We start from the raw sequence: 53,988 nt of genomic DNA on the forward strand, positions 1-53,988 counted from the left end.
ACCCGCTACTGATCACCACGGCGCGCAGCGCGCGCCATGCGACAAAAAAACCGGCCTCGGCCGGTTTTTTCATGGGCCCAACGACAACGCGCATTAAGATGCGGCTCGTTCAATCACCAAGAGGACGTCATGATCCGATTCAGCGAAGAACATGTGTGGGTGCGCGTCGAGGGCGACATCGGCGTGGTGGGCATCACCGTCCACGCGCAAGACACCCTGGGTGACATCGTGTTCGTCGAGCTGCCCGCGGTGGGCCGCGCGCTGGCGGCCGGGGACGTGGCTGGCGTGGTGGAGTCCGTCAAGGCCGCCGCCGACGTGTACAGCCCGGTCAGCGGCACGGTGACCGAGGTGAACGAGGCCCTGCGGGAGGACCCGGCTCTCGCCAATGGTTCGCCCCTGGATGCAGGTTGGTTCTACAAGATTCGACTGTCTAGTCGGGTCGAACTTGATTCCTTGATGGACGAGGACAGCTACGCGAGCAGCTTGATGACCTGAGTGAGGCTGGTCGGCGGGCGCCCCTTGGCTCAGTCCCAATAAGCCGGATCGGGCAATTCGCTGAAGACTTTGCGCAATTGCGCGCCCCAACGCTCGCGCAGCGAGGCAAAGTACGGGTCCTTGGCATCGATCAGGGCTTGGCGCGTGACCCTCAGGCTGTCGGTCTGGTAGCACAGCAGGTCCAGGGGCAGCCCCACAGACAGATTGGACTTCATGGTCGAGTCCATCGAAATCAGGCAACACTTTGCCGCTTCGTCCAAGGACAGGTCGCCGTCAACCACGCGGTCCATGATGGGTTTGCCGTACTTGGACTCCCCGATCTGGAAGTAAGGCGTCTCGGGCGTGGCCTCGATGAAGTTGCCTGCGGCGTAAATGTTGAACAGTCGTGGCGGCTCGCCACGAATTTGACCACCGAAGATCAGGTTGATGTTGAAGTCGATGCCGTACTCCTTGAGCGCGGCGGCTTCGCGGGCGTGCACACGACGCACCGTTTCGCCGACGATGCGCGCGGCCGAGAACATATTGGTCGCCGTCGCCAGATTGCGCCCCTCGTCCATCATCGCCTGTTGCTCGGCCGAGTCCGCTGGATTTTCGACCCGCCGCGGCTGCGTCGCTTGCTTCATCTGCACGCGCAAACTGCTGGCCACGGCCTGACTGAGCGAGAGATTGCCCGAGGACAGCAAGACCATCACCCGCTCGCCCGGCACTTCGTAAACATGCATCTTGCGGAAAGTGCTGATCTGGTCCACCCCCGCGTTGGTGCGTGAGTCCGACAGAAAAACCAGGCCCGCATCAATGCGGACCGCCGTGCAGTAGGTCATGGTGAGGTGGCCGTGGCACCGCGCTGCCGCGTTGCCCCAGCAAGATGAAGTCAAGGGTTCACCATCTTAGCGGCCTGCGCGCATCCGGCCAGGTCGCTGACCTCAAGCCTGGGTGGATACCCCAGCGGTCACCGCAACCTTCCCGAACCAGCCGCCGCCGGCCGTCACTCACGCGATGGCGACCGTCTCCGCTTCCTGCAAAGCTCGCCACATGACCTTGCCACTGCCACTCTTGGGCAATGCCTCGACGAACTGCACGATGCGCGGCGCCTTGTAGACCGCCATGTTCTCGCGGCACCAGGCCATGATGTCTTCTTCGCTCACCACACCAACCTGCCCAGGGCGCAGAACCACCACCGCCTTGACAGTCTCTCCTCGATAGTTGTCCTTGGCGGCGATCACGCAGGCTTCCTGGATGGCGGGGTGCCTGAACATCAGGGCCTCCACCTCCGCCGGCCAGACCTTGAAGCCGCTGGCGTTGATCATGCGTTTGAGGCGATCGGTGATGAAGAAATAACCTTCTTCATCCACGCGCCCCAGGTCACCGGTGCGGAAGAACCGCTTGCCATCGAGCTCAAAGAAGGCCTCCCGGGTGGCGTCCGGCCGTTTCCAATAACCTTGGAACACCATGGGACCGTGCACGACGATTTCACCCTGCTCGCCTGGCGGCAGCTCCCGCAGAGTCCCGGGATCCACCACACGCGCGTCGCAACCCATGAAGGGAATGCCCAGGCATTGCTGCTTCGGTCGATCAGGCGGATTGCTGTGCGAGGGGGCCGCGGTCTCGGTGAGTCCGTACCCCTCGGCGTAGCGCAGGTTGAACTGCTCGAACAGACGCTGCGCCACGGCCTGCGGCATGGCCGCGCCGCCGCCGCCGATGTAGGCCAAGCTGGAAAGATCAAAGCGTGCGAAGTTGGGACTGGCCATCAGATCGATCACCATGGTGGGAATATTGGTCCAGCTTGTGACCCGCCATTTGGAGATCAGCCGCCCGGCGAGCTCCCTGTCCCAGCGCGGCATGATGACCAGGGTGGCGCCGCTGTAGATGGCGGCGTGCATCATGCTGACCATGCCGGTGATGTGGAACATGGGCACGACGGCCAGCACCACCGTCTCCATCGAGGCCCCGCTCCAGAGGCTGCCAGCGACTGCGTTGTGCATCAGGCTGGCATGGGTGTGCATGCATCCCTTGGGCAAGCCGGTGGTCCCACTCGTGTAGGGCAAGGCCGCCAGATCATCCGCCCCCGCAATGACCCCGGGCAAAACATGCGCGTTGAGCAGGACCTCGCTCCAGTCATGAACTTGCCCGCCCTCGAGCGCGGGCAAGGGATGGCGAGTCTGCAGCCACGACGACCAGGCCTCGGGCGGCGCATCATCGCCTGCCGCGTCAGGATCGAAGGCGTCGGTGAATTGCGTCACGATCAAGTGCAGCAAACGCTTGGGCGCTGGCAGTGCATTGCTGGCACGGGCCAATTCCGGCGCGAGATCGCCCGTGGTGATGGCGACCTTGACGTCCGGATCGGTGATGTAGTGCTTCAACTCCTCGAACCGGTTCATGGGATTGACCGGCACCACGACCGCATTCGCGCGCAGGATGGCGAAATGCGCGACGACCAGTTGCGGCGAGTTCTGCATGTCCAGGATCACACGGTCTCCCTGCTCCACCCCCAGGCTGTGCAAGAAGGCAGCCATGTGTTCCGCTTGGCGAGCCAGTTCCGCATACGACATCACTTCCCCAAGAAACGCCAATGCCGGCTTGTCGGGATAGCGTTGCGCGCTGATGGCCAGATTCATCCAGAGCGACGTTTGCGGGGGCGTGATCGCGTGCGGCAGGCGCTTGGGCCAGTGAGCGTGGTGGGGACGCCTGTCCGAAACCGGGGACGGCGAGGAAGGATTCTGCGCGGACATGACAAGGAACTCCTGGTGCGGCAAACTACCAAGCAACCAGACTAGCCGCGCCGGTGAGCGCCGCGCATCCGGGAAAGCGCCAAAGCCCGCGCGGTCATCCAGGCTATCCCCAAGGTGAACGCGTCACCTGGGAGACAGACCGGAGCAAAAGACGACTGGCGCGGACTACCGCCCCGAAAGTGCCAAGCCTTAGGCGAGCTCGGGCACCAGGAAATCGCGGCTGATGCGCGCGCCGATGTCGTTGACCCGCTCCAGGAACTTGGTCAAGAAAGCATGCAAGCCGGTGGCCAGGATGTCGTCGATGCGCTCGTACTGCAACTCCGCCAGCAGCTTGCCCGCCAGGTGACGGGTTTCGGCGATGCCCTCCGTCGCGCTTTCGCCCGCCACGAGGCCGAGGTTCTTCACCACCTCGGCCATGCTGGCGTGCAATGAACGCGGCATGTCGGCGCGCAGGATCAAGAGCTCGGCCACCCGCTCGGGGCGGATCACGTCACGGTAGACCTTGCGGTAGATCTCGAAGGCCGACACGCTGCGAAGGATGGCGCTCCAATGGTAGAAATCGTAGGCGCGGTCCTTTTCGTCGGCGTTGCCAAAAAACTCGCTCTGCACCGCATGGAACTTCACGTCCACCAACCGCGCCGTGTTGTCGGCGCGTTCGAGAAACGTGCCCAGACGCATGAAGTGCAGCGCTTCGTCCACCAGCATGGTGCCCTGGGTGACCCCTCGGGACAGGTGCGAGCGGTGCTTGACCCATTCCAGCAGGCGTGCGGGGTCGCGTTCCAGATCCCCGAGGCGCAGCATGCGCTTGAACTCCAGCCAGGTTTGGTTCTGCGTTTCCCAGACCTCGGTGGTCAGGCTGCCGCGCACGGCGCGCGCGTTTTCGCGGGCCGCGCGCAGGCAAGACAGGATGGACGACGGGTTGTTTTCGTCGCTGACCATGAAGGCCATCACGTCGCGTGGCGTCACCTCGCCATGGCGCGCGGTGTAGGCGGGCAACAGTTCGCTGATGGACAGCAGGCTCTGCCAGCCCAGCAAGGCCACGGCGGCGGACTGGGGCAGCATGGCAGTTTCATGGTTGACGCTCAACATGCGGGCGGTGTTTTCGGCCCGTTCCGTGTAGCGGTTCATCCAAAACAGATGGTCGGCGGTACGCGACAGCATTCAAACTTCTCCTCAAGCCGACGTCAAACTTCCAGTACCCAGGAATCCTTGGTGCCCCCGCCCTGCGACGAATTGACCACCAGGGAACCTTCCTTGAGCGCCACGCGGGTCAGCCCCCCCGCGACCATCTGCACGGTCTTGCCCGTCAGCACGAAGGGCCGCAAGTCGATGTGACGTGGCGCGATGCCGCTTTCAACAAAGGTCGGGCAGGTCGACAGGGACAACGTGGGCTGCGCGATGTAGTTGCCCGGTTTTTCCTTGAGCACGCGGGCGAAATCCTCGATCTGCTGGCGGGTCGAGGCCGGCCCGACCAGCATGCCGTAGCCGCCCGCGCCATGCACCTCCTTGACCACCAGGTCTTTCAGGTTGGCCAGCACGTATTTCAGATCCTCGGGCTTGCGACACATGTAGGTGGGCACGTTGTTGAGGATGGGTTTCTCGCCAAGGTAGAACTCGATCATCGCGGGCACGTAGGGGTAGATGGACTTGTCGTCCGCCACTCCCGTGCCAACAGCGTTGCAAAGGGTCACGTGACCGGCGCAGTAGGCCTCCATCAAGCCGGCGCAGCCCAGGGTCGAATCGGCGCGGAACACGTGCGGGTCCAGGAAGTCATCGTCAAGCCGTCGGTAAATCACGTCGACGCGCTTGGGACCGCGCGTGGTGCGCATGTAGACAAAACCGTCGCGCACGAACAGATCCTGCCCCTGAACCAGTTCCACACCCATTTGCTGGGCCAGGAAAGCGTGCTCGAAATAGGCGCTGTTGTACATGCCGGGCGTGAGCACGACCACGGTGGGCTCGCCCGTGGTGTCGGGAGCCGACGCGCGCAAGGTCTCGAGCAACAGGTCGGGATAGTGTTCGACCGGCGCGACGCGGTGTGCGTTGAACAACTCGGGGAAGAGCCGCATCATCATCTTGCGGTCTTCGATCATGTAGCTGACACCGCTGGGAACGCGCAGGTTGTCTTCCAGCACGTAGTACTGTCCCACGCCATCGGCATCTGGCGCACGCACGATATCGACGCCGCTGATGTGAGAGTAGATGTCGTTGGGCACGTGCACACCCATCATCTGGGGACGGTACTGCGCGTTGTGCAGGATTTGCTCGGCCGGGATCACGCCGGCGCGCAGGATTTCCTGGTCGTGGTAGACATCGTGGATGAAGCGGTTGAGCGCCGTCACGCGCTGCGCCAAGCCACGCTCCATGCCGCCCCACTCCGCGGCGGGAATGATGCGGGGAATCAAATCAAAGGGAATCAGGCGCTCGGTCCCGGATCCGTCTTCGTCCTTGTCGCCATAGACCGCGAAGGTGATGCCCACGCGGCGGAAAATCATCTCGGCCTCTTCGCGCCGGGCTTTCATGGCGTCGGCACTCTGCGCCGCCAGCCATTGCGCGTAAGCCCGGTAATGAGATCGAATGTCGCTGGCAGTGCCTTGCGTCATGAACTGCGCGCCCGAGGCGCCACCCTGCTTCATCAGGCCGGCAGCCAACGCGCCGGACTCCAGGTACATCTCGTCAAACTTCAACATGCGGCCTAGCCTTGCTCTGGGTCTTTCCGATCTTCCGGTCATGCCCTCGTCTCAGCTTACGGTAAGGGGTTCCAGACGTTGACGAGGCGGTGCCTCGCCAGCGGTCTGCACTTCACTTGGCTGCAAAGACTTGTGCGTGACCTGAACACAAGCGTACCAGCAAATTCCGGGCCTACCCCCAAATAGGGGCCACGGATGCGCCGCCCTCACATCCATGCTCCCTTGGCTCAGCTCTTGCTATAAGCTGTTCAAACCGCACCGGGGTTGAACACATCACTCTCCGTCATCTGCCGCAACGCACGGCTCACCACCACGCCTCCACCCAGCCCGTCCCCATCGCGCCATGTCCATCCACGCCGCACTCCAGCACGTCACCCACTACAAGTACGACCGTCCGGTACAACTGGGTCCGCAGACCGTGCGGCTGAGACCTGCGCCCCATTGCCGCAGCAAGATCATCTCGTACTCGCTGCGGGTTGAACCGGCCCAGCATTTCATCAATTGGCAGCAAGACCCCTTCGCCAACTACCAGGCGCGGCTGGTGTTTCCTGACAAGACCCGCGAATTCAAGGTCGCGATCGATCTGGTGGTCGAGATGGCGGTGTACAACCCCTTCGACTTCTTCCTTGAGCCAGAGGCGGAGCATTTCCCCTTCAGCTACAACCCCGCCTTGAGTGAGGAACTGGCGCCTTACTTGGTGGCAGCGCCACTCACGCCGCTGCTCAAGCAGTACCTGGAGGGCATTGATCGCCAGAAACGCCGCACGGTGGATTTCCTGGTCGCGCTCAACCAGCGGCTGCAAACCGACATCCAGTACCTCATCAGGCTGGAACCTGGCGTGCAAACCCCAGAAGAAACGTTGCGCAAGGCCAGCGGTTCCTGCCGCGATTCTGGCTGGCTGCTGGTCAACCTGCTGAGGCATTGCGGCTTGGCGGCACGTTTTGTCTCGGGTTACCTGATCCAACTGACGCCAGACGTGAAAGCCATCGATGGCCCCAGTGGCACCACCGTCGACTTCACGGACCTGCATGCCTGGTGCGAGGTCTACCTGCCCGGCGCGGGTTGGATCGGCCTGGACCCCACCAGCGGCCTGATGGCGGGCGAGGGCCACGTTCCGCTGGCCTGCACTCCGCAACCGTCCGGTGCCGCGCCCATTGAGGGCATGTTTTCGGTGGCGGGCCCCGAGAGTGACGGGGACGAGGCAGAAGTCGAGTTTTCACACCACATGGAGGTGACGCGCATCCACGAATCGCCGCGCGTGACCAAGCCCTACAGCGATGCGCAATGGGCCGCCATCATGGCCCTGGGAGAGCAGGTGGAAAGCCAGTTGCAGGCGGGCGATGTGCGCCTGACCATGGGCGGCGAACCCACTTTTGTCGCCACCAGCGATCGCGATGCACCTGAATGGAACACCGATGCACTAGGCCCCACCAAACGTGGCTACGCCACCGAGTTGGTGCACAAATTGCGCACCGAATATGGGCGAGGTGGTTTTCTTCATTTCGGGCAAGGCAAGTGGTACCCGGGCGAGCAGTTGCCACGTTGGGCTTTGTCCATTTGCTGGCGGGCTGATGGCGAACCCATCTGGCACGACCCGGACTTGTTCGCCGACGAGCGATCACCAGGCCAATACGGCAGTGAAGACGCCCGCCTATTCACCCACACGCTGGCCAGCAAGTTGGGGCTGAACACACGGTACATCCAGCCTGGCTACGAGGACACGTGGTACTACCTGTGGCGCGAGCGACGCCTGCCGGTCAATGTGGACCCCTTCGATGCCCGACTGGACGACGAACTGGAACGCCAGCGCCTGCGGCGGGTCTTCAGCCAGAAATTGGATGCTGTCGTGGGCTACGCGCTGCCCTTGCAGGCGGGTGCGGGGCCTACGCTGGGAGGCTCCCGCTGGAGCACTGGCCCCTGGTTCTTCAGGGACGAGCGCATGTACCTCATGCCGGGCGACTCGGCCATGGGGTATCGCCTGCCTTTGGACTCCCTGCCCTGGGTCGGTGAGGGCGACTATCCGTGGGTCATCCAACAAGACCCCTATGACCCGCGCCCACCGCTGCAGCGCGCTGCGGCCATCCGGGCGCAGTACACAGCCCGCAAACTGAGTGGCAATGGCAACGGTGACTGGGGAGGCGAATCCCAGACCGCCAGCCCCACTGGCATGAACCCCGGTACGGTGCAGCATGCGGCGGCGTCTCAACGCCACCCCCAGCGTTTCGAATCCGCGCACTGGATCACGCGGACCGCGCTGTGCGTGGAGGCGCGCGACCCCATGCGCGCCAACGGTCCAAAGGCAGAACGAGAACATGGCGGCAAGAGCGGCCTCCTCTATGTCTTCATGCCGCCCCTGGCGCGACTGGAAGACTATCTGGACCTGCTGTCCGCAATCGAGGCGACGGCCGCCGAACTGGGCTTCAAGATCGTGCTCGAAGGCTACCCGCCACCGCGCGACGCCCGACTCAAGATGCTGCAGGTCACGCCTGACCCCGGTGTGATCGAGGTCAACATCCACCCTTCGCACAACTGGAAGGAGCTGGTTCAACGCACCGAGTTCCTTTACCAAGCGGCCTTCGAAACGCACCTGTGCGCCGAAAAGTTCATGACCGATGGTCGCCACACCGGCACTGGCGGAGGCAACCACTTCGTGCTTGGCGGAGCCACGCCCGCCGACAGTCCCTTCTTGCGCCGACCGGAACTGCTGGCCAGCCTGCTGCTCTACTGGCACAACCACCCATCGCTGAGCTACTTGTTCAGCGGCCTCTTCATCGGCCCGACCAGCCAGGCGCCGCGGGTGGACGAGGCTCGCAACGACCAGCTGTACGAGCTGGAGATCGCGCTGCGCGAGATCCAGGTGAACCGCCAGAAGTACGGGCAGGACATGCCGCCCTGGCTGCTGGACCGCACACTGCGCAACATCCTGATCGACGTGACGGGCAACACCCACCGTAGCGAGTTCTGCATCGACAAGATGTACTCGCCGGATGGCCCCACCGGCCGCCTGGGCCTGCTGGAACTGCGCGCGTTTGAGATGCCACCCCACGCGCGCATGAGCATCGCGCAGCAGTTGCTGTTGCGCGCCCTGGTCGCACGCTTCTGGCAGCAGCCCTACCAGGCACCCGCCACGCGTTGGGGCACGGAGTTGCATGATCGATTCCTGTTGCCTACCTTCGTCAAGATGGACTTTGCCGACGTCTTGCAAGAGATGCGACAAGCCGGTTTCGCCTTCGAGGACGCGTGGTTCGCCCCGCATTTCGAGTTCCGCTTTCCGCTCGCCGGTGAACTGCAGATGCTGGGCATGAACCTGACGCTGCGCAACGCCCTCGAGCCCTGGCATGTGATGGGCGAGGAAGGCGCCGCCGGCGGTACCGTGCGCTATGTGGATTCCTCGTTGGAGCGCATCGAAGTCCGAGTGACTGGTCTCAACCCCAGCCGCCACACGGTCACGGTCAACGGCCGGCCCCTGCCCTTGCAGCCCACGGGAACCGTGGGCGAGTACGTTGCGGGGGTGCGCTACAAGGCCTGGAACCCGCCATCCAGCCTGCACCCCACGATCGGCGTGCACGCGCCGCTGGTGTTCGATCTGGTGGACACCTGGATGCAGCGTAGCCTGGGCGGCTGCCAGTACCACGTGGCGCATCCAGGAGGGCGCAACTACATCACCTTCCCGATCAATGCCTACGAGGCTGAGAGCCGTCGCCTGGCGCGTTTTTCCCTCACCCGCCACACGCACGAACCACTGCCGGTTCCACCTGCCACCCAGGCTATCCCAGGCAGCCGGGAGTTTCCTTACACCCTGGATCTGCGGAATTGAAGGCCTGGGGGACGGCAGCCCTCGCCGACCCCAAGTTGCCGCGGGCCAAGGCGCACCCCGTCCGGCCGCAGGAGCCGGCGTGTGGTGCGCCTGCGGGAACCAACCGCGCCCGGCTATAATTGCGGGCTCTGCTGACAACATCCACAGACACAAAGGAAACTTCTCATGGCCTCTGGAAAGCCGAAGAAAAAGAACCCGCGCCTCGCGTCGGGCCGCAAACGCGCACGTCAGGACGTCAAGCTCAATGCCGCCAACACGTCCCTGCGCTCCAAATACCGTACTGCCGTCAAGAACGTTGAAAAAGCCGTTCTGACGGGTGACAAGGCCAAGGCCACCGAACTGTTTGCCAAGATGCAAGCCGTGGTGGACTCCGTGGCTGACAAGCAGATCTTTCACAAGAACAAGGCCGCTCGCGACAAGAGCCGCCTGTCCGCCAAGGTCAAGGCACTCGGCGCAGCCGCCGCTTGAACCGTCGCCGCCTGATGGTGAACCATCAGGCAAGCCCGGAGCGGCAACTTCGCTGCTCCGCCGTTTGAAACGGGTGCGCTGTCCACAGAGCAAAACGCCGCTGGAAAACCAGCGGCGTTTTTGTTTGGGCGTTTCGAATCGACGGAAAACCTTCAGCCCACGATCGGCTTGCCCTGCGCGTCCAGCTCGATCATCTGCAGATCGTTGTCCTTCGCGAAATTGACGCAGAAGTCCCAGGCCTTGGGCTCGACCTCGCGCAACTCACGGTTGACGATGACGCATTTCACGCCATCCGCCGTCGTACTGGGCACACACCACGGCGAGTAGGCCCAATGACCGCCCCGCGTCGCGACACCCGGGCAGAACTGGCTCATCACCCCCGCCAGGCGCTCGGCCCAGTCACTGGGACGAAAAGTCTTGCCTGAGCGGGTCAGCCCGAGGATGTGGACTTCTTTGACGGCGGTGGAAACCATGACGCAAGTATTCTATCTTATATAAGACTTGAGGCAATGCGACACCCCATCATGACACCACCCAGGCCCTAAAATGCGCGCACGGTTTTCCAGTCGGCCCAAGCCGCCGCAAGCGCTTGGGCCGCTTTGTTTTCCTCTTCGAATCGCGCCCCATGAACCACCCTGCCGCCCTGCCCGCCGCGCCCAGCTCGCCCCACGTGATGAACACCTACGGCCGCGTGCCGATCGCGTTGTCGCACGGCCACGGCTGCCGCGTCTGGGATGTCAACGGCAAGGAGTACCTGGACGCCCTGGCGGGCATCGCTGTGAACACCCTGGGCCACAACCACCCGCGCCTCGTGCCAGCCCTTCAGGACCAGATATCCAAGCTGATCCACACCTCTAACTATTACCACGTGCCGGGCCAGGAACAACTGGCGGCTCGATTGGCCGAACTTTCGGGCATGAGCAAGGCCTTTTTCTGCAACAGCGGCCTCGAGGCGAACGAGGCAGTGCTCAAGCTGGCCCGCAAGTTCGGGCATGACAAAGGCATCAGCAACCCGCAAATCGTGGTCTACGAACGCGCCTTTCACGGCCGTTCGATCGCCACCCTGAGCGCCACCGGCAACACCAAACTGCAAAAGGGCTTCGAGCCCATGGTACCGGGCTTCATCCGCGTGCCCCTCAATGACATCGAGGCGCTGAAGCGGGCGACCGAAGGCAATCCCGACGTGGTCGCCGTGTTCTTCGAAACCATCCAGGGCGAAGGCGGCATCAACGCCATGCGCAACGAATACCTGCGCGCCGTGCGCGCGCTGTGCACGGAACGGGACTGGCTGCTGTGCATCGACGAGGTGCAAAGCGGCATGGGCCGTACTGGCAAATGGTTCGCCCACCAGTGGGCGGGCATCGTGCCGGATGTGATGGCGCTGGCCAAGGGTTTGGCTTCTGGCGTTCCCATTGGGGCCATCGTCACGGGCCCGAAAGCCTCGGAAGTGCTGCAACCCGGCAACCACGGCAGCACCTTCGGCGGCAACCCACTGGCCATGCGCGCGGGCCTTGAGACCCTGCGCATCATGGAAGAAGACGGCTTGTTGGAGAACGCCGCCAGGATGGGCGACTACCTGATGGGACGCCTGCGCGCCGAGCTGGGCACGCACCCAGGCGTGAAGGAGGTGCGTGGCCAAGGCTTGATGATCGGAATGGAGCTCGCAAAGCCCTGCGGTACGTTGATCGCCCGTGCGGCCGAAGCGGGCTTGCTGATCAGCGTGACGGCCGACAGCGTGGTCCGCCTGCTGCCACCGCTCATCATCAGCCAGGCAGAGGTTGACGAGTTGCTGGCGCGCCTGCTGCCCTTGGTGCGCGCCTTCCTCGCAGAACAAGAATGAACGCCGCCATGTCTCAGAAACTCAAGCACTACCTGCAGTTCAGCGACTTCAACGCGGAGGAGTACGCCTACCTCTTCGAGCGCTCGCGCTTCATCAAGGCCAAGTTCAAGGCTTTCGAGAAATACCACCCCTTCGCCGACCCTGACCGCACGCTGGCGATGATCTTCGAAAAGGCCTCCACGCGCACGCGCGTGAGCTTCGAGGCGGGCATGTACCAGCTCGGCGGCAGCGTGGTCCACCTGACCACGGGCGATAGCCAGTTGGGCCGGGCCGAACCCATCGAAGACAGTGCGCGCGTGATCAGCCGCATGGTGGACCTCGTGATGATCCGCACCTTTGGCCAGGACAAGATCGAGCGCTTCGCGGCGCACTCGCGCGTGCCCGTGATCAATGGCCTGACCAACGAATACCACCCATGCCAGATCCTCGCAGACTTGTTCACCTACCTTGAGTACCGTGGCGTGGGTGCGGACGGCAGACTGGACCCAGGCTGCCTGAAAGGCAAGGTCGTGGCTTGGGTGGGTGACGGCAACAACATGGCCAACACCTGGCTGCAGGCCGCCGACCTGCTGGGCTTCACCGTGCACGTGAGCACACCGAGCGGCTACGAAATTGACCCAGCCATCGCCCATGTCCGAAGCGACTGCTACAAGGTCTTCAAGGACCCGCTTCAGGCTTGCGTGGGCGCCGACTTGGTCACCACCGATGTCTGGACCAGCATGGGTTACGAGGCCGAGAATGAAGCGCGCCGTAAGGCCTTCGCAGACTGGTGCGTGGATAGCCGGATGATGAAGGCTGCCAAGTCCGACGCCCTTTTCATGCACTGCCTGCCTGCCCATCGGGGCGAGGAAGTCTCGGCCGATGTCATCGATGGGCCGCAGTCGGTGGTTTGGGACGAAGCCGAGAACCGGATGCATGTGCAGAAAGCGCTCATGGAGTACCTGCTCCTGGGCCGCTTGACTTGAAATCAAGTCGCAAGAGCCGTCGTAATCCATGACTGCCTGTACAAGCTGCGGCGCCTGCTGCTGCTACTTTCGAGTGGATTTCTCCGCCTACGAACTGGAGAGTGCCGGTGGTTCAGTGCCGGACGGACTGGCGGTCGAAGTCAATGGCAACACGGCGCGCATGCGAGGCACCGACCACGTGCCGATCCGCTGCGCGGCCTTGACGGGCAAGCTGGGCACTCAGGTCGCCTGCGGCATTTACGAATGGCGCCCGTCGCCGTGCCGCGAGTTCGAGGAAGGCAGTGAAGCCTGCAACCGCGCCCGGTCCCGGCACGGACTGCCACCGCTGACTACCGACCTGGGCTAGCCCCGCACCAAGGTGGCCTGCCCGGAGGGAATCGAACCCCCGACCCACAGCTTAGAAGGCTGTTGCTCTATCCAACTGAGCTACGGGCAGTCATCACGAAGGCGCGATCATACCGGCGATGCGGCACGCGAAGCCTGACAGACTCCGCGCAAGTCAGCCTTGAATCACAAATAGCTCAGCACTTCCTGCTGAGATGTCCAGTCGATGGCCTTGGCATCCAAAACCTGCTGGCTATCCAGATGCAAGGCGGACGCGACGCCTTGGGGGAAGCTGGCCAAAAGTTCGCTGAAGTTCAAGTTGGCTTCTTGCGCGCGGGCACGCCATGCAGCCAGGTGCACCATGGCCGTCAGCACAGCGGACTGCGAGGCCGCCGACTCCCCTTTGTGCCCCGGGCCAGCCAATCCGATCGAAGGTTCCACGTGATGCTCCAGCACATCGACCAGCGGACTGGGCAACTTCCAGGAACGGGCAAACGCGCCACCGACTTCCGCGTAGGAGTAGCCGAGGAGCTTCTTCTCCTCCGCAGCGCGGCGCAAATCGAACACCGGCACCGTGGCGTCGAGCTCGGCCATTTGTCGCGGCAAGGCGCGATGCATGATCAATTCCCCCGCAGCATGAACCAGCCCCGCGGTGAACGCAGTGGCCGCATAAGGAGTCACCATGGCCAGCTTGCGCGCGAGCTTGGCCGTGTTGAGGCTGTAGCGCCAGAACTGAGTCATATTGACGCCCCCGACCTGCCTCAAGGCGCTGGCGACGGCTGCGGCATGGACCATCTCACGCAATTCGCTCAGACCAAACAAGGGCAACGCCTCACCCAGGCTACTCACGCCACGGCTCAAATTGAAGCGAGACGAGTTGGCGATGGCCAGCAATCGGGCGGTCATCACCGGGTCTTCCTTCAAGCGAGCACTGATCCTGCGCAAGTCAGGGTCTGGGCGCCCTAGCTCGTTCATCACCAGCGCGATCACGCGCGGGATGCTAGGAAATGCCCCGGGGTCGTGAACAAGTTGCTTCAGATCCATGAACGAATTGGATTGGGAAAATCTCTAAGCGGACAGACCCGCGCATTGGCAAACGTCCCATCGTAGCGCCAGGCCCTTCACCAGTCCGAGGCATTACATGCTGAAACATGCTTCCCGCCGACCATGAGAACGAGTCCGCTGAGTTGTACACGCAACACACCAGCACGCGAGAGGAACCAATAAAAACGCCACTGATGCCTGGGCATCAGTGGCGTTCAGTTGAACTGTGGTCGGTGTGAAAGGATTCGAACCTTCGACCCCTTGCACCCCATGCAAGTGCGCTACCAGGCTGCGCCACACACCGAAGAGCACGAATTATAGCCTGAGATCCAGGCCTCTTCGGCACCACTCAAGCAATCGTTGATCGGAGTGCGCCAGTCCCAGAAGTTACGCGGCTTCAGCCTCCGTCGCCTGTGCAGCCCTCGCCTTTCGATTGCGCTCCAGCCATCCATTGACCAAGCGCACCGTTTCACACACAGATTCCGATTGCAGATTCTGCTGCTCAGCCACCAGCTTCACCAACAGGTCGATGCGTTCAATGTCTGTGGCTCCCGCCGCCAAGGCACGCGCGGCAGATGAAGGCTTCAGCAAGCCAGTGCCCGCAGCCGCATATTTATCAAAGGGAACCAGATCTTCGGGCAGAGCGCCAAGTTGGCGGCACAGCTGGCATACCCATTCGTACACGGCGCGAGACTGCATGATGTCTCCGTGCACGGCTTCCTTGATCGAACGCATGCCCTGCGCACCGATGCACCGGTAGTTGCCAGTGAGCAGCATGGCCCACTTCGCAAGCGGTACGAAGATGGAATCATGCACCTTGAGTTTGACGGGAAGATCCAAGCGCTCACCACTCACGTCAAGACGGGCATCCGCGATGTCTTGTTCCATCTGCGTCAACATCGCGGTGTGCGAAAGGTCCTCAAACCGCGCCACTTTGAAGTTGGTCGGCAAGCCCACCTGGAGCACGTTGGGACGCTCTTCCGGCGGACGAAAAGCCTGGGGATCGGGACTGCACAGGGTCATGAGACCCGGCTCAAACTGTTCCCACACAGCAGGGTCGTGGTAGCAGGCACGCAGAGCCTTGGCATCCAATCCAGGAATGCGCGCCAGGTAGGGCAGCGGCGGCATGTTCATGATCGACAGGCAAGGCAGCTTGGCGCGGGCCACCGCTTGCATCAGCTCTCGCACCCCTGACGCGCTGTATTGCGGCTCTTGCATGGCAAGGCACACCAGATCATATTGCGTGACCTGAACGGATTGGGGCGGCATGGCGTCAAGCCGGCCTGCCGTGGGGGGCAAATCACGAGAGTCAATTTCCACCAAACCCTCGCGCCCTTTGACCGGCATGCGAACGCGAGTGCCTTCACGGTTGATCAAATCCGCGGTCTCTTGGCGGCAAACCAGGGTGACGCTGTGCCCTGCCATCAAGAGCTTGCTGCCGAGCAAGGAGCCATAGGAAGCTCCCAATATGAGCACCTTGAATTGCTTTTTCATGTCGAACACTACCTTTCTGTTTACTTAAGAACCGGTCGCTCAGCCGACAGCACTCTTCTGATTTTTGTGCACTGCAGCGTAGGCATTGACCCCATCGTAAAACGAAGCTCTCAAAATCGATAGCCACCACCACAAGAGCAGAAAAGTAAATAGATGTTTTAAATCAATGATTTACAAAAAATATTCCTCCATATGAAAAGGAATATCTCATATTCAAATGGAATCCTCGGTCCAGCCCTAAGGTGATTTCGTATTGAGAAAGCAAATCGGTATGCGTGAAATCGCTCGCCGCAACCCTGCGACAGGCTCAGCAGCGGCGTTCGCGCTGTCAGGCTCCGCACTTTCAAGTCTGGGCCTGGGTTGAACCATTGGACGTTCGACGACTTCGACCAGGAACGCGCAGCACCGATAGTGCCTGGTGCTGAGATCTAAGCAGGAAGAGACAGCACACACCATGGCGCCTCAAGCGTGACGCTGACCACACGCGATGCCCATGACTTGCGCTCAGTCAGGACGACTCAAGAACGCGCCGTCTCATCGACCACATGGAGGATGTATGCCTTACGCGCCGCGAGTCATTTTTCAGAGGGAAATCCACCATGGAAAAACAACATTTCCGAGGGAAAAAACGCAGCTTTCGCTTGGAGACAGGTTTTTTCTCCGATAGCATCCACGGTGCCAACGCCAAAGACAATTTTGAGCTCTGGCACTCACCTAACTTCTAGAAGAGGAATCTCAATCATGGCAACTGCAAAGAAAGCTCCGGCGAAAAAAGCCGCTGCAAAGAAAGTTCCGGCGAAGAAGGCTGCACCGGCCAAGAAGGCCCCCGCGAAGAAGGCCGCGCCCGCCAAGAAGGCGGCAGCGAAAAAAGCGCCTGCCAAAAAGCGCACGCCGAATGCTGCCTTCATGAAGGCCCTGACGCCCAGCCCCGCGCTGGCAGCCGTCGTGGGCAGCACGCCGCTTCCGCGCACCGAAGTCGTCAGCAAGCTGTGGGCCTACATCAAGAAAAATGGCCTGCAAGACAAGGTGAACAAGCGCAACATCAACGCCGACGACAAGCTCAAGACGGTGTTCGGCAAGGCGCAGATCACCATGTTCGAACTGGCTTCGCTGATCGGCAAGCACCTGAGCTGAGTCGTCACGACAGCTCGGGCCTGTTTCGAGCGTGATATCAGGCCCATGAAAAGCCGCTGCACTGCGCAGCGGCTTTTTTTCTGCGCAAGCACTCGCCTGAGCGCGAATTCTTATGCGTGCAGTCAGTGCGCCAACAAGGCGCGGACATGTGCTGCGGTGCCACCGGCCAACCCCTCCAGGCTGTAGCCACCTTCCAATACGGAAACCACACGCCCAGCCGCCGTTTCATCTGCCACACGCATCAGCTCGTGCGTGATCCAGAGGTAGTCCTCGTCCGTGAACTGCAGTCCGCCCAGAGGGTCCAACTCGTGCGCATCAAAACCCGCGGAAATGATCAGCAATTCGGGGGCGAATTCGCGCAAGGCAGGCAGCAAATGGTCTGACATGGCGGCACGAAAAGCCGCGGAACCAGTGCCTCGTGCAAAGGGAACGTTGACGATGTTGTCCGCCACACCAGTCTCATGTCTCAAGCCGGTGCCGGGATAGAAATTCGATTGGTGGCAGGAGCCGTAGAACAACTCAGGGTCGTCGTAGAAGGTGTTCTGAGTGCCATTACCGTGGTGCACGTCGAAATCCACCACCGCCACACGGCGGATGCCGTGGGCTGCCCTGGCATGCAAAGCCGCGATCGCCGCTTGGTTGAAGACGCAAAAACCCATGGCATGTCCCGCCTCGGCATGGTGGCCACATGGGCGGGTCGCGCAAAAGACGTTACTGGCAACACCGCTGACCACGTCATCCACGCCCGCGCACGCCGCGCCAACGCAGCGCATGACGGCTTCCAGCGTGCCAGGAGACATGATGGTGTCGCCACCGTCGAGCAACTGGTAGCCCTGCTTGGGTGACAAATCCTGCACCTCCCGCACGTACTCAGGGGTGTGCACGAGCAGGACTTGGTCATAGTTGCCCAAGGGGGCATCACGCCAGACAGCCCCCGAGAACTCAGGCGTCTTCAGAGCCGCCAGCACGGCCTCAAGGCGTTCCGGCGATTCTGGGTGATGGGGGCCGGGGCGGTGCTCCAGACAGGCAGCGTGGGTATAGATCAGCGTGGACATGGCGGGAAGTCTCCTTGTTGCTCCTTATTGAGCCGGTTATATCCAACCAATGTTTTACACGGATTCAATGCCAGGACTGCCCTTGAGCGTTCCAGAACCTGCTCCTAGAATGGCCGCGTGTTACACACCCGTTACACTGTTCCCCCACAACGCTGATACCGCGAGGGCGCCATGGCTGAAATCATCTGGAAAGAATCTCCCTTGACCTGGACCGCCCATGTCAACGACACCCCCGTTTGCACCCTGAAGGGCAAGGACATAGGCGGCTGGTCAGCGAGCTGGCTTGACGGACGGGTGTGGCCTGCACCGGCCCACCTGCCCAAAGCCACGCCCCAGTCTGTCCGTTTTTTCGCGAACCTGGCCGAAGCCAAGGCAGCGGTCGAAAAGACCGTGAAATCCTAGACCATGGGCAGATCGACCCGCCAGTGGGCAGCTTGGTCAACCTGTCAGACCTGATCGCTCCGCCTTCTCGAACGCAAACTGACCCGGCGCCTGGATCGGGTCCACATCCACGGTGATGGCATCCTTGGGTCCGAACTTGCCTTCCAGCAGCATCTTGGACAGAGGGTTTTCGATGCGCTGCTGAATCGCTCGCTTCAGGGGGCGCGCGCCAAAGACCGGGTCGAAACCCACCTTGGCGAGCTCGGCCAAAGCCTTGTCGGACACATGCAATGACAACTCCATCTTGACCAGGCGGTCTTGCAGGGCCTGTAGCTGGATCTTCGCGATGCTGGCGATGTTGGCCGCATCGAGACCATGGAACACCACGGTCTCGTCCACGCGGTTCAGGAACTCTGGACGGAAGTAGTTCTTCAACTCGCCCCAGACAGCATCTTTCACGTCATCGTAGGAACGGCCCGCCATGTTCTGGATCAATTGCGAGCCGATGTTGCTGGTCATCACGATCACCGTGTTCTTGAAGTCCACGGTCCGCCCCTGGCCATCGGTCAGGCGGCCATCGTCCAGCACCTGCAGCAGCACGTTGAAAACGTCCGGGTGAGCCTTCTCCACCTCGTCGAGCAACACCACGCTGTAGGGCTTGCGACGCACGGCCTCGGTCAGATAACCGCCCTCCTCGTAACCGACATACCCGGGCGGCGCGCCGATCAGGCGGGCCACGGAGTGCTTTTCCATGAACTCGCTCATATCGATGCGCACGAGATGGTCCACGCTGTCGAAGAGGAAACCCGCCAGCGCCTTGCAAAGCTCGGTCTTGCCCACGCCCGTGGGGCCGAGAAACAAGAATGAGCCGGTAGGACGGTTCGGGTCGGACAAGCCAGAACGAGAGCGACGGATCGCGTTGGCCACGGCCGCAATGGCTTCCTCCTGCCCCACCACACGCTCGTGCAACTTGTCTTCCATGCGCAGCAGCTTGTCCTTCTCGCCCTGCATCATCTTGGCCACGGGGATTCCGGTGGCGCGGCTGACCACCTCGGCGATCTCTTCCGCGCCGACCAGGGTGCGCAAGAGGCGCGGCGTTTTTGAGCCACCGCCGGCTCCCGCGGCCTCACTGGCCTGCACCTCGTTGAGGCGCTTCTCCAACTCGGGCAGCTTGCCGTACTGTAGTTCGGCCACCCTGTTGAAATCGCCCTTGCGCGTCAGCTCCTCGATCTGGCCCTTGAGCTTCTCGATTTCCTCGCGCAGGTGCTGACCACCCTGGGCCTGGGCTTTTTCCAGCTTCCAGATCTCCTCCAGGTCGGCGGCCTCCTTCTGGAGCTTGCCGATTTCCTCCTCGATTAGAGCGAGGCGCTTCTGGGAAGCCTCGTCGGTTTCCTTCTTCATGGCCTCGCGTTCGATCTTGAGCTGGATCATGCGACGGTCCAGCTTGTCCATCACTTCGGGCTTGGAGTCGATCTCGATCTTGATCTTGGCCGCCGCTTCATCGATCAAGTCAATGGCCTTGTCGGGCAGGAAACGGTCGGTGATATAGCGGTGGCTCAACTCCGCCGCCGCCACGATGGCGGGGTCAGTGATGTCCACGCCGTGGTGGACTTCGTACTTTTCCTGCAGGCCACGCAGGATGGCGATGGTCTGTTCCACCGTGGGCTCTTCGACCAGCACCTTCTGGAAACGGCGTTCCAGCGCAGCATCCTTCTCGATGTACTTGCGGTACTCGTCCAAGGTGGTGGCGCCGATGCAGTGCAACTCACCGCGGGCGAGCGCGGGCTTGAGCATGTTGCCGGCGTCGATCGCGCCCTCAGCCTTGCCCGCGCCGACCATGGTGTGGATTTCGTCGATGAAAAGGATGATGCGGCCTTCGTCCTGCGCCACTTCCTTCAGCACGGCCTTGAGCCGCTCCTCGAATTCGCCGCGGAATTTGGCGCCAGCCAGCAAGCCCGCCATGTCGAGCACCAGCACGCGCTTGTCGCGCAAACTCTCAGGCACTTCACCATTGACGATGCGCTGCGCCAGCCCTTCAACGATGGCCGTCTTGCCCACGCCGGGCTCGCCGATCAACACGGGGTTGTTCTTGCTGCGGCGCTGCAGCACTTGGATGGCACGGCGGATCTCGTCGTCGCGGCCGATCACCGGGTCCAGCTTGCCCTGGCGGGCACGCGCCGTCAGGTCCAGCGTGTATTTCTTGAGCGCCTCGCGCTGGCCTTCGGCGTCGGGGTTGTCCACCTTGTCACCACCCCGCACCGCCTCGATCGCCGCCTCCAGCGCCTTGCGCGTCAGGCCGTTGGCTTTGGCCATGCCCCCCACGTCCCCTTTGTCGCCCGGCTTCACGTCGGCCAAGGCCAGCAGGAAGAGTTCGCTGGCCAGGTACTGGTCACCGCGCTTGATCGCCTCTTTCTCGGCCGCCTGCAAGAGGGCGTGCAGATCGCGCCCGACCTGCACCTGTTGCTGGCCCTGCACCTCGGGCAGCTTATCGATGCCGGCGTCGGCAGCGGCCAACAAGCCTGATGTGTTGACGCCCGCGCGTTGCAGCAAGGCTTTGGGCCCGTCCTGCTGGCGCAGCATGGCGGCCAGCACGTGCAGCGGCTCAATGTAAGCATGATCCTTGCCCAGCGCCAGGCTTTGCGCCTCGCCCAGGGCTTCCTGGAATTTGGTGGTGAATTGCATGGTTGGAACACTCAGAAAGTCTGTTTCCCAGCATGGGGGTGAACCCCGGCATTTTCAAGGGTGATCGCCTTGCGCCGTGCCAGCGCGCCGCATACTTACTCACATGATGGCCTTCTTTTGCGCCCTGCCCTGGCCTGCATTGGCGTCCCTGCTGACCGCCTGGGGCTTCTGCCTGCCCGCAGCGGCGACGGCCCCGACACCCCTCACGCCGATCACGGTGCAGGACGTCGCCACGGGCCTGGCCCATCCCTGGGCGCTGGCCTTTCTCCCGGAAGGCGACACCTCAGGTGCCCGCTACCTCGTCACGGAACGGGGCGGCAGCCTTCGCCTCATCGAAGCCGGCGGGCGCGTGCGCCCTCCGGTGCAGGGGCTGCCGGCCGTGCAGGCCGTGGGGCAAGGCGGTCTGCTGGACTTGATGCTGGACAGCGATTTCCCCCGCAATCGCGTCCTCTATTTCTGTTACGCCGAGCCAGACTCGCGCGAGCCCGCTTTGTCGGGCACCGCACTCGCCAGTGCACGGCTATCTCGCGACGGGTCGCGGCTGCTCGACCTGCGCGTGTTGCTGCGGCAAGTGCCCAAGGTGGACAGCGGCAACCACTACGGCTGCAGAATCGCCGAGGGGCGGCGCGCAGGCGTGCCGGACGGAACCCTCTTCCTGGCCTTGGGCGAACGCTTCAGTTACCGCGATCAAGCGCAGGCACTGGACAACCACCTGGGCAAAGTGCTGCGCATCCGCAAGGACGGTGGCGTGCCCGCGGACAACCCCTTCCTGAACCGGCCAGGAGCCCAGCCGGAGATCTGGAGCTACGGTCACCGCAACCCGCAGGGCCTCTTAGTGGGGCCGGACGGCATGCTGTGGGAACTGGAGCATGGCCCCATGGGGGGCGACGAAATCAACCTGCCAAAGCGTGGTGCCAACTACGGCTGGCCCCAGGTCAGCCACGGCCGCAACTACGACATGAGCGCGGTCGGCACGGGCCAAAGTACGCAGCCCGGCACCGAACAACCGCTGCATGTCTGGACGCCATCGATCGCCCCCTCGGGCATGGCCTTTGTCAGCAGCACGCGCTACGGCCAGGACTGGTTAGGCCAGCTGCTGGTCGGTTCACTCAAGTTCGGTTACGTGGCCCGGTTGGAGCTGGAGCACCCGTCAGCGGCGTATCCCCAGGGCCGGGTGGTCCGAGAAAGCAGGATGGTCGAGCCCAAGGCCATCGGCCAGCGTGTGCGCGATGTGCGGCAAGGACCGGACGGTTTCATCTATCTGTTGACCGACCATCCTCAAGGACGGCTGCTGAGGCTGCTGCCACAGCGCTGAAGCACCGCGACGGCATAGGCCCACAAGCCGCCCGCCTGATACAAGCGCTCGCTCCAATGACTGCGTGCTGCGTGCTGCGTGCTGCGTGCTGCGCGCGATGCGATCACGCATTGCGCGCCGAAATGCCCCAACGCGCCAGCGCTTCGTCGTCGCTGACGCGCGCATCCACCCAGCGGGCGCCCTGCGGCGTGGTCTCTTTCTTCCAGAACGGGGCCTGGGTCTTGAGGTAGTCCATCAGGAACTCACAGGCCTGAAAACTCTGCCCGCGGTGCGCCGAGGTGACGGCCACCAGCACGATTTGGTCCAGGGGCTGCAGCAGGCCCACGCGGTGGATCACCCGGGCGGCGTAGATGTCAAAGCGCTGCAAGGCCTCGTCGATCATGCCCTCGATGGCCTGCTCGGTCATGCCAGGGTAATGCTCCAGCTCCATCGCGCTGACCCCCTCCATACCCGCGCCGAGCGCCGCCGGGCCACCCCAAGGCGCGAGAGCCCTCGCGGGGGGCAGCGAGGACACGCCAGTGCCGAGCGTGGGGGCACTGTTCCTGTCGCGCACGGTCCCAATGAAGCTGCACACCGCGCCCACACGCGCATCCCGCGCGCGCAAGGCCGCGATTTCGGCGGCCACGTTGAAATCGTTGGTCTGGATGGAAACACGCGCTGCAGTCATGGATCGGATTGTGGCATCGCTATACTGGCGCGCATGTCCATGCCCTGCATCTCAATCGCGCAAGCCGCCCTCCCGGGCCGGCTCTTGCGCGCGGCTTGCGTGGACAAAAAAGCCAAACCCCAGCCCATCTGACCGGAGCTGTGGTTCCGTCGTCGGATGCGCGACGGAACCGCCCTCCTGCACTTCCCCGGCATTTCGCGCGATTTCGACGACGGTCATTCGACCGGTCGCTAGAAAGGACAAGACATGCCCGCTGCCAATTCCAACCATGCAGGTGCCCAGGCCGAAGCCAACGCCGTGGCTGACCAAAACGTTGCAACGACCACCTCCGCCAGCGCTCGTCGTTATCGCGGCCTCTGGATACCCCTGGTAACGCCATTCAGCGACGGCGCGATCGACCTGCCTGCCCTCAGCCAGCTGGTCGACCACTTGCGCGAACAGGGGGTGCGCGGCTTCGTGGCCTGCGGCTCCACGGGGGAAGCCGCGGCCCTCGACGCCGACGAGCAGCTGGCCGTGCTCGACACCGTGCTGGCGTCGGCCCAGGACCTTCCCGTGGTCATGGGCGTCAGCGGCTACCACCTGCCCAAGCTGCGGGAGTGGCTGCGCGTACTGGCTTCTCGCCCCTTGGCGGGCGTGCTCACTCCCGCGCCGCTTTACGTGCGGCCCGCGCAGGCCGGGCTGTTGGACTGGTTCCATGCCCTGGCCGACAGCAGTGCGGCCCCGCTGATCGTCTACGACATCCCCTACCGCACGGGCACGCAGATCACCACCGACGCCCTGCTGACCTTGGCCGCGCACCCCAACATCCAGGCGATCAAGGACTGCGGCGGCGACGCCGGCAAGACCCTGGCCCTGATCGCCGATGGGCGTCTCGACGTGCTGGCGGGCGAAGACATGCAGCTCTATGCCACCCTGGCCCAGGGCGGCGTCGGTGGCATCACGGCCAGCGCCCACCTGCGGACGGCGAGTTTTGTTGCGCTGATGAACCGGATCGCCGAGGGGCGCTTGGACGAGGCATGCGCGGACTGGCTGCGCCTGGTGCCACTGATCCAGGCACTGTTCGCGGAACCCAACCCGGGTCCGCTGAAGGCGGTGCTCGCGGGGCAAGGCCACTTGCGGGAGGAGCTGCGGGCGCCGATGACCCCGGTCACGCCCGCGCTGCGCGAACGGCTGCGGGTGTGGATGGACCGTGGACCGTGCTTGAACTCTGAACAAACGCGAAGGCCAGAGGATGGACAACCCTCAAGCGTTCATGACGCCTCGCAGCAAGGAGCGACCTCGCCCTGAGGCGAGGTCGCTCCCCAAGGCCAGGCTCAACCGCCCGTCACGGGCGGGAAAAAGGCGACCTCGCAGCCCTCGTGCAAGGCCGCGTCCTCCGCGCTCATGCGCTGGTCCAGCGCGGCGCGCACGGCACGGGTCTTTCCGTCCCGGTTTCGTGCCAGGGCCTGGGCATGGCCGCCCCCACGCGCGATCAACTCGTCGCGCAGGGCGCCCACCGTGGTCGCGCGGGTGTCCACGTTTTCCTCGTCCACGCCCAGGGCCTCGCGGACGGAGGCGAAATACTTGATCTTGACTTTCATGACTTCCTTGCACAGCGGCAGTGACGCCCTCAGACCATGAACTCCGAGAAGGCAATGAAACGCACCGGATCGCCGTGGGCGATGCGCCGCTCAGGCGGGTTGTCCACCAGGCCATCCCCCCAGGCCACCGAGGTCAGCACACCCGAGCCCTGTTGCGGGTGCAGGTCCACGCCGCCGGCCGCGTTACGGCGGGCGCGCAGGAACTCCCGTCGCTTGTCGGCACGTGCCCATTCGAAATGCGCGGGCAAGGTGACGGCGGTCGGCGCCAGCGCCGGCTCAGGCACGCCCTGCAAGCGCAGCAGAAAAGGCCGCACCAGGAGCAAAAAAGTCACATAGCTCGACACCGGATTGCCCGGCAGGCCGATGAAGTGGGCCTGCCCCTGCCCCGCGCGCACCTTGCCGTAGGCAAAGGGCTTGCCCGGCTTGATCGCGATCTGCCACAAGTCCAGCGTGCCCAGGGCCTGCACGGCCGGTTTCACATGATCTTCTTCGCCCACGGACACGCCGCCACTGCTGAGGATGATGTCATGGCCTTCGGCCGCCTGGCGCAAGGCGTTGAGGGTGGCTTCGCGCTGGTCGGGCACGATGCCGCAGTCCGTGACCACGCAGCCCAGGCGCTGCAGCAACGCGCGCAGGAAAAAGCGGTTGGAGTTGTAGATCGCCCCAGGCGGCAACTGCGCGGGCGCCACCGTGCCCGGCATGACGAGTTCGTCGCCCGTGGAAAACAAGGCCACGCGCGGGCGCCGCGCCACCGGCAGGCGGGCCAAGCCGATGCTGGCCACCAAGCCCAGCGCGGCGGGATCGAGGCGCGTGCCCCGCGGCAGCACGGTGGCGCCCAGGCGCACGTCCTCGCCCGCGCGGCGGACATTCTGACCCGGCACGGGCATGGCATTGATCCGAACGCTGCCATCGTCCAGGGACTGGCAATCTTCCTGCATCACGACGGCATCCGCGCCGGGCGGCAGTTGCGCCCCGGTGAAGATGCGCGCCACTTCACCAGAGGCCAGCGGCCGATCAGCCACGGCCCCGGCGGGGATGCGCTGGCCGACACGCAAAGTGGCTCCAGCAACCGTGAGATCGGCACGGCGCAGGGCATAACCGTCCATGGCGCTGTTGTCGCGCGGCGGCACGTGCAGCTCGGACACGAGGTCACGCGCCAGCACGCGGCCGTCGGCCTCGAAGGTGTCCAGGTCGTCCACGTCGGGCACGGGCGAGGCCTGCGCCAGCAATTCGGCCAGCGCCGCATCCAAGGTCTTGAGGGGTGGGCGGGCGGTGTTCATGCCGCTATTGTCTTTCAGCCCAGATAGGTCTCGGACTGGTACTCGAAACGGCTGCCCTGCGCCAGCAACCAGTCCCGCACGGCCTCGGGCGCGTTCAGGTCCAGCAGGGCCAGACCGGTGGGCTGGGGCAGTCGGCTGGCGTCGTCTGTGGCGATGGCCACGACATAGGGATCGTCCGGATAACAGACGGGATGCGAGGTGTCGGCACGCCAGACTTCGACCTTCGGCAGGTCGCTGTGGCGAAAGCCCTCGACCAGCACCCAGTCCACCACTGGACTGAGTTCAGCCAGCAGATGGTGCACCTCGGGTTCGTGCTCACGTTCGTACTCGCGCATCAGGGCCAGGCGCCGGTCCGACGCCACCAAGACCTCGAACGCACCGGCTTGGCGATGCCGCCAGCTGTCCTTGCCCGGATGGTCGACGTCGAAACGATGGTGAGCGTGCTTGAGGACCGAGACGCGCAGACCCAAGGCCTTGAACGCGGGAATGAGCTGCTCCACCAGCGTGGTCTTGCCCGCGCCGGAGTAGCCCGCGAAAGCGACCACCTTCATGCGACGAAGCCTCCCGCATGCCACATGCTCAACACCTTGAATGCGTGGCGTTGGCGATTACACCCCGCCAAGTGCAGCGTTGATCCTCAGGCCACATGCCGGACGATGTAGTCCTTGACGGCCTGCACATCCTTGTCCAGCACGGTCACGCGCTTGGGCAGTTGCTCGATGCCTGCGAACTTCGCCGGACGCTCTGGCTCGCGCCCCAAGGCTTCGACGAGGGTGTCGGCGAACTTGATGGGCAAGGCCGTTTCCAGCACGATCATGGGTTGACCGGCCTCACGGAATTGCCGGGCCACCTTCACGCCATCGGCCGTGTGCGGATCAATCATGAGCCCATGCTGTTCCCAGTTATCGCGGATGGTGCGCAAGCGGTCAGCGTGCGTGCTCTTGCCACTGACGAAACCGTACTTGGCTTTCGCAGCGGGGAACGCCGCGTCCTGGCTCAGATCGAAGGCGCCCGCCTTGTTCAACTGCTCGCCGAACAAGGCCCGGGTCTTCGCCCCATCACGGCCCAGGAGGTCGAAGATGAAGCGCTCGAAATTGGAAGCCTTGGAAATGTCCATCGAGGGGCTGGACGTCTCGTGCGTGTCAGCGCTGCCGCGCACGCGGTAGACACCGGTGCGGAAGAACTCGTCGAGCACGTCGTTCTCGTTCGTGGCCACCACCAACTTGGCAATCGGCAAGCCCATCATGCGCGCCACATGGCCCGCGCAGACATTGCCGAAGTTGCCGCTGGGCACGGTGAAACTCACCTTTTCCGACTCATTCTTCGCCGATTGAAAATAACCCGCGAAGTAGTACACGACCTGGGCCAGCAACCGCGCCCAGTTGATGGAATTGACCGTGCCGATCTTGTACTTGCGCTTGAAGTCCAGGTCGTTGCTGACCGCCTTCACGATGTCCTGGCAGTCGTCGAACACACCCTGGATGGCCAGGTTGTGGATGTTCGCGTCCTGCAGGCTGAACATCTGGGCCTGCTGGAAGGGGCTCATGCGCCCGTGCGGGCTGGTCATGAACACGTTCACACCCTTCTTGCCGCGCATGGCGTACTCGGCCGCGCTGCCCGTGTCGCCACTGGTCGCGCCCAGGATGTTCAGTTGCTCGCCCCGGCCACCGTTCCTGCGCGCCAGTTCGTACTCGAACAAGTTGCCCAGGAGTTGCATCGCCATGTCCTTGAAGGCCAGCGTGGGCCCGTTGGACAGGGCCTCGAGCCACAGGCCGTCTTCGACATGGCGCAGCGGCACGATCTCGCCGGTGCCGAAGACCTCGGCGGTGTAGGTCTTGCGGCAAATGGCGCGCAAGTCCTCGGCCGGAATGTCGTCGATGTAGAGCGAGAGGATCTCGAACGCCAGGTCGGCATAGCCCTGCGGGCTGCGGTGGTAGAGGTCGCGCCACCGCGCCAGCGTGGCCGCGTCCACGCGCGGGTAAGTCTCGGGCAAGTACAGGCCACCGTCAGGCGCCAAGCCTTCGAGCAGGATGTCGCAAAAGCGCTTGTTCGCGGCTTCGCCGCGCGTGCTCAGGTACTTCATCAGGCCAGCTCCTCCTTGCGGATGCGAACGATGGGCGCCAGCACGGTCGGCAAGGCCTGAAGCTTGGCCAGCACTCCGTTCATTGTGCCTTCGCGCGCCTCGTGCGTGAGCATGATCAGATCGGTCTGCGGCACACCCTGAACGCCCTCGCCGCCCACCTCATCGGCCTCGCGCTGCAGCAAGGCATCGATGCTGATGTCCGCGTCGGCCAGGATGCGGGTGACCTGGGCCAACACGCCGGCTTGGTCGGCGACGCGCAAGCGCAGGTAATAACTCGTCACCACCTCGCTCATGGGCAGCACGGGCAGATTGCTCAGGGAGTCCGGCTGGAAGGCCAGGTAGGGCACATGGTGTTGCGGGTCGGCGGCGCGCAGGCGCACGATGTCGACCAGATCGGCCACCACCGCGCTGGCCGTGGGCTCGGCGCCCGCGCCCTTGCCGTAGTAGAGCGTGGTGCCCACCGCGTCGCCGTTGACCACGACGGCGTTCATCGCGCCCTCCACGTTGGCGATCAAGCGCTTGGCGGGAATCAGGGTCGGGTGCACGCGCAACTCAATGCCGCCCGTCGGTTTGCCGGATGCATCCGGATGGTCCGTGCGCTTGCTGATGCCCAGCAGCTTGATGCGGTAGCCCAGTTGCTCGGCATAGCGGATGTCCTGCGCCGCGAGCTGGGTGATGCCCTCGGTGTAGGCCTTGTCGAACTGAACAGGGATGCCGTAGGCGATGGCGGCCATGATGGTGGCCTTGTGCGCGGCGTCGATGCCCTCGATGTCGAAGGTCGGGTCGGCCTCGGCATAACCCAGTCGCTGTGCCTCCTGAAGCACGGCGTCGAAGTCCAGGCCCTTGTCGCGCATCTCGGAGAGGATGAAGTTGGTCGTGCCGTTGATGATGCCGGCGATCCACTGGATGCGGTTGGCCGTCAGGCCCTCGCGCAAGGCCTTGATGATGGGAATGCCGCCAGCGACCGCGGCCTCGAAGGCCACGATCACACCCTGAGCGCGGGCCGCGGCGAAGATTTCCGCGCCGTGCACGGCCAGCAGGGCCTTGTTCGCCGTGACCACGTGCTTGCCCGCGGCGATGGCTTCCAACACCAGGGTTCGTGCCGTGTCGTACCCCCCGATGAGCTCGACCACGATGTCGATCTGAGGATCGCGAATGAGCTCGCGCGCGTCGGCCGTGACCTTGACGCCCGCGCCGACTGGCGACGCGGCCACGATGGCTTGGGCGCGCGCCAGATTGCGCGCCGCGACGGCGCGCACCTCAATGCCCACGCCCGCGCGGCGGCGGATCTCCTCCTGGTTGCGCTGCAATACCTGGAACACGCCCGTGCCCACCGTGCCAATGCCCAGCAGACCTACTTGGATAGCTTTCATGTGTGACCGTGAAATCGAAAAATGAGATGCGGTAGCGCGGGCGGATCACGCCGTACCATGGCGGCGGCGCCAGTCCTCGAGGAACCTGGCCAGGCGACCGATGGCCTCGCGCAGGTCGTCCTCGTGCGGCAAGAAGACGATGCGGAAGTGCTGGTTGTCTGGGTAGTTGAAGCCCGAGCCCTGCACCAGCATCACGCGCGTGGCGCGCAACACTTCCATGAAGAACTGGCGGTCATCCTCGATCGGGTACAGCGCCGGATCAAGCCGAGGGAACATGTAGAGCGCGGCCTTGGGCTTGACGCAAGTGACGCCGGGAATCGCGGTGATCAGCTCATAGGCCAAATCGCGCTGGCGGCGCAGGCGCCCGCCTTCCTTCACCAGATCCTGGATGCTTTGGTAGCCGCCCAGCGCAGTCTGGATGGCGTACTGGCCCGGCACGTTGGAACCGAGCTTGATGTTGGCCAGCATGTTGAGGCCTTCGATGTAATCCTTGGCCGCCGCCTTGTCGCCCGAAACCACCATCCAGCCCGCGCGGTAGCCGCAAGCGCGGTAGGCCTTGGACAGGGAGTTGAAGGTCAGGGTCAGTACGTCCGTGGACAGGCTGGCCAGCGCCGTGTGCGATACGCCGTCGTAGAGCACCTTGTCGTAAACCTCGTCGGCCATCAGCACCAGACAGTGCTCGCGCGCGATCTGCACCAGGCCCTTGAGCAACTCCAGGCTGTAGAGCGCCCCGGTGGGGTTGTTGGGATTGATCACGACCAGCCCCTTGGTACGCGGGGTGATCTTGCGGCGGATGTCGTCCAGATTGGGCATCCAGCCGTTGGTTTCATCGCAGAGGTAGTGCACGGGCTTGCCTCCGGACAGGCTGGCCACGGCGGTCCAAAGCGGGTAGTCGGGCGCGGGGACCAGCAGCTCATCGCCATCGTCCAGCAAGGCATTGGTCGCCATCGTGATCAGGTCGCTCGCACCGTTGCCCAGGTAGATGTCATCCAGCGTCACGCCGACGATGCCCTGCTGCTGCGTGTAGTGCATCACCGCCTTGCGCGCGGCGAAGATGCCCTTGCTGTCCGAATAACCCGCCGAATTGGGCAGGTTGCGGATCATGTCCTGCTGGATTTCCTCCGGCGCGTCGAAGCCGAAGGGCGCGAGGTTGCCGATGTTCAGCTTGATGATCTTCTGGCCCTCGTCCTCCATCTGCTTGGCCGCGTCCACGATGGGACCGCGCACGTCGTAAAGCACATTGGCCAACTTGGCCGACTTCCGGTGGAGACGTTGACTCATGGCTGCGGGAATGACCTTGTAAGAGGGAAATGGCGAGACGAAACCTATAATTTGACCACAGTTCCCCCTGGCTTTCGGCATAGAAAGCCGTAGCGCTCATGAAACTCCACGCCGACTCCTCCACCACGCAAACGATCCGCGGCCACGGCCCAGGCTGGATTACCGTGGAGTCCGGCGGTCAGACGACGCGATACAGCAACAGCTTGGTGCTCGGCTCGGGAGGTCTTTGCAGGCCGTGGGACGAGCCCTCCGCCATCAGTCACTTCGAGGATCTGCAGGACGGACATTTCACCTGGCTGGCTCAGGCCGAAGCCACTCGCCCCGAGCTGGTCTTGTTCGGCAGTGGTCTGCGCCTGCGATTCCCTCGTCCACCGTGGCTGCGCAGCCTGGCCGATCTCGGCATTGGCGTGGAAACCATGGATACGGCGGCAGCTTGCAGAACCTACAACATTCTGGCCGGCGAGGGACGCCACGTGCTCGCCGCCCTGGTGCTGGAATCTCCTGTGGTCGCCGCGCACTCCGCGGCGTGAGCTGGGGCCAAAGGAACCGGTCAAATCCCGGCACCCACGCATCCCCCGTTTCGTGCCGACCTGCGTACATTCGCACGAGTGCGGTGAACATTGAGACGGCAATACCCAGAGGGCAGTCCCCCAATCGAGGTTTAGGAGTAAAATAACTCTTTCGAGCCGGGCTATCCGATGCCATCCATGCCGCACTCGTCGCACGCGGCGAGCCTTTGCTTGATGGCCCATTCCGGCCTCCGCCAACGACATTTGCTGTCACACACGACAAGAGTAAGAGACCCATGGCGATTGTTGTCAACAAACCCCTTCCGGAATTCGAAGCCAACGCCACTGGTGGCACCAAGGTCACCAACACCTCGCACATCGGTCAGACGCTGGTGCTGTATTTCTACCCCAAGGACAACACCCCGGGCTGCACCACCGAAGCCATGCAGTTCCGCGACAAATACAAGGATTTCGTGAAGGCTGGCGCCATCGTGTTCGGCGTTTCGCGCGACAACATGAAGTCACATGACGACTTCAAGACCAAGCTGGAATTGCCCTTTGAACTGATCGCCGACACCGAAGAGAAAATGTGCCACATGTTCGGCGTGGTCAAGAATAAGATCATGTACGGCAAGAAGGTCAAGGGCATTGAGCGCAGCACCTTCCTGATTGGTCCAGACGGCCTGCTCAAGCAAGAGTGGCGCGGCCTCAAGGTACCCGGTCATGTGGACGAGGTGCTGAAGGTTGCCAAGGCACTGAAAAAGAAGCCCGCGACCGAAAAAGCCAGTCCCGAGGCAACCGCCTGATTTGCGTTGGGCGCGCGAGATTGATGTTTCGAAGCAACGCTCCAGGGTTTACATCCGCGCCAATCCTGCATAGCATGGGCTCATGCTGACGCAGATCGCATCTGACTCGTCCTCTCCACCAAGCCGCCCGGGCTTTCAAGTCGGGCGGCTTTTTTGTTGCTGATCCATGCCCCTGCCTCCTGCACCGACCAAACGCGCCACCCTGCTCTCCCCCGAAGCTTTTGACGCCCCCGCGCGCGGCAAACCCCGCGGCAACCGAAAAACAACTGCGACGCTGGATCAAGCTGCGCATGACGGCAAACTGGCCCGCGATCTGATCGAGGACGGTGGCGGCAACGTCACGGCGCCGCCCCCGATCTCCTCCACCTCGCTTCGATCGCCCTCCGCCGCGACACAGCCCGCCTCCGTTCAACCGGTGCTCTCTGTGGTTCGCAACGATGGCAAGCCACGCGCACGCAAGAATGGCAAGGCCACGACCGGTCCGGGCAAGCTGTTTGTGCTCGACACGAACGTCCTGCTGCACGACCCCATGTGCCTGTTCCGTTTCGAGGAACACGACATCTTCCTGCCGATGATCGTGCTGGAAGAATTGGACGGCCACAAGAAAGGCATGACGGAAGTGGCGCGCAACGCGCGCCAGACCAGCCGCACGCTTGACGCCCTGGCAGGCGCTCAGGGGGCGGACATTGCATCCGGCCTCAAACTGGATAGCACCGGCCACCAGGAAGCCGGCGGCAAGCTGTTCTTCCAGACCCAGCCTCTCAACTACGAGCTGCCGACCAGCCTGCCGCAGGGCAAGGCGGACAACCAAATTCTTGGCGTGGTGGAAGCGTTACGCCAACTTCATGCGCCTCGTGAAGTCGTGCTGGTGTCCAAGGACATCAACATGCGGGTCAAGGCCCGCGCACTGAGTTTGGCGACCGACGACTACCAGAACGACAAGACGCTCGAAGACGGCGACCTGCTTTATTCCGGCATGTTGGCCCTGCCTCAGGATTTCTGGACCACCGAGGGCCAGAGCGTGGAAAGTTGGCAACAGGGCCAGCACACCTATTACCGCATCACCGGACCCTTGGTGCCCAGCCTGCTGATCAACCAGTTCGTTTATTTTGAGGCGCCAGGCGAACCCAGCTTGTACGCCCGCGTGACCGAAATTCGCGGCAAGAGCGCCGTGCTCAAGACGCTTAAGGACTACACCCATCTGAAAAACGCGGTCTGGGGCATCACCACACGCAATCGTGAGCAAAACTTCGCGATGAACCTGCTGATGGACCCAGAGGTCGATTTCGTCACGCTCACCGGCACGGCCGGCACGGGCAAAACCTTGATGGCCCTGGCCGCCGGCCTGACGCAGGTGCTCGACGACCGACGCTACAGCGAGATCATCGTCACCCGCGCCACCGTCAGCGTGGGCGAAGACATCGGTTTCCTGCCCGGCACCGAGGAAGAAAAAATGGGGCCCTGGATGGGAGCGCTGGACGACAACCTCGAAGTTCTGTCCAAGACCGACACTGGCGCGGGTGAATGGGGCCGTGCGGCCACGGCGGACCTCATCCGCAGCCGCATCAAGATCAAGAGCATGAACTTCATGCGTGGGCGCACCTTCCTGAACAAGTACCTCGTCATCGACGAGGCGCAGAACCTGACTCCGAAACAGATGAAGACACTCATCACCCGCGCGGGGCCGGGCACCAAGATCATCTGCATGGGCAATCTGGCGCAGATCGACACGCCCTACCTGACCGAAGGCTCGTCGGGCCTGACCTTCGTCGTCGACAAGTTCAAGGACTGGCCTCACAGCGGACACATCACCCTGGCGCGCGGCGAACGCTCTCGCCTGGCTGATTTCGCGAGCGAAGTGCTTTGAAGACTTGAGGTGCACCGGCGGCATCGCGCGCGCGATGCCGGCCGTGGCTTAAAAATCGCCGCTGCCGTAGCTGCTGGCCAGACTTTCGAAACGCGTCAGGTTCTTCAAGAAAGCCAGCTTCACCGTGCCCGTGGGGCCGTTACGTTGCTTGGCGATGATCACCTCCGCCACGCCCGGCTCCTTGCTGTCCTTGTTGTAATAGTCATCACGGTAGATGAACATGATGACGTCCGCGTCCTGCTCGATGGCGCCGGACTCACGCAGGTCGCTCATCATCGGACGCTTGTCGGTGCGGCTCTCGACGGCGCGAGAGAGCTGAGACAGGGCGATCACGGGGCACTGCAGCTCCTTGGCCAGCATCTTGAGGCCACGCGACATCTCGCCGAGTTCGGTGGCGCGGTTGTCCTCGCTCCCACCCGAACCACTCATGATCTGCAGGTAGTCGACCACGATCAGGCCCAACTTGCCGCATTGGCGCGCCAGGCGACGCGCGCTGGCGCGCAACTCGCTGATGGTCAGGCCGGCCGTTTCGTCGATGTGGAGCGAGATGTTGCGCAGCTTCTCGATGGCCTCGGTCAGGCGTGGCCATTCCTCGTCGGTGAGTTTGCCCGTGCGCAAATGTCCCTGGTCGATGCGGCCAATCGAGCCGACCACGCGCACCGCGAGTTGAGCCGCGCCCATTTCCATCGAGAACACGGCCACTGGCAGGCCTTCGTGAAGGGCGATGTGCTCGGCCATGTTGATGGCAAGACTGGTCTTGCCCATGCTGGGACGCGCGGCCAGCACGATCAGGTCACCGGCCTGCAAGCCGCTGGTCATGCGATCCAGGTCATAGAAGCCCGAAGGCACCCCGGTGATGTCGCTGGGGTTATCCGCCATCTCCTGCACGCGGTCCAGCAAGTCCACGACCAGACTGTCCATGCCGATGAAGCCGCGCTTCATGCGCGAACCTTCCTCGCCGATGTTCAGGATCTTCTGCTCGGACTCGTCCAGAATCTCCGCCACAGGCCGTCCTTGCGGGTTGAAGGCCGTGGTGGCGATCTCGTCACTCGCCGCCACCAGCTTGCGCAGGATCGCTCGCTCACGCACGATCTCGGCATAGCGGCGGATATTGCCGGCACTCGGCACGTACTGGGCCAGAGCATTCAGATAGGCCAGCCCACCCGTCTCTTCCGCCTTGCCCTGGCTTTGCAGGTGATCGAACACCGTGATCACGTCGGCCGGCCGGCTGGCATTGATCAAACCGGCCATGGCGGCGTAGATCAGCCGATGCTCATAGCGGTAAAAATCGCCCTCATTCAAGAGATCGCCCACGCGGTCCCAGGCCGCGTTGTCCAGCAGCAGGCCACCCAGCACGCTGGACTCCGCCTCGATGCTATGCGGAGGCACACGCAAAACGGCGACCTGCCGATCCGGAGACGGCATATCGTCGGTGATGGAGGTCAAAACGGCGGACATGGTGTACTCCCGCGACTATGGGTCAAAAGTTGCCAGCCTGTCCAGCCCGCAACCCTGAGGAAATGCGGTCGGAAATCCTGTGCACAGCCTGTGGAATCTCGTGGATAAGTTCGCGGCGCAAAAGAAAAAGCCGCCCGACCCAGAGGGGCCGAACGGCTTTGACTGATTTGGCGATCAGGCCGTCTCGCCGTAAACCGAGACGTTGATTTCCACCACCACGTCGGTGTGCAGCGCCACGCTCACGGTGCTGTCGCCCACGGTCTTGATCGGGCCGGTGGGCATGCGCACTTGGGCCTTGCTGACCGCGTAACCCTGCTTGCCCAGTTCCTCGGCGATGTCGTAGTTGGTGACGGAGCCGAACAGGCGACCATCCACACCTGCCTTCTGCGACAGCTTGATGGTGGTGCCGGCCAGCTTCTCACCCAGGGACTGAGATTCAGCGAGCTTGGCGGCGGCGGCTTTTTCAAGCTCAGCGCGGCGGGCTTCGAAATCGCGCTTGGCAGCCTCGGTGGCGCGACGGGCGCGGCCAGCGGGGATCAGGAAATTGCGAGCGTAGCCGTCCTTGACCTTGACGATCTCACCGAGATTGCCGAGGTTGACGACCTTGTCGAGCAGAATGATTTGCATGTTCTTACTCCTCAGATCTTGTGCTGGTCGGTGTAGGGCAGCAGCGCCAGGAAGCGCGCGCGCTTGATCGCCGTGTTCAATTGGCGCTGATAGATCGCGCGGGTGCCGGTCAGGCGCGCCGGGATGATCTTGCCGTTCTCGGCGATGAAGTCACGCAGCGTGTCAATGTCCTTGTAGTCGATTTCCTCGACACCAGCGACGGTGAAGCGGCAGAAACGCTTGCGCTTGAACAGCAGCGACTGGGTGTTGCGCTTGGGACGCTTGTCCTTGTTGAATTTCTTGAACGTGGCCATGGTGGCACTTCCTGTTGAATCGGTTGATGGGTCTAGATGGAATGGATGCTCTCGGCATGCTCAGGCGCCAAACTCCTGAACGTGAAACACCAGACTCTTGCCCTGCCTCGGGGATGCCAGGAAGCCTTGAAACTTCCACTGGCTGCCGATGGCCTGCTGGGCCAGCCGCTCAGCCAACACGCCGAAGGCCACAGCCTTGACGTTGGCAACCACCTGCCTGTCTTGCCCCGCTTCTTGCACGCGGCTCTGATGTTCGAGTCGCAGATCCAGGGCAGGCATTCCGGCCGGGGTGTAGCGCAGAGCGGCAAGCTCTGCGATCACGGCGACCAGTGACAAGTGGTTGGCGTTGTCGGGGTTCACTCCAGAAAAATCGCGCCCAGGTACGGGAATCAGGCCTGCGCTTCAGCAGTTTGCTGAACCTTGCGGGCTTCCTCGCGCTCGACCGCCTTCATCATGGCGGACGGCCCGGTCTCGGCCTTCTTCTTGACCACGGTCAGGTGGCGCAGCACGGCATCGCTGAACTTGAAGGCGTGCTCCAGCTCTTCCATCACGGCGCGATCGGCCTCGATGTTCAGGCACAGGTAATGGGCCTTGGCCAGCTTGTTGATCAGGTAGGTCATCTGGCGACGACCCCAGTCCTCCACGCGGTGGACCTTGCCGCCGCCGGTGGTGACCATGCCCTTGTAACGCTCAAGCATGGCGGGGACCTGCTCGCTCTGATCCGGATGGATCATGAGGATGATTTCATAGTGACGCATGTAGACTCCTTGTGGATGGGCCACGGAACGCGCAAGCACCTGTACAAGATGCCCTGTCAGCCAAGGCCCAGGACATGAAACACAAGCACACGGCGCGCGTGGCGCTGGGTTGCAGCCGCCCCTGGCGTCAAGACAGGGTGCGGCAAGGGGAAAGCCCGCGATTATAGCGCAGGCCAAAGTGAACGAGAGCAAGCGTGGGGCCCGCCACCTCAGTCCCGGCCCCGGCATTCACTCCCTCTACCCCGCCCGCCCAGCCGCTGTTCCAGGCGCCGCCGCCAAACGAGGCGCGACGCGCAAGCTGCGCCAAGGCGGTGGGATCTGCTCGGGCGCAGGTCAGCAAAAAAAGCCCGGCCCCTGCGGGACCGGGCTTCGGGTGCGCGCCCCAGACCCGGCGCGTCATCCCGCGTCGCCAATTCAAACGCGCTTCAGCTCAGGGTAGCGCACGTGCTCCACCAACTCCTGCGTCTCTTGCTTGGGCGCCCCTGTGAGCAGGCTCACGATGATGATCACCGCGATGCCCACGGGCACGCCAAAGAGACCGGCCGAGATCGGCTGGATGCCCCACCACAGTTCCACGGGGCTGGTCACGCCAAAGACGCCGCGCAGCCAGGGCTGGGTGGTCACCATGTAGTAGAAGGTGATGCCCAAGCCCGCAATCATGCCCAAGGAGGCGCCCCATTTGTTGGCGCGCTTCCAGAAGATGCCGAGCACCAGGGCCGGGAAGAAGGCCGCCGCCGCGAAGGAGAAGGCCGCCGACACCAGGAACAGGATGTCCGCAGGCTTCTGAGCCGCCACGTAGGCCGCGCACAAGGCCACCACCAGCAGCAGGACCTTGGAGATCGTGACCCGGCGCGTCGTCGAGGCGTTGGGGTCGATCATCTTGTAGTACAGGTCATGCGACAAGGCGTTGGCGATGGTCAGCAACAGGCCGTCCGCCGTGGACAGGGCCGCCGCCAGACCACCCGCGGCCACCATGCCCGAGATCACATAGGGCAAGCCACCGATGGCGGGCGTCGCCAGCACGATGATGTCGCCGCCGATGCGCATTTCGCCCAACTGGAAGATGCCGTCCTTGTTGACGTCCGCCACCGAGAGCAGTGACGGGTCCACCGCCGTCCAGGCCGCGATCCATTCGGGCAATTGGTTGAACGGAGTCCCAACGAGCACGTTGAAAACCTCGAACTTGACCAGCACGGCCAAGGCCGGCGCGGTGAAGTACAGCAAGAAGATGAAGAACAAGGACCAACCCACCGACTTGCGCGCGTCCCGCACCGAGGGCACGGTGTAGTAGCGCATCAGGATGTGCGGCAATGCGGCCGTGCCGACCATCAGGCAGAAAATGAGCGCCAGGAAGTTGCGCCGGGAGTTGTCGAACGCCTCCTTCTCGGCCGGTGTGCCATCCGGATTGCCGCTGTAAATCTGCGCATGCCGGGGCATGCCCGCCAGGGGCTTGGCGCGCGCCAGATTGGCGTTGCGCGCCGCTGTCCAAGTCTTGATGGCTTCTGCCTCGGTCGGCGGCACGGCGGCCAGCGCTTTTTCCGCCGCGGCGATCTCAGCAGCCGGTGCATTCGAGGCTTTCAAGTCGGCCACCTTCTTTTCAGCGGCGGCACGATCCGCCGCCAGGGCGGCAGGAACGTCCTTGAGCTTGGCCTCCAGCGCATCGGCGTTGGCCTTGAAGATGGCGATGACCTCTTGCTCCTTCGGATCATTGATCAGCTTGGTTTCAGCCTCGGTGACTTTCTGCAGCTGATAGCCATAGACGACCTGCGGAATCGGCACGCCCGTCTGCTTCACCGAAAGCCAAACGACCGGCACCAGATACGCAATGATCAGGATGATGTACTGCGCCACCTGCGTCCAGGTCACGGCGCGCATGCCACCGAGGAACGAGCAAACCAAGATGCCGCCCAAGCCCACGAAAATCCCGATCTCGAACGCCAGACCCGAGAGACGCGCGGTGATGAGACCGACGCCATAAATCTGCGCCACCACATAGGTGAAGGAACAGAGAATGGCGGCCACGATGCCGATGAACCGCGGCAGGTTGCCCTCGTAACGCGCGCCCAGGAAGTCAGGAATCGTGAACTGCCCGAATTTGCGCAGGTAGGGCGCCAGGAACAGCGCCACCAGACAGTAGCCGCCGGTCCAACCCATGATGAAGGCCAGACCTCCGTAGCCAGTCAGGTACAAGGTCCCCGCCATGCCGATGAAGGACGCGGCGCTCATCCAATCCGCGCCGGTCGCCATCCCGTTGTAAATGGCTGGCACGCGACGTCCGGCCACGTAGTACTCGGCAGCGTCCGTGGTTCGGCTCATGATGCCGATGCCAGCGTACAAGGCCACCGTGGCCAAGAGGAAGATGAAGCCGATCCAATCGCGCGGCAGCCCCATCTGCTCCAGGACCGCCAGCACCAGGATGAAGACGATGAAGCCGCCCAAATACCAGCCGTAGACCTTGTTCAGCTGCTTCTGAAAGGCGTTGATCTCAGCCGACGTGGCCTTGCTTTCCGTGGATGCACCAAAGATTCCAGCCATGTTATTTCTCCTCGGCGACGCCATGTTCCTCGTCCAGCTTGCCCATGTAGCTGGCATAGAAGGCGATGATCAGGCAATAGATCACCAGGGCGCCCTGCGCCCCCATCCACCAACTGAAGGGCCAGCCAAAGAATGTGAAATTCAGGTCACGCGCAAAGTACCCGACCACGAAAGTCACGACGAACCATATCGCCAGCAAAACTGCCGTGATGTTGAGGTTCTTACGCCAGTACTGGCGATGCGATTCGGTCAACTGCATGCTGATGTACCTCCAAGACGCCCTCGCGGGCAAGTTGCTCACTGCGCTGCAACCGCCACCCCTGTCTCCTCGTGGCCTGCGAACTTGGTTGCGACTCTCTCCTGCAGCACTCCCCGCGTGACGCGGACAGCGCTCCCGGTTAGGACACTGCCAAACGCGAACGTCGAATCAAGTGGACGGCGACGCGCGCAGTCCGGTTTCGCGTTCGAGTTGGGCAGCGACCTTGGGTTCGAATCCGTGGAGATGGCGAATGATCTTCACCGCCTCCTCAGGCTCATGCCGATCCACATGAACCCGGGCCAGCTGGTACCAGCCGAACGGGCTCATGGGTTGCAGTTCCGTGTTCTTCCTCAAGGCCACCACCGCTTCGTCATAGCGGCGGGCCTGGATCAGCACCAAGGCCAAGCCGTACCAGGCGCGATCCATCTTTGGGTCGATTTCAAGTGCGCGGCGCAAGGCCTGTTCGGCGCGCTCCGGATGACCGAGTTCCTCCAGCAGATAGCCGAGGTTGAACCAGTCGGCGGCCAGAGGCGCTTGTCCCTCGCGGACCAAGCGCTCTTGGGCGGCCAAGGCGTCCTTCATGCGTCCTTGCTGAGCCAGCACATGGGCTTGGCTCGCGAGGGCGTAACGGTCACCGGGCCGCGACACCAGCATGGCCGCGAAACACCGCAAGGCGGCGTCCCGGCGGTTGAGCATCAGCAGGGCGATGGCCTGCCATTTCAAGAACGGGTACGGCAGACGCGGACTCATCGGCACAACTCCACGCCGATCTGAATGCAAGTCTGGATGCGGTAGAGCGTGACGGCCAACCAGACGAAGGCCAGCAAGAGAAACGCCACCAAGGGAACATGCTGGTCCAGCACAACCCGGGGTGAGAGCTGACGCGCCAGCCACACAAAAGGTCGTCCGATGGCAGAGAGCGCTTGGTAGAAAAAATTCTGATGCTTACGCGCACCCGCCAGGAGGCCCAACACCCATTGCCCGAGCAGGGCCATGAGCGCAATTTCAGCAATCAGCTTGATGTAGAGGGAGGCAGTCAACATGGTGTCAGGCTGGTCTCAATGAGACGAATGAATGAACAAACTCGCCGAACACCCCTTTATTTCCGTTGATCTGTGGGGATAATTCTTACAAGACGCTGACTATCGTCGCTGGAATCGGACCTGCGCACCAGCCGGGGTTTTCCTAGACAAGGGTTTTTCCTGACAGAGCCGGAGCGCGTCTTGGATCGACACAGCCCAAAAAAAAGCCACGCAGACGCGTGGCTTTCATCGCGATGGAATCGCTGTCTCAGCTGGCCAATTTCTGCCAGGTGTCCACCACCGAGTCGGGGTTGAGCGAGATGGACGTGATGCCTTTTTCCATCAGCCACTTGGCGAAGTCGGGATGGTCGCTGGGACCCTGGCCGCAGATGCCGACGTACTTGTTCTGCTTGCGGCAGGCGACGATGGCGCGCTCCACCATGAATTTCACGGCGGCGTCACGTTCGTCGAAATCGACGGCCAGCAGTTCCATGCCGGAATCGCGGTCCAGGCCCAGGGTGAGCTGGGTCATGTCGTTGGAGCCGATCGAGAAACCATCGAAGTGTTCCAGGAACTCATCGGCCAGGATGGCGTTGGAAGGCACCTCGCACATCATCACGACCTTGAGGCCGTTCTCGCCCCGCTTGAGGCCGTTCTTGGCCATCAGGTCGATCACCTTCTTGGCCTGGCCAACGGTGCGCACGAAAGGCACCATCAACTCGACGTTGGTCAATCCCATCTCGTCGCGCACGCGCTTCATGGCCGCGCACTCCATCGCAAAGGCTTCGGAGAAGTCCTCGCTGATGTAGCGCGAGGCGCCGCGGAAGCCCAGCATGGGGTTCTCTTCCTCGGGCTCATAGCGGCTGCCGCCGATCAGCTTGCGGTACTCGTTGCTCTTGAAGTCGGACAGGCGCACGATGACCTGCTTGGGGTAGAAGGCTGCGGCGATCGTCGCCACGCCCTCGGCCAGCTTGTCCACGTAGAAGGCACGCGGAGAGGCGTGGCCGCGGGCCACGGACTCCACGGCCTTCTTCAGGTCGGCGTCCACGTTGGGATAGTCGAGGATGGCCTGCGGGTGCACGCCGATGTTGGTGTTGATGATGAACTCCAGGCGCGCCAGACCCACGCCCGCATTCGGAATCTGCGAGAACTCAAAGGCCAGCGAGGGCGTGCCGACGATCATCGTCATCTTGACGGGGATGCCGGGCATCTCGCCACGCTTGACTTCTGTGATCTCGGTGTCCAGCAAGCCGTCGTAGATGTAGCCCGTATCGCCCTCGGAGCAGGCCACGGTCACCAGCGTGCCATCGCTGACCTTTTCAGTCGCGTCGCCCGTGCCCACGACCGCGGGAATGCCCAACTCGCGCGCGATGATGGCCGCGTGGCAGGTGCGCCCGCCACGGTTGGTGACGATGGCGCTGGCGCGCTTCATCACCGGCTCCCAGTTCGGGTCCGTCATGTCCGTGACCAGCACGTCACCCGGCTGCACCTTGTCCATCTCAGCCGAGGATTGGACGATGCGCACGGGACCCGTGCCGATCTTCTGGCCAATGGCACGGCCTTCGGCCAGCACCGTGCTCTTCTTGGCCTGGTCGCCCTTGAGCTTGTAGCGCTGCTCCACCTTGCCCTCGGACTGGCTCTTCACCGTCTCGGGACGCGCCTGCAGGATGTAGAGCTGGCCGTCCGTGCCGTCCTTGCCCCACTCGATGTCCATCGGGCGGCCATAGTGCTCTTCGATGATCAAGGCGTACTTGGCCAGTTGCTCCACCTCGGCATCGGTGAGCGAGTAGCGGTTGCGCTGCTCGGTCGGCACATCGATGGTCTGGACCAGCTTGCCCGTGGCTTTCTTTTCCTCGGGGGTCGAGAACACCATCTGGATCAGCTTGGAGCCGAGGTTGCGGCGCACCACCGACTTCTTGCCCGCCTTCAGCGTGGGCTTGAAGACGTAATACTCATCGGGGTTCACGGCGCCCTGCACCACCGTCTCGCCCAGGCCGTAGCTGGAGGTGATGAACACCACGTCCTTGAAGCCGCTCTCGGTGTCGATGGTGAACATCACGCCGGCCGCGCCTTGATCGGAACGCACCATGCGCTGCACGCCGGCCGACAGAGCCACCAAATCATGGGCGAAGCCCTTGTGCACGCGGTAGCTGATGGCGCGGTCGTTGTAGAGGGAGGCGAACACCTCCTTCATCTTGTGCAGCACCTCGTCGATGCCCGTCACGTTCAGGAAGGTTTCCTGCTGGCCGGCGAAGGAGGCGTCGGGCAAGTCCTCGGCCGTCGCGGACGAACGCACCGCGAAGGAAGCCTTGGGGTTGCCCGCGGACAGCTTGGCGAATTCGTCACGGATGGCTTGTTCGAGGTCGGCCGGAAAGGGCTGGGCCTCGACCATGGCGCGGATCTCGGCGCCGGTGGCGGCGAGTGCGCGCACATCTTCCACGTCCAGGGCCTTGAGCTTGGCGCTGATTTTGTCGGCCAGGCCTGCATGCGCCAGGAACTGACGGAAGGCGTGGGCGGTGGTCGCGAAACCGGTGGGCACGCGCACGCCCTGCGGCAGCTGGGAAATCATTTCGCCGAGCGAGGCGTTCTTGCCGCCCACGACCTCGACGTCGCTCATCCTCAGGTTTTCGAACGGTACGACCAGGGCGGTCGGGCTGAAACGTTCAGACATGGTGGAATACTCCAGAGTTTAAAAACCGGGGCATGTCCGCGAACTGGCGACGTTCCGATGGCCTTTGTATTTCTTCGAGTCGGGCGGGAACTTGCGGCGAAGGACATGTGGAAGAATTCAGGGCAGCCGTTCAAGACCGCCCGCCATTCTAAGGGAGTCGGCCAGACGCCCCGCCCTGCTCTCCTCACGCCCGTCCCCCTGACCATGCCCAATCGCACCGTTTTCTTCATCTCCGATGGCACCGGCATCACCGCTGAAACCTTCGGCAACGCCGTGCTGGCCCAGTTCGAAGCCCAGTTCCGCCACGTTCGACTGCCTTTCGTGGACAACGCCGAGAAGGCGCATCAGGCCGTGCGGCAAATCCGGCACACCGCCGAGATCGAGGGTAAGCGGCCCATCGTTTTCACGACCCTGGTCAACGAGGAAGTGCGCGCCATCATCGGGGGCGCCTGCTCCGACTCGCCTCAAAGCATGATGCTGGACATGTTCGGTGCCTTCGTCCACCCGCTGGAGCAAGAGCTGGGCCTCACGTCCAACCACCGCATTGGTCGTTTCTCCGACATCAGCAAAAGCCAGGCCTACAACGACCGCATCGAGGCCATCAATTACAGCCTGGAGCACGACGACGGGCAGTCCAACAACAACCTCTCCAGCGCGGACGTGATCCTGGTGGGTGTGTCGCGCAGCGGCAAGACGCCGACCTCGCTCTACCTCGCGATGCAGTACGGACTCAAGGTCGGCAACTACCCGCTGATCCCCGAGGACTTCGACCGCCAGCAACTCCCCCCGGCACTGACCCCGCTCAAAAAGAAGCTTTTCGGCCTGACCATCGACCCCACCCGCCTGGCCCAGATCCGCAACGAGCGCCGCCCCAACTCCAAGTACGCCAGCCTGGAGAACTGCCGCTACGAAGTCTCCGCCGCAGAGGCCATGATGCGGCGCACGGGCATCCGCTGGCTCTCGACGACCACCAAGAGCATCGAGGAAATCGCCACCACCATCCTGCAAGAGATCAAGCCGGAGCGGCTAGCTTACTGATCAAGGACTGGGTTGCGCACACGCCATCGTGCCCAACAGAACTTGTTAGGAATGGTTCTTATTCATATAATGCAGTCCATGATCGTGGGGACCAGCAGGTCAAAGCAGCGTTTGGTTTCCATCGCGGCTGCTTGCATTCGTGCCATGCTCGATGACCCCACGCTCGCACCCCGCCCGCACCTCCTCTCTGCAGCCACCCGTGAACCCTGGTCTCCGAGTCCCTCCCCTGCCCGCTGATGGCTCCGCCGCGCGCCGCGCCACGCACGTGGGCACACGCGAGCGTGAGCACGCTGGCCGCTCGACCCAACGCGCGCCGGGCCAGGCCATGGCCTGGGCACGTGCGCTGCCAGCACGCTGGATGGCGCGTTGGCCGGCCCTGCGCCATACACTGCTGCAAGTCCTGCGGGATCGGCGCTTCCATGTGGCCGTGGCGGTCGCGCTGGCGCACGCGGGCGCGATCTGGCTGGTCCACCAGGGCGGCTCCAAGCCCGGGTCGACGGAAACCTTGGTGAACGGCGAACTGATCAGCGAGATCGTTGCCCCCCCCACCCCCAACGTGGCGGCCCAGCCGCAGTCCGCGCCCAAGCCGCAACCCCGCCCCAACACCCCTGTTCCGCCCCAGCAGGTACCGCCGACGCCGGCGCTGCAAGAAACGCCGTCTCCACTGGTGCAAGAAACACCTCAGCCCACAACCCCGCAAACCGACGCGGCGCCAATCGAGACACCCGTGGTGGCGCAGCAGTCAGCGGCTCCGCCCCCGCCCCAGCGCACGCAACAACCCACGGTGGACGCGAGCTATCTGTACAACAAGCACCCCGCCTACCCGGACATCAGCCGGCGCATGAACGAGCAGGGCCAGGTCCTCGTGCGCGTGCTGGTCGGCACCAAGGGCGAGGTGCTGCGAGCGGAACTCGGCAAGTCCAGTGGTTACCCCCGGCTGGACCGCACCGCCGTGGCGGCCGTTCGTGGCTGGCGCTTCCTGCCGGGTCAGCGTGACGGCCAAGCTGAGGCCATGTGGTTCAACGTGCCGATCAATTTCGTGCTCGAGCAATAACGCTCGACCGGTTCCCCATTTCATCTGGAGTTTTCGTTTATGGATTCGCAATTCGGTCTGTCCCACGTCTGGTCCCAGGGCGACTGGATCACGCGCAGCGTGGCCCTGCTGCTGCTGGGCATGTCCATCGCATCGTGGGTGGTGATCGTGCTCAAGGCCCTGGACCTGATGCGCTGCCGCAAGCAAGCCGCGCTGACGGAGGATTTCTGGCGCAGCACTGACCTGGCCGAGGGCTTGAACCGCCTCAACCTGCCCAAGGACAGGCACCCGCAAGACAACTTCTTCCGCGCCCTGGCCGAGGAGGGCCGCGAGGCCGCGCTGCACCATCGCAACGCCAAGGCGCAGTTGCACGACAGCCTGGACGTGAGCGACTGGGTCACGCGCAGCCTGCGCAACAGCATCGACAACGCGACGGCCAAGCTGCAAGGCGGACTGGCCGTGCTGGCCACCGTGGGCTCCACCTCGCCCTTCATCGGCCTCTTCGGCACAGTCTGGGGCATTTACCACGCGCTGCTGTCCATCGGCGCCTCGGGCCAAGCCAGCATCGACCAGGTGGCCGGCCCCATCGGTGAGGCCCTCATCATGACGGCCTTCGGTCTGGCCGTGGCCATTCCCGCGGTGCTGGGCAACAACGCCCTGGTGCGCGGCAACAAGGCCGTGCTGGGTCAGCTCAACAGCTTCGCGCACGATCTGCATGCCTACTTCGTGACCGGAGCGCGCGTGCACAGCCACGCCAAGCAAAAGGTCGTCTCCATGAAGAAGGCCTGAGCGTGGCCCTCGCACCCCGCATCTGAACGGTCAGCACCATGTCCTTTTCAAGCTCCAACGACAGCGACGAGGTGATGGGCGAGATCAACATGACGCCCCTGGTGGACGTCATGCTGGTGCTGCTCATCGTCTTCATCATCACCGTGCCGGTGATGAACCACTCCATCCAGGTCAGCCTGCCGCAGGCCAGCAGCCAGCGCGAGGAGATCAAGCCCGAGACCCTGCGCCTGGCCGTGGACGCCGCCGGTGAGTACAACCTCAACGGCAGCCCCATCACCGCCGCTGAACTGCCCAGCGTGCTTCAGGCCGAGGCCAAGCGCGATCCCGTGCCCGACCTGCACATCAGCGGCGACAAGGCGGTGCGCTACGAGCACGTGGCCAAAGCCATGGCCATCGCCCAGCAAGCGGGGCTGAAAAAAATCGGCTTCGTGACCGAACCGGTCAAGTAAAGACAGGCGCGGGCGGTTTGGGTAGCCGGCCTGGGCGATCAGGCCCCGCCATACAACCAGGATTGGTCCATCAGCCGCGCACCCAGCAAGCGCAGCCCCGCGTCACGCGCCCAGGCCGCAGGGCCGCTGAGGTGGTAGATGCGCCCATTGCGGGCAGCGCGTGTCTGCACTTGCGCATTGCGTTGCCAGCGGTTGAGCGCGTAGCGCTGCAGCAGCACGGGTGTGTCGATCAGGTTGCCAAGCTCGCGCGCTTGGCCCACCAAGCGTCCTAGTTGGTCAGCATCTTCGATGGCCATGCCCGCGCCCTGGGCCAGGTAAGGGCGCATGGGGTGGGCCGCGTCGCCCAGCAGAGCCACGCGGCCTTGCGCCATCTGGGCCGCTTCCCGCACGGGCGGGCGGTCGTTCAAGGCCCACAAGCGCCAGGACGGCACCGCCGCCACCAGATCGCGCAAGGGCGCGCAGGCCTCGGCCAAGCAAGCCCGCAGGTCCTCGGCGTTCGCCGCATGGTCCCACTGCGCGGGGTCCGCGGGCGCGGGTCCTTCGACGAGGGCCACGACATTGAGCCACTCGCCCCCACGCACCGGGTAAGCCACCACATGCAAGCCTGCCCCCAGCCACACCGTCACGCAGGGGCTGCGCAGCTTGGCCGGCAACTCGGCCTGCCGCACCAAGGCGCGGTAGGCCAGATGACCCGTGGGGCGTGGCGGTCCATCGCCCAGCAACTGGGCGCGCACCCGGCTCCAGAGGCCATCGGCACCGATGAGCAAATCGCCCTCCACCTCCAGCCCGTCCTCGAAGCGCACGCGCACCGCCTGCGCCGAAGCTTCGTAGGCCTCCAGCGCGCGGCCGGTGTGAAGCCACAGGCTGTCGGCCTGTTCGCGCCGAAGCGCCTGAAGCAACAATTGGTGCAGATCAGCGCGGTGGATGGTGAAGTAAGGCGCGCCGTAGCGTTGTGCAAAGTCCGCCAACGGCAGGCTGGCCAGCAAGGTGCCGTCCGCCGCGCGCCGCGCCTCCACGCGATCCGGGCGCGCCACCACTTCGGCCAGATCCGTTTTCAGCCCCCATGCGTGCAAGACACGCACCACGTTCGGGCCGAGTTGGATGCCGGCGCCGACCTCGCTGAACTCTCGCGTGCGCTCGTACAGACGCACACGGCAGCCAGCGCGGCGGCAGGCCAGCGCGGCGGCCAATCCGCCGATGCCGCCGCCCGCGATCAGGACCTCAGGCAGCATCGGTCGCTACCTGCCTGGCACAACTTGAGCCGCTGGCGCGGGGCTTCATTCGACCCGCGTGACGGCCGTGGGCTTGAAGCCCAGGTCTGCCGCCTTGCCCTTGCGGCCCCGCGCGGCCTTGGCGTTGTTGAGGCTGCGGATTTCCAGCGTCTCGTCGCGCTCCTTGCCGCCCCGGCCCAGGCCTTCGATGCGCACACTGCGCGTGTAGGCCGCCGCGCCGGCCAGTTGGTCCTTGGGTTCCAGATCGATCAGCATCAGGCCGCGACCGCCGCTGGGCATGGGCTTGAGTTCACCGATCTGGAAGCTCAGGATGCGCCCGCCCGTGGACACGCAGACCACGTGGCTGGCCGGGCTGTGCAAACCGCCCTCGGCCGCGCTCGCGACCACTCCCGTGGCGGGGTTGGGCGCGTGCGCCATCGAGGGACGGCAGACGGTGTCGGGCGTGCCGTCGCTGCCGCAGTTGATGAAGGCCTTGCCGCCCTTTTGCCGCGACACCATGTGCTCCACCTGGGCCAGGAAACCGTAGCCCCCCGAGGTGGACAGCAGCAGCCAGGCCGAGGCCGGACCCGCGTAGTAATGGACCAATTGCGTTCCGGCTTCCAACTCGACCATCGTCGTCAAGGGCTGGCCATCGCCGCGCGCACCTGGCAAAGCCGAGACGGGCACGGAATAGACGCGGCCATTGCTGCCGAAAGCCAGCATCACGTCCACCGTGCGGCATTCGAAGGTGCCGTACAGGCCGTCGCCCGCCTTGAAGGCGAAGCTGGCCGCGTCATGGCCGTGGCCCTGGCGGGCACGCACCCAGCCCTTTTGCGACACCACGACGGTGACCGGTTCGTCGATGACCTTCACTTCGGCCACGGCCTTCTTTTCGGCTTGGATCAGGGTGCGGCGCGCATCGCCAAAAGCCTTGGCGTCGGCCTCGATCTCCTTGACCATCAGCTTGCGCAGCGCGGCCGGACTGCCCAGGATGTCCTGGAGTTCTTTTTCCTTACCGCGCAGTTCAGCCAATTCCTGCTCGATCTTGATCGCTTCCAGCCGCGCCAACTGGCGCAGGCGGATTTCGAGGATGTCCTCGGCCTGACGGTCGCTCAGGCGGAAGCGCTTGATCAGCGCGGGCTTGGGCTCGTCCGAGTTGCGGATGATCTTGATGACCTCGTCCACGTTGAGCAGCACGGTCTGCCGCCCCTCGAGGATGTGGATGCGGTCCTGCACCTTGCCCAGGCGGTGCTGCGAGCGCCGCGCGATGGTCTGCCGGCGAAAGGCGATCCACTCCTCCAGCATCTGGCGCATGGACTTCTGCACCGGCTTGCCGTCCAAGCCCACCATGGTCAGGTTGATGGGCGCGGAAGTTTCCAGGCTGGTGTGAGCCAGCAGCGTGGTGATCAGTTCGTTCTGGTCGATCTTGCTGGTCTTGGGCTCGCAGACCAGGCGCACCGGCGCGTCCTTGCTGGACTCGTCGCGCACACCGTCCAGCACGGACAGCAGCGTGGACTTGAGTTGCGTCTGCTCCTGGGTGACGGTCTTCTTGCCCGCCTTGACCTTGGGGTTGGAGAGTTCCTCGATTTCCTCCAGCACCTTCTGCGTGCTCACGCCCGGCGGCAGTTCGGTCACGACCAATTGCCACTGGCCGCGCGCCAGTTCCTCGATCTTCCAGCGCGCGCGGACTTTCAGCGAACCGCGTCCGGTGCGGTAGGCCTCGGCAATGTCGGCCTCGGCGCTGATGATCTGCCCGCCGCCCGGGTAATCCGGCCCCGGCAGCAGCTCGAACAGTTCCTCGTCCTTGAGCTTGGGGGTCTTGATCAGGGCCACGCAGGCCGCGGCCACTTCGCTGATGTTGTGGCTGGGGATCTCGGTCGCCAAGCCCACGGCGATGCCGCTCGCGCCGTTGAGCAAGGTGAACGGCAGGCGCGCCGGCAACTGCTTGGGCTCCTCGGTGGAGCCGTCGTAGTTGGGCATGAAGTCCACCGTGCCCTCGTCGATTTCGTCGAGCAGCAGGGAGGAAATCTTGGCCAGGCGCGCCTCGGTGTAGCGCATGGCGGCCGCGCCGTCACCGTCGCGGCTGCCGAAGTTGCCCTGACCGTCGATCAGCGGGTAGCGCTGCGCGAAGTCTTGCGCCATGCGCACCAGCGCGTCGTAGGCAGCCTGGTCGCCGTGCGGGTGGAAACGGCCCAGCACGTCACCGACCACGCGCGCACTCTTGACCGGTTTGGCGGCTGTGTTGCCGCTGTAGCCCAGGCCCATGCGCTCCATGGCGTAGAGGATGCGGCGCTGCACGGGTTTTTGCCCGTCGCTCACGTCGGGCAAGGCCCGGCCCTTGACGACGGACAGCGCGTACTCGAGGTAGGCGCGCTGGGCGTAGTTGGCGAGCCAGAGGCTGTCGCCCGTTTCGCCCTGGTTCAGATCGGTGGTTTCAGTGCTCATGTTGGTTCAACTCACACGTCGATTTCGACGGAATCCCCATGCAACTCCATCAGCTCACGGCGCGCGGCGGCTTCGCCCTTGCCCATGAGCTTGGTGATTTCGCCCTCGGTCTGGCGTGTGTCGTAGCCGCCGAGTTGCACTTGCAGCAGGCGGCGCGTGTCTGGGTTGAGCGTGGTTTCCCAAAGCTGCTCGGCGTTCATTTCACCCAGGCCCTTGAAGCGGCTGATCTGGCAGCGTTCCTTGGCCACGCCTTCCTTGGCGGTCTTGTCGAGGATGGCGGTCAGTTCCCCTTCGTCCAGGGCATAGGCTTTGCTGGCAGGCTTTTTGCCGCGCGCGGGCACATCCACGCGGAACAGCGGCGGGCGCGCCACGTAGACATGGCCGGTCTCGATCAGCTTGGGGAAGTGGCGGAAGAAGAGCGTGAGCAGCAGCACCTGGATGTGCGAGCCGTCCACGTCCGCGTCGGAGAGGATGCAGATCTTGCCGTAGCGCAGGCCGCTCAGGTCGGGCTCATCGTTCGGGCCGTGCGGGTCCACGCCGATGGCGACCGAGATGTCGTGGATTTCGGTGTTGGCGAAGAGGCGGTCGCGCTCGACCTCCCAGGTGTTGAGCACCTTGCCGCGCAGGGGCAGGATGGCCTGGCTTTCCTTGTCGCGGCCCATCTTCGCGCTGCCACCCGCGCTGTCGCCCTCGACGAGGAAGAGTTCGTTGTGCGCGAGGTCCTTGCTTTCGCAGTCGGTCAGCTTGCCCGGCAGCACGGCCACGCCGCTGCCCTTTTTCTTCTCCACCTTCTGGCCCGCGCGCTGGCGGGTTTGGGCGGCGCGGATGGCCAACTCGGCCAGCTTCTTGCCGTACTCGACGTGCTGGTTGAGCCAGAGCTCCAGCGCGGGACGCACGAAGCTGGACACGAGCCGCACGGCGTCGCGTGAATTCAGGCGTTCCTTGATCTGGCCCTGGAACTGCGGGTCCAACACCTTGGCGGACAGCACGTAGCTGGCGCGCGCGAACACATCCTCGGGCAGCAGCTTCACGCCCTTGGGCAGCAGGGAGTGCAGGTCGATGAAGCTCTTGACCGCGTTGAAGAGGCCATCGCGCAGTCCGCTGTCGTGCGTGCCGCCCGCGCTGGTCGGGATCAGGTTGACGTAGCTCTCGCGCACGGGCGCGCCGTCCTCCGTGAAGGCCACGGCCCAGGCCGCGCCCTCGCCCTCGGCGAAACTGTCGTTGTCCACGGCGTACCCCTCGCCCTCGAACAGCGGGATCACCGGGTCGGCCGTGAGCGTTTGCATCAGGTAGTCGCGCAGGCCGCCTTTGTAGAGCCAAGTCTGGGTGTCGGAGGCCTTGCCATCCTTGCCCTTCTCCACCGTCAGCGTGACGGTGACGCCGGGCATCAGCACGGCCTTGCTGCGCAGCAGGTGTGTGAGTTCGCCCATGGGCAAGGCGGCGGACTCGAAGTACTTGGCGTCGGGCCAGACGCGCACCGTGGTGCCGGACTTGCGGTCCTCGCTTTTCTGGGCACGGGCGCGCAATTTTTCCTCGACCGCGCCGCCAGCGAAGGCCATGGTGGCGACCTGCCCTTCGCGGTAACTCATCACCTCCAGCCGCTTGGCCAGGGCGTTGGTCACGGACACGCCCACGCCGTGCAGACCGCCGGAGAAGCTGTAGGCCCCGCCCGAGCCCTTGTCGAATTTGCCGCCCGCGTGCAAGCGCGTGTAGACGATCTCGATGACCGGCACCTTCTCTTCCGGATGCAAACCATGCGGGATGCCGCGCCCGTCATCCTCCACGCTGACCGAGCCGTCCGCGTGCAGGATGACGGCGATGCGTTTGCCGTGACCGGCCAAGGCTTCGTCGGCCGCGTTGTCCAGCACTTCCTGGATGATGTGCAGCGGGTTGTCGGTTCGGGTGTACATGCCCGGCCGCTGCTGCACCGGCTCCAGCCCTTTGAGGACGCGGATGGAACCTTCGGAATATTCAGGGGTAGGTTTGGTCGCCATGGGCTTGCTCGCTTTTTCGGCGCGATTGTAGTGGCAGGACGCACATCAACTGGATGCACATCCAGCCGCGCCCCTCGCTGATGACGCGCTTTACGGCGTGTTTGATGCGGCCTCGCGTCCCGCGGGTCGCGTGCGTGGCGACGCACTTGCGGCAAAAACGCTACAGTGCCAGGCGAGACAGCGCTGCCAGCGTGAGCGCACCGGATACATCAAGCACACAACAGGTTAGATCACCGCCATGAACTCCGCCTCCATCGTCCCTCCCAAGCCCCTCACCCTCGCGCAGGTCCTGATCTGCGGTGGTGCCATCGTCACGCTGTCCATGGGCATCCGCCACGGCTTCGGTCTTTGGCTGCAGCCCGTCACCCAAGCCCAGGGATGGACGCGGGAGACTTTTGCCTTCGCCATTGCCATCCAGAACCTGGCGTGGGGCGTGGCGGGCATCTTCTCGGGCATGCTGGCCGACCGCTTTGGCGCGCTCAAGGTCATCCTCGTGGGCGGCCTGCTCTACGCGCTGGGCCTGGCGGGCATGGCCCACGCGAGCACGCCGCTGCTGTTCGCGCTGTCGTCTGGCGTGCTGATCGGCATGGCCCAGGCCGGCACCACCTACGCCGTGATCTATGGCGTGATCGGCCGCAACATCCCGCCCGAAAAACGCTCCTGGGCCATGGGCATCACGGCGGCGGCGGGCTCCTTCGGGCAGTTCTTCATGGTGCCGGTGGAAGGCATCTTCATCGCCAGCTTCGGTTGGCAGCAGGCCCTGGTGCTGCTGGCCATGGTGGTCTTGCTCATCGTGCCGCTGGGGCTGCTGCTGCGTGAGCCGGGCTTCGCCAAGGGCGCGCCGCCGAAGCGCGAACAGACTATCGTGCAGGCCCTGCGTGAAGCCTTCGGCTACCCGAGCTTTGTGATGCTGATGGCCGGGTACTTCGTCTGCGGTTTCCAGGTGGTCTTCATCGGCGTGCACCTGCCCAGTTACCTCAAGGACCATGGCCTGCAACCGCAGGTCGCCAGCTACGCGCTGGCCCTGGTCGGTTTGTTCAACATCTTCGGCACCTACACAGCGGGGCAACTGGGCCAGAAGCTGGCCAAGAAAAACATCCTGGCCTTCATCTATTTTGGCCGTTCGATCGCCATCATCGCCTTCCTGCTGGCGCCGCTGACACCCACCAGCGTCTACCTGTTCGCGGCGGTCATGGGCGTGCTGTGGCTGTCCACCGTGCCGCCGACCAACGCGGCCATCGCGCAGATCTTCGGGGTGGCGCACCTGTCCATGCTCAGCGGCTTCGTCTTCTTCAGCCACCAGATCGGCAGCTTCCTTGGCGTCTGGCTGGGGGGCTACCTCTATGACAAGACCGGCAGCTATGACGTGGTCTGGTACATCTCGATTGCGCTGGGGGTCTTCGCGGCGCTGATCAACCTGCCGGTGCGCGAGGCCGCCATCCAGCGCCACGCCCCGACCGCGCAAGGGGTCTGACATGACGCGCCTGCAACGCCTGCTGTCCTGGACCGCCGCACTCGCGGCGGCGG

Annotated in this window: 46 protein-coding genes, 2 tRNA genes and 1 pseudogene; 18 read left to right on the plus strand and 31 right to left on the minus strand. The window is 63.7% G+C overall.

Translation table 11 applies throughout. From position 1 onward, the window contains the following. Positions 1 to 129: 129 nt before the first annotated feature. Positions 130 to 495: a glycine cleavage system protein GcvH gene (gene gcvH / locus HGR_RS03800; RefSeq protein ID WP_006296765.1), complete on the plus strand. Its 366-nt coding sequence runs from the start codon at positions 130 to 132 to the stop codon at positions 493 to 495. Positions 496 to 539: 44 nt separating this feature from the next. Here the strand turns inward: gcvH and HGR_RS03805 are convergent. From HGR_RS03805 to HGR_RS03820, 4 genes and pseudogenes are all read right to left on the minus strand, one after another. Continuing rightward, positions 540 to 1,316: pseudogene (locus HGR_RS03805) on the minus strand (peptidase); the annotation flags it as partial. 168 nt (positions 1,317 to 1,484) lie between these two features. Next, positions 1,485 to 3,224 (minus strand): long-chain fatty acid--CoA ligase, encoded by a 1,740-nt coding sequence (locus tag HGR_RS03810; RefSeq protein ID WP_006296767.1) that lies wholly within the window; start codon positions 3,222 to 3,224, stop codon positions 1,485 to 1,487. A gap of 189 nt (positions 3,225 to 3,413) precedes the next feature. Then, positions 3,414 to 4,385 (minus strand): alpha-E domain-containing protein, encoded by a 972-nt coding sequence (locus tag HGR_RS03815; RefSeq protein ID WP_006296768.1) that lies wholly within the window; start codon positions 4,383 to 4,385, stop codon positions 3,414 to 3,416. Between the two features lie 23 nt (positions 4,386 to 4,408). Beyond that, complete coding sequence (locus HGR_RS03820) at positions 4,409 to 5,860, minus strand: circularly permuted type 2 ATP-grasp protein (protein WP_050797383.1); 1,452 nt, start codon at positions 5,858 to 5,860, stop codon at positions 4,409 to 4,411. A 397-nt stretch (positions 5,861 to 6,257) separates the two neighbouring features. Between HGR_RS03820 and HGR_RS03825 the strand changes: the two genes are divergently transcribed. Both HGR_RS03825 and rpsT read left to right on the plus strand, forming a co-directional pair. Further along, positions 6,258 to 9,731 (plus strand): transglutaminase family protein, encoded by a 3,474-nt coding sequence (locus tag HGR_RS03825; RefSeq protein WP_006296770.1) that lies wholly within the window; start codon positions 6,258 to 6,260, stop codon positions 9,729 to 9,731. A 165-nt stretch (positions 9,732 to 9,896) separates the two neighbouring features. Further along, positions 9,897 to 10,199 carry a 30S ribosomal protein S20 gene (gene rpsT / locus HGR_RS03830; protein ID WP_006296771.1) on the plus strand — a complete coding sequence of 101 codons (303 nt, stop codon included), beginning with the start codon at positions 9,897 to 9,899 and terminating at the stop codon, positions 10,197 to 10,199. 152 nt (positions 10,200 to 10,351) lie between these two features. Here the strand turns inward: rpsT and HGR_RS03835 are convergent, their stop codons facing one another. After that, on the minus strand, positions 10,352 to 10,672 hold the full coding sequence (locus HGR_RS03835; RefSeq protein WP_006296772.1) for a DUF3579 domain-containing protein: 321 nt from the start codon (positions 10,670 to 10,672) through the stop codon (positions 10,352 to 10,354). A 152-nt stretch (positions 10,673 to 10,824) separates the two neighbouring features. Here HGR_RS03835 and HGR_RS03840 point away from each other — a divergent pair, with 152 nt between their 5' ends. From HGR_RS03840 to HGR_RS03850, 3 genes are read left to right on the plus strand one after another with little or no spacing between them, the layout of a single operon-like run. Continuing rightward, positions 10,825 to 12,039: an aspartate aminotransferase family protein gene (locus HGR_RS03840; RefSeq protein WP_006296773.1), complete on the plus strand. Its 1,215-nt coding sequence runs from the start codon at positions 10,825 to 10,827 to the stop codon at positions 12,037 to 12,039. 8 nt (positions 12,040 to 12,047) lie between these two features. Then, a complete protein-coding gene (argF, locus tag HGR_RS03845; RefSeq protein WP_406564752.1) occupies positions 12,048 to 13,004 on the plus strand; it encodes an ornithine carbamoyltransferase in 957 nt (318 codons plus the stop codon). Positions 13,005 to 13,032: 28 nt separating this feature from the next. After that, positions 13,033 to 13,350 carry a YkgJ family cysteine cluster protein gene (locus HGR_RS03850; RefSeq protein ID WP_039852271.1) on the plus strand — a complete coding sequence of 106 codons (318 nt, stop codon included), beginning with the start codon at positions 13,033 to 13,035 and terminating at the stop codon, positions 13,348 to 13,350. 13 nt (positions 13,351 to 13,363) lie between these two features. Here the strand turns inward: HGR_RS03850 and HGR_RS03855 are convergent. The 4 genes from HGR_RS03855 to HGR_RS03870 form a co-directional block, all read right to left on the minus strand. After that, positions 13,364 to 13,440 (minus strand) — tRNA-Arg (locus HGR_RS03855). Positions 13,441 to 13,514: 74 nt separating this feature from the next. Continuing rightward, complete coding sequence (locus tag HGR_RS03860) at positions 13,515 to 14,372, minus strand: HDOD domain-containing protein (RefSeq protein ID WP_039852273.1); 858 nt, start codon at positions 14,370 to 14,372, stop codon at positions 13,515 to 13,517. Positions 14,373 to 14,599: 227 nt separating this feature from the next. Further along, positions 14,600 to 14,676, minus strand: a tRNA-Pro gene (locus HGR_RS03865). Positions 14,677 to 14,759: 83 nt separating this feature from the next. Next, a complete protein-coding gene (locus HGR_RS03870) occupies positions 14,760 to 15,866 on the minus strand; it encodes a ketopantoate reductase family protein (protein WP_039852279.1) in 1,107 nt (368 codons plus the stop codon). A 741-nt stretch (positions 15,867 to 16,607) separates the two neighbouring features. Here HGR_RS03870 and HGR_RS03875 point away from each other — a divergent pair. Beyond that, positions 16,608 to 17,000, plus strand: coding sequence for an SWIB/MDM2 domain-containing protein (locus HGR_RS03875; RefSeq protein WP_006296778.1), 393 nt, complete (start codon positions 16,608 to 16,610; stop codon positions 16,998 to 17,000). 122 nt (positions 17,001 to 17,122) lie between these two features. Here HGR_RS03875 and HGR_RS03880 read toward each other — a convergent pair whose 3' ends face one another. Continuing rightward, the gene (locus HGR_RS03880) at positions 17,123 to 18,055 is read right to left on the minus strand and encodes a histone deacetylase family protein (RefSeq protein WP_006296779.1); all 933 of its coding nucleotides are present in this window, start codon (positions 18,053 to 18,055) and stop codon (positions 17,123 to 17,125) included. Between the two features lie 171 nt (positions 18,056 to 18,226). Here HGR_RS03880 and HGR_RS03885 point away from each other — a divergent pair, with 171 nt between their 5' ends. Continuing rightward, a complete protein-coding gene (locus HGR_RS03885) occupies positions 18,227 to 18,457 on the plus strand; it encodes a hypothetical protein (RefSeq protein WP_006296780.1) in 231 nt (76 codons plus the stop codon). A gap of 36 nt (positions 18,458 to 18,493) precedes the next feature. On the opposite strand, the gene clpB is transcribed toward HGR_RS03885, so the two are convergent. After that, the gene (gene clpB, locus HGR_RS03890) at positions 18,494 to 21,118 is read right to left on the minus strand and encodes an ATP-dependent chaperone ClpB (protein ID WP_006296781.1); all 2,625 of its coding nucleotides are present in this window, start codon (positions 21,116 to 21,118) and stop codon (positions 18,494 to 18,496) included. Between the two features lie 103 nt (positions 21,119 to 21,221). Between clpB and HGR_RS03895 the strand changes: the two genes are divergently transcribed. After that, on the plus strand, positions 21,222 to 22,433 hold the full coding sequence (locus HGR_RS03895) for a PQQ-dependent sugar dehydrogenase (RefSeq protein WP_006296782.1): 1,212 nt from the start codon (positions 21,222 to 21,224) through the stop codon (positions 22,431 to 22,433). A 103-nt stretch (positions 22,434 to 22,536) separates the two neighbouring features. Here the strand turns inward: HGR_RS03895 and HGR_RS03900 are convergent, their stop codons facing one another. Next, positions 22,537 to 23,100: a molybdenum cofactor biosynthesis protein MoaE gene (locus HGR_RS03900; RefSeq protein WP_006296783.1), complete on the minus strand. Its 564-nt coding sequence runs from the start codon at positions 23,098 to 23,100 to the stop codon at positions 22,537 to 22,539. Positions 23,101 to 23,346: 246 nt separating this feature from the next. On the opposite strand from HGR_RS03900, the gene dapA reads away from it, so the two are divergent. Then, on the plus strand, positions 23,347 to 24,387 hold the full coding sequence (gene dapA, locus HGR_RS03905) for a 4-hydroxy-tetrahydrodipicolinate synthase (protein ID WP_006296784.1): 1,041 nt from the start codon (positions 23,347 to 23,349) through the stop codon (positions 24,385 to 24,387). 26 nt (positions 24,388 to 24,413) lie between these two features. Here dapA and moaD read toward each other — a convergent pair whose 3' ends face one another. The 6 genes from moaD to HGR_RS03935 form a co-directional block, all read right to left on the minus strand. Then, positions 24,414 to 24,680, minus strand: a complete 267-nt coding sequence (gene moaD, locus HGR_RS03910; RefSeq protein ID WP_006296785.1) for a molybdopterin converting factor subunit 1 — start codon at positions 24,678 to 24,680, stop codon at positions 24,414 to 24,416. Between the two features lie 29 nt (positions 24,681 to 24,709). Then, a complete protein-coding gene (locus HGR_RS03915; RefSeq protein WP_006296786.1) occupies positions 24,710 to 25,960 on the minus strand; it encodes a molybdopterin molybdotransferase MoeA in 1,251 nt (416 codons plus the stop codon). A gap of 14 nt (positions 25,961 to 25,974) precedes the next feature. Beyond that, the gene (gene mobB, locus HGR_RS03920; protein ID WP_006296787.1) at positions 25,975 to 26,511 is read right to left on the minus strand and encodes a molybdopterin-guanine dinucleotide biosynthesis protein B; all 537 of its coding nucleotides are present in this window, start codon (positions 26,509 to 26,511) and stop codon (positions 25,975 to 25,977) included. An 86-nt stretch (positions 26,512 to 26,597) separates the two neighbouring features. Next, complete coding sequence (gene thrC, locus HGR_RS03925; protein WP_006296788.1) at positions 26,598 to 28,043, minus strand: threonine synthase; 1,446 nt, start codon at positions 28,041 to 28,043, stop codon at positions 26,598 to 26,600. After that, the gene (locus HGR_RS03930; RefSeq protein ID WP_006296789.1) at positions 28,043 to 29,416 is read right to left on the minus strand and encodes a homoserine dehydrogenase; all 1,374 of its coding nucleotides are present in this window, start codon (positions 29,414 to 29,416) and stop codon (positions 28,043 to 28,045) included. Before HGR_RS03930 ends, thrC begins: the two co-directional genes overlap by 1 nt. A 45-nt stretch (positions 29,417 to 29,461) precedes the next feature. Then, positions 29,462 to 30,697 (minus strand): pyridoxal phosphate-dependent aminotransferase, encoded by a 1,236-nt coding sequence (locus HGR_RS03935; RefSeq protein ID WP_006296790.1) that lies wholly within the window; start codon positions 30,695 to 30,697, stop codon positions 29,462 to 29,464. Between the two features lie 98 nt (positions 30,698 to 30,795). Between HGR_RS03935 and HGR_RS03940 the strand changes: the two genes are divergently transcribed. From HGR_RS03940 to HGR_RS03950, 3 genes are all read left to right on the plus strand, one after another. Continuing rightward, positions 30,796 to 31,227, plus strand: a complete 432-nt coding sequence (locus tag HGR_RS03940; protein ID WP_006296791.1) for an Mth938-like domain-containing protein — start codon at positions 30,796 to 30,798, stop codon at positions 31,225 to 31,227. A gap of 275 nt (positions 31,228 to 31,502) precedes the next feature. Continuing rightward, positions 31,503 to 32,012, plus strand: a complete 510-nt coding sequence (locus tag HGR_RS03945) for a peroxiredoxin (RefSeq protein ID WP_006296792.1) — start codon at positions 31,503 to 31,505, stop codon at positions 32,010 to 32,012. 166 nt (positions 32,013 to 32,178) lie between these two features. Continuing rightward, complete coding sequence (locus tag HGR_RS03950) at positions 32,179 to 33,879, plus strand: PhoH family protein (protein WP_006296793.1); 1,701 nt, start codon at positions 32,179 to 32,181, stop codon at positions 33,877 to 33,879. A 48-nt stretch (positions 33,880 to 33,927) separates the two neighbouring features. Here HGR_RS03950 and dnaB read toward each other — a convergent pair whose 3' ends face one another. The 10 genes from dnaB to ppsA all read right to left on the minus strand — a co-directional run bounded on the left by dnaB (position 33,928) and on the right by ppsA (position 43,502). Beyond that, the gene (dnaB, locus tag HGR_RS03955) at positions 33,928 to 35,337 is read right to left on the minus strand and encodes a replicative DNA helicase (RefSeq protein ID WP_006296794.1); all 1,410 of its coding nucleotides are present in this window, start codon (positions 35,335 to 35,337) and stop codon (positions 33,928 to 33,930) included. 174 nt (positions 35,338 to 35,511) lie between these two features. Further along, a complete protein-coding gene (gene rplI / locus HGR_RS03960; RefSeq protein WP_006296795.1) occupies positions 35,512 to 35,964 on the minus strand; it encodes a 50S ribosomal protein L9 in 453 nt (150 codons plus the stop codon). A gap of 11 nt (positions 35,965 to 35,975) precedes the next feature. Continuing rightward, positions 35,976 to 36,257: a 30S ribosomal protein S18 gene (gene rpsR / locus HGR_RS03965; protein WP_006296796.1), complete on the minus strand. Its 282-nt coding sequence runs from the start codon at positions 36,255 to 36,257 to the stop codon at positions 35,976 to 35,978. A gap of 60 nt (positions 36,258 to 36,317) precedes the next feature. Continuing rightward, the gene (priB, locus tag HGR_RS03970) at positions 36,318 to 36,617 is read right to left on the minus strand and encodes a primosomal replication protein N (RefSeq protein ID WP_006296797.1); all 300 of its coding nucleotides are present in this window, start codon (positions 36,615 to 36,617) and stop codon (positions 36,318 to 36,320) included. Between the two features lie 29 nt (positions 36,618 to 36,646). Further along, positions 36,647 to 37,015 (minus strand): 30S ribosomal protein S6, encoded by a 369-nt coding sequence (rpsF, locus tag HGR_RS03975; RefSeq protein ID WP_006296798.1) that lies wholly within the window; start codon positions 37,013 to 37,015, stop codon positions 36,647 to 36,649. Between the two features lie 414 nt (positions 37,016 to 37,429). Next, positions 37,430 to 39,550 carry a sodium:solute symporter family protein gene (locus HGR_RS03980; protein WP_006296799.1) on the minus strand — a complete coding sequence of 707 codons (2,121 nt, stop codon included), beginning with the start codon at positions 39,548 to 39,550 and terminating at the stop codon, positions 37,430 to 37,432. 1 nt (position 39,551) lies between these two features. Next, entirely contained in the window at positions 39,552 to 39,809 is a 258-nt protein-coding gene (locus HGR_RS03985; RefSeq protein WP_006296800.1) for a DUF4212 domain-containing protein, read from the minus strand. A gap of 168 nt (positions 39,810 to 39,977) precedes the next feature. Then, on the minus strand, positions 39,978 to 40,559 hold the full coding sequence (locus tag HGR_RS03990; protein WP_006296801.1) for a tetratricopeptide repeat protein: 582 nt from the start codon (positions 40,557 to 40,559) through the stop codon (positions 39,978 to 39,980). After that, positions 40,556 to 40,852, minus strand: a complete 297-nt coding sequence (locus HGR_RS03995; RefSeq protein WP_006296802.1) for a hypothetical protein — start codon at positions 40,850 to 40,852, stop codon at positions 40,556 to 40,558. The genes HGR_RS03990 and HGR_RS03995 overlap by 4 nt, the downstream gene beginning before the upstream one ends. 247 nt (positions 40,853 to 41,099) lie before the next feature. Then, positions 41,100 to 43,502, minus strand: a complete 2,403-nt coding sequence (ppsA, locus tag HGR_RS04000) for a phosphoenolpyruvate synthase (protein WP_006296803.1) — start codon at positions 43,500 to 43,502, stop codon at positions 41,100 to 41,102. 204 nt (positions 43,503 to 43,706) lie between these two features. On the opposite strand from ppsA, the gene ppsR reads away from it, so the two are divergent. From ppsR to HGR_RS04020, 4 genes are all read left to right on the plus strand, one after another. Next, positions 43,707 to 44,540, plus strand: a complete 834-nt coding sequence (ppsR, locus tag HGR_RS04005; RefSeq protein WP_006296804.1) for a posphoenolpyruvate synthetase regulatory kinase/phosphorylase PpsR — start codon at positions 43,707 to 43,709, stop codon at positions 44,538 to 44,540. Between the two features lie 199 nt (positions 44,541 to 44,739). Then, entirely contained in the window at positions 44,740 to 45,594 is an 855-nt protein-coding gene (locus tag HGR_RS04010) for an energy transducer TonB (protein WP_006296805.1), read from the plus strand. A 39-nt stretch (positions 45,595 to 45,633) separates the two neighbouring features. Beyond that, the gene (locus tag HGR_RS04015; RefSeq protein WP_006296806.1) at positions 45,634 to 46,362 is read left to right on the plus strand and encodes a MotA/TolQ/ExbB proton channel family protein; all 729 of its coding nucleotides are present in this window, start codon (positions 45,634 to 45,636) and stop codon (positions 46,360 to 46,362) included. A gap of 38 nt (positions 46,363 to 46,400) precedes the next feature. After that, the gene (locus HGR_RS04020; protein ID WP_006296807.1) at positions 46,401 to 46,811 is read left to right on the plus strand and encodes an ExbD/TolR family protein; all 411 of its coding nucleotides are present in this window, start codon (positions 46,401 to 46,403) and stop codon (positions 46,809 to 46,811) included. 38 nt (positions 46,812 to 46,849) lie between these two features. Here HGR_RS04020 and HGR_RS04025 read toward each other — a convergent pair whose 3' ends face one another. Genes HGR_RS04025 through HGR_RS04035 form a run of 3 tightly spaced genes read right to left on the minus strand, consistent with a single transcriptional unit; the run spans position 46,850 to position 52,461 of the window. Beyond that, on the minus strand, positions 46,850 to 48,043 hold the full coding sequence (locus HGR_RS04025; RefSeq protein WP_006296808.1) for an FAD-dependent monooxygenase: 1,194 nt from the start codon (positions 48,041 to 48,043) through the stop codon (positions 46,850 to 46,852). A 45-nt stretch (positions 48,044 to 48,088) separates the two neighbouring features. After that, positions 48,089 to 50,467: a DNA topoisomerase IV subunit A gene (parC, locus tag HGR_RS04030; protein WP_006296809.1), complete on the minus strand. Its 2,379-nt coding sequence runs from the start codon at positions 50,465 to 50,467 to the stop codon at positions 48,089 to 48,091. A gap of 11 nt (positions 50,468 to 50,478) precedes the next feature. Beyond that, positions 50,479 to 52,461 (minus strand): DNA topoisomerase IV subunit B, encoded by a 1,983-nt coding sequence (locus HGR_RS04035; RefSeq protein ID WP_006296810.1) that lies wholly within the window; start codon positions 52,459 to 52,461, stop codon positions 50,479 to 50,481. Positions 52,462 to 52,699: 238 nt separating this feature from the next. Here HGR_RS04035 and HGR_RS04040 point away from each other — a divergent pair, with 238 nt between their 5' ends. Further along, positions 52,700 to 53,935 (plus strand): MFS transporter, encoded by a 1,236-nt coding sequence (locus HGR_RS04040; protein ID WP_006296811.1) that lies wholly within the window; start codon positions 52,700 to 52,702, stop codon positions 53,933 to 53,935. Positions 53,936 to 53,988 lie beyond the last annotated feature (53 nt).

This window comes from Hylemonella gracilis ATCC 19624 (genome assembly GCF_000211835.1).
In the GTDB taxonomy this organism is placed as follows: Bacteria; Pseudomonadota; Gammaproteobacteria; order Burkholderiales; family Burkholderiaceae_C; genus Hylemonella; species Hylemonella gracilis.

What these genes read in the sequence shown, in the direction of transcription:
- gcvH (WP_006296765.1), top strand. Translation starts at nt 130, where the DNA reads ATGATCCGATTCAGCGAAGAACATGTGTGGGTGCGCGTCGAGGGCGAC.
- HGR_RS03810 (WP_006296767.1), bottom strand. Translation starts at nt 3,224, where the DNA reads ATGTCCGCGCAGAATCCTTCCTCGCCGTCCCCGGTTTCGGACAGGCGT.
- HGR_RS03815 (WP_006296768.1), bottom strand. Translation starts at nt 4,385, where the DNA reads ATGCTGTCGCGTACCGCCGACCATCTGTTTTGGATGAACCGCTACACG.
- HGR_RS03820 (WP_050797383.1), bottom strand. Translation starts at nt 5,860, where the DNA reads ATGAAGCAGGGTGGCGCCTCGGGCGCGCAGTTCATGACGCAAGGCACT.
- HGR_RS03825 (WP_006296770.1), top strand. Translation starts at nt 6,258, where the DNA reads ATGTCCATCCACGCCGCACTCCAGCACGTCACCCACTACAAGTACGAC.
- rpsT (WP_006296771.1), top strand. Translation starts at nt 9,897, where the DNA reads ATGGCCTCTGGAAAGCCGAAGAAAAAGAACCCGCGCCTCGCGTCGGGC.
- HGR_RS03835 (WP_006296772.1), bottom strand. Translation starts at nt 10,672, where the DNA reads ATGGTTTCCACCGCCGTCAAAGAAGTCCACATCCTCGGGCTGACCCGC.
- HGR_RS03840 (WP_006296773.1), top strand. Translation starts at nt 10,825, where the DNA reads ATGAACCACCCTGCCGCCCTGCCCGCCGCGCCCAGCTCGCCCCACGTG.
- argF (WP_406564752.1), top strand. Translation starts at nt 12,048, where the DNA reads ATGTCTCAGAAACTCAAGCACTACCTGCAGTTCAGCGACTTCAACGCG.
- HGR_RS03850 (WP_039852271.1), top strand. Translation starts at nt 13,033, where the DNA reads ATGACTGCCTGTACAAGCTGCGGCGCCTGCTGCTGCTACTTTCGAGTG.
- HGR_RS03860 (WP_039852273.1), bottom strand. Translation starts at nt 14,372, where the DNA reads ATGGATCTGAAGCAACTTGTTCACGACCCCGGGGCATTTCCTAGCATC.
- HGR_RS03870 (WP_039852279.1), bottom strand. Translation starts at nt 15,866, where the DNA reads ATGAAAAAGCAATTCAAGGTGCTCATATTGGGAGCTTCCTATGGCTCC.
- HGR_RS03875 (WP_006296778.1), top strand. Translation starts at nt 16,608, where the DNA reads ATGGCAACTGCAAAGAAAGCTCCGGCGAAAAAAGCCGCTGCAAAGAAA.
- HGR_RS03880 (WP_006296779.1), bottom strand. Translation starts at nt 18,055, where the DNA reads ATGTCCACGCTGATCTATACCCACGCTGCCTGTCTGGAGCACCGCCCC.
- HGR_RS03885 (WP_006296780.1), top strand. Translation starts at nt 18,227, where the DNA reads ATGGCTGAAATCATCTGGAAAGAATCTCCCTTGACCTGGACCGCCCAT.
- clpB (WP_006296781.1), bottom strand. Translation starts at nt 21,118, where the DNA reads ATGCAATTCACCACCAAATTCCAGGAAGCCCTGGGCGAGGCGCAAAGC.
- HGR_RS03895 (WP_006296782.1), top strand. Translation starts at nt 21,222, where the DNA reads ATGATGGCCTTCTTTTGCGCCCTGCCCTGGCCTGCATTGGCGTCCCTG.
- HGR_RS03900 (WP_006296783.1), bottom strand. Translation starts at nt 23,100, where the DNA reads ATGACTGCAGCGCGTGTTTCCATCCAGACCAACGATTTCAACGTGGCC.
- dapA (WP_006296784.1), top strand. Translation starts at nt 23,347, where the DNA reads ATGCCCGCTGCCAATTCCAACCATGCAGGTGCCCAGGCCGAAGCCAAC.
- moaD (WP_006296785.1), bottom strand. Translation starts at nt 24,680, where the DNA reads ATGAAAGTCAAGATCAAGTATTTCGCCTCCGTCCGCGAGGCCCTGGGC.
- HGR_RS03915 (WP_006296786.1), bottom strand. Translation starts at nt 25,960, where the DNA reads ATGAACACCGCCCGCCCACCCCTCAAGACCTTGGATGCGGCGCTGGCC.
- mobB (WP_006296787.1), bottom strand. Translation starts at nt 26,511, where the DNA reads ATGAAGGTGGTCGCTTTCGCGGGCTACTCCGGCGCGGGCAAGACCACG.
- thrC (WP_006296788.1), bottom strand. Translation starts at nt 28,043, where the DNA reads ATGAAGTACCTGAGCACGCGCGGCGAAGCCGCGAACAAGCGCTTTTGC.
- HGR_RS03930 (WP_006296789.1), bottom strand. Translation starts at nt 29,416, where the DNA reads ATGAAAGCTATCCAAGTAGGTCTGCTGGGCATTGGCACGGTGGGCACG.
- HGR_RS03935 (WP_006296790.1), bottom strand. Translation starts at nt 30,697, where the DNA reads ATGAGTCAACGTCTCCACCGGAAGTCGGCCAAGTTGGCCAATGTGCTT.
- HGR_RS03940 (WP_006296791.1), top strand. Translation starts at nt 30,796, where the DNA reads ATGAAACTCCACGCCGACTCCTCCACCACGCAAACGATCCGCGGCCAC.
- HGR_RS03945 (WP_006296792.1), top strand. Translation starts at nt 31,503, where the DNA reads ATGGCGATTGTTGTCAACAAACCCCTTCCGGAATTCGAAGCCAACGCC.
- HGR_RS03950 (WP_006296793.1), top strand. Translation starts at nt 32,179, where the DNA reads ATGCCCCTGCCTCCTGCACCGACCAAACGCGCCACCCTGCTCTCCCCC.
- dnaB (WP_006296794.1), bottom strand. Translation starts at nt 35,337, where the DNA reads ATGTCCGCCGTTTTGACCTCCATCACCGACGATATGCCGTCTCCGGAT.
- rplI (WP_006296795.1), bottom strand. Translation starts at nt 35,964, where the DNA reads ATGCAAATCATTCTGCTCGACAAGGTCGTCAACCTCGGCAATCTCGGT.
- rpsR (WP_006296796.1), bottom strand. Translation starts at nt 36,257, where the DNA reads ATGGCCACGTTCAAGAAATTCAACAAGGACAAGCGTCCCAAGCGCAAC.
- rpsF (WP_006296798.1), bottom strand. Translation starts at nt 37,015, where the DNA reads ATGCGTCACTATGAAATCATCCTCATGATCCATCCGGATCAGAGCGAG.
- HGR_RS03980 (WP_006296799.1), bottom strand. Translation starts at nt 39,550, where the DNA reads ATGGCTGGAATCTTTGGTGCATCCACGGAAAGCAAGGCCACGTCGGCT.
- HGR_RS03985 (WP_006296800.1), bottom strand. Translation starts at nt 39,809, where the DNA reads ATGCAGTTGACCGAATCGCATCGCCAGTACTGGCGTAAGAACCTCAAC.
- HGR_RS03990 (WP_006296801.1), bottom strand. Translation starts at nt 40,559, where the DNA reads ATGAGTCCGCGTCTGCCGTACCCGTTCTTGAAATGGCAGGCCATCGCC.
- HGR_RS03995 (WP_006296802.1), bottom strand. Translation starts at nt 40,852, where the DNA reads ATGTTGACTGCCTCCCTCTACATCAAGCTGATTGCTGAAATTGCGCTC.
- ppsA (WP_006296803.1), bottom strand. Translation starts at nt 43,502, where the DNA reads ATGTCTGAACGTTTCAGCCCGACCGCCCTGGTCGTACCGTTCGAAAAC.
- ppsR (WP_006296804.1), top strand. Translation starts at nt 43,707, where the DNA reads ATGCCCAATCGCACCGTTTTCTTCATCTCCGATGGCACCGGCATCACC.
- HGR_RS04015 (WP_006296806.1), top strand. Translation starts at nt 45,634, where the DNA reads ATGGATTCGCAATTCGGTCTGTCCCACGTCTGGTCCCAGGGCGACTGG.
- HGR_RS04020 (WP_006296807.1), top strand. Translation starts at nt 46,401, where the DNA reads ATGTCCTTTTCAAGCTCCAACGACAGCGACGAGGTGATGGGCGAGATC.
- HGR_RS04025 (WP_006296808.1), bottom strand. Translation starts at nt 48,043, where the DNA reads ATGCTGCCTGAGGTCCTGATCGCGGGCGGCGGCATCGGCGGATTGGCC.
- parC (WP_006296809.1), bottom strand. Translation starts at nt 50,467, where the DNA reads ATGAGCACTGAAACCACCGATCTGAACCAGGGCGAAACGGGCGACAGC.
- HGR_RS04035 (WP_006296810.1), bottom strand. Translation starts at nt 52,461, where the DNA reads ATGGCGACCAAACCTACCCCTGAATATTCCGAAGGTTCCATCCGCGTC.
- HGR_RS04040 (WP_006296811.1), top strand. Translation starts at nt 52,700, where the DNA reads ATGAACTCCGCCTCCATCGTCCCTCCCAAGCCCCTCACCCTCGCGCAG.